The 55,538-nt window shown below is 71.8% G+C and carries 50 protein-coding genes and 1 rRNA gene (1 of these 51 running past the window's edge); 24 read left to right on the top strand and 27 right to left on the bottom strand.

Going from position 1 to position 55,538, the window contains the following annotated elements:
- The 3 genes in view from ACWXWW_RS13345 to ACWXWW_RS13335 are tightly spaced (at most 26 nt apart) and all read right to left on the bottom strand, a layout consistent with a single transcriptional unit that may run on beyond the window.
- Positions 1–1,547, bottom strand: the 5' portion of a protein-coding gene (locus tag ACWXWW_RS13345; protein ID WP_455970239.1) for a tripartite tricarboxylate transporter permease. The gene continues 571 nt to the left of window position 1, outside the view; only the first 1,547 of its 2,118 coding nucleotides appear in the window; its start codon is at positions 1,545–1,547; its stop codon lies beyond the left edge, outside the window.
- A gap of 26 nt (positions 1,548–1,573) precedes the next feature.
- Positions 1,574–2,749, bottom strand: coding sequence for a Bug family tripartite tricarboxylate transporter substrate binding protein (locus tag ACWXWW_RS13340; RefSeq protein ID WP_455970237.1), 1,176 nt, complete (start codon positions 2,747–2,749; stop codon positions 1,574–1,576).
- Between the two features lie 21 nt (positions 2,750–2,770).
- Complete coding sequence (locus tag ACWXWW_RS13335) at positions 2,771–3,865, bottom strand: PrpF domain-containing protein (protein WP_455970235.1); 1,095 nt, start codon at positions 3,863–3,865, stop codon at positions 2,771–2,773.
- A 256-nt stretch (positions 3,866–4,121) separates the two neighbouring features.
- On the opposite strand from ACWXWW_RS13335, the gene ACWXWW_RS13330 reads away from it, so the two are divergent.
- Positions 4,122–5,051 carry a LysR family transcriptional regulator gene (locus ACWXWW_RS13330; RefSeq protein ID WP_455970233.1) on the top strand — a complete coding sequence of 310 codons (930 nt, stop codon included), beginning with the start codon at positions 4,122–4,124 and terminating at the stop codon, positions 5,049–5,051.
- 4 nt (positions 5,052–5,055) lie between these two features.
- Here the strand turns inward: ACWXWW_RS13330 and proC are convergent, their stop codons facing one another.
- The gene (gene proC / locus ACWXWW_RS13325) at positions 5,056–5,895 is read right to left on the bottom strand and encodes a pyrroline-5-carboxylate reductase (protein ID WP_455970231.1); all 840 of its coding nucleotides are present in this window, start codon (positions 5,893–5,895) and stop codon (positions 5,056–5,058) included.
- A gap of 74 nt (positions 5,896–5,969) precedes the next feature.
- Between proC and ACWXWW_RS13320 the strand changes: the two genes are divergently transcribed.
- On the top strand, positions 5,970–6,935 hold the full coding sequence (locus tag ACWXWW_RS13320) for a cation diffusion facilitator family transporter (RefSeq protein ID WP_455970229.1): 966 nt from the start codon (positions 5,970–5,972) through the stop codon (positions 6,933–6,935).
- A 29-nt stretch (positions 6,936–6,964) separates the two neighbouring features.
- On the top strand, positions 6,965–7,888 hold the full coding sequence (locus tag ACWXWW_RS13315; protein WP_271174407.1) for an LLM class F420-dependent oxidoreductase: 924 nt from the start codon (positions 6,965–6,967) through the stop codon (positions 7,886–7,888).
- Positions 7,889–8,128: 240 nt separating this feature from the next.
- Here the strand turns inward: ACWXWW_RS13315 and tadA are convergent, their stop codons facing one another.
- Positions 8,129–8,590, bottom strand: a complete 462-nt coding sequence (gene tadA, locus ACWXWW_RS13310) for a tRNA adenosine(34) deaminase TadA (protein WP_421076086.1) — start codon at positions 8,588–8,590, stop codon at positions 8,129–8,131.
- A 65-nt stretch (positions 8,591–8,655) separates the two neighbouring features.
- On the opposite strand from tadA, the gene upp reads away from it, so the two are divergent.
- Positions 8,656–9,288 (top strand): uracil phosphoribosyltransferase, encoded by a 633-nt coding sequence (gene upp / locus ACWXWW_RS13305; RefSeq protein ID WP_271174406.1) that lies wholly within the window; start codon positions 8,656–8,658, stop codon positions 9,286–9,288.
- 23 nt (positions 9,289–9,311) lie between these two features.
- Here upp and ACWXWW_RS13300 read toward each other — a convergent pair whose 3' ends face one another.
- A complete protein-coding gene (locus tag ACWXWW_RS13300; protein WP_455970227.1) occupies positions 9,312–10,085 on the bottom strand; it encodes a hypothetical protein in 774 nt (257 codons plus the stop codon).
- Positions 10,082–13,633, bottom strand: a complete 3,552-nt coding sequence (locus ACWXWW_RS13295; protein WP_455970225.1) for a TM0106 family RecB-like putative nuclease — start codon at positions 13,631–13,633, stop codon at positions 10,082–10,084. Before ACWXWW_RS13295 ends, ACWXWW_RS13300 begins: the two co-directional genes overlap by 4 nt.
- Positions 13,634–13,717: 84 nt before the next feature.
- Here ACWXWW_RS13295 and ACWXWW_RS13290 point away from each other — a divergent pair, with 84 nt between their 5' ends.
- Complete coding sequence (locus ACWXWW_RS13290) at positions 13,718–14,539, top strand: SMP-30/gluconolactonase/LRE family protein (RefSeq protein ID WP_455970223.1); 822 nt, start codon at positions 13,718–13,720, stop codon at positions 14,537–14,539.
- 34 nt (positions 14,540–14,573) lie between these two features.
- On the opposite strand, the gene ACWXWW_RS13285 is transcribed toward ACWXWW_RS13290, so the two are convergent.
- Together ACWXWW_RS13285 and ACWXWW_RS13280 are read right to left on the bottom strand one after the other, a co-directional pair.
- Positions 14,574–14,882 carry a hypothetical protein gene (locus ACWXWW_RS13285; RefSeq protein WP_455970221.1) on the bottom strand — a complete coding sequence of 103 codons (309 nt, stop codon included), beginning with the start codon at positions 14,880–14,882 and terminating at the stop codon, positions 14,574–14,576.
- Entirely contained in the window at positions 14,879–16,711 is a 1,833-nt protein-coding gene (locus ACWXWW_RS13280; RefSeq protein ID WP_455970219.1) for a PspC domain-containing protein, read from the bottom strand. The genes ACWXWW_RS13285 and ACWXWW_RS13280 overlap by 4 nt, the downstream gene beginning before the upstream one ends.
- Before the next feature lie 104 nt (positions 16,712–16,815).
- Here ACWXWW_RS13280 and ACWXWW_RS13275 point away from each other — a divergent pair, with 104 nt between their 5' ends.
- Genes ACWXWW_RS13275 through ACWXWW_RS13265 form a run of 3 tightly spaced genes read left to right on the top strand, consistent with a single transcriptional unit; the run spans position 16,816 to position 20,755 of the window.
- Positions 16,816–18,000, top strand: a complete 1,185-nt coding sequence (locus tag ACWXWW_RS13275; RefSeq protein WP_455970217.1) for an ATP-binding protein — start codon at positions 16,816–16,818, stop codon at positions 17,998–18,000.
- Positions 17,987–18,652 (top strand): LuxR C-terminal-related transcriptional regulator, encoded by a 666-nt coding sequence (locus ACWXWW_RS13270; protein WP_271174399.1) that lies wholly within the window; start codon positions 17,987–17,989, stop codon positions 18,650–18,652. The genes ACWXWW_RS13275 and ACWXWW_RS13270 overlap by 14 nt, the downstream gene beginning before the upstream one ends.
- 45 nt (positions 18,653–18,697) lie before the next feature.
- Positions 18,698–20,755, top strand: coding sequence for an NAD(+) synthase (locus tag ACWXWW_RS13265; protein WP_455970215.1), 2,058 nt, complete (start codon positions 18,698–18,700; stop codon positions 20,753–20,755).
- On the opposite strand, the gene ACWXWW_RS13260 is transcribed toward ACWXWW_RS13265, so the two are convergent.
- Positions 20,756–21,310 carry a hypothetical protein gene (locus ACWXWW_RS13260; protein WP_271174397.1) on the bottom strand — a complete coding sequence of 185 codons (555 nt, stop codon included), beginning with the start codon at positions 21,308–21,310 and terminating at the stop codon, positions 20,756–20,758.
- A gap of 88 nt (positions 21,311–21,398) precedes the next feature.
- On the opposite strand from ACWXWW_RS13260, the gene ACWXWW_RS13255 reads away from it, so the two are divergent.
- Entirely contained in the window at positions 21,399–22,853 is a 1,455-nt protein-coding gene (locus ACWXWW_RS13255) for a lipase maturation factor family protein (RefSeq protein WP_455970213.1), read from the top strand.
- A 7-nt stretch (positions 22,854–22,860) separates the two neighbouring features.
- Here the strand turns inward: ACWXWW_RS13255 and ACWXWW_RS13250 are convergent, their stop codons facing one another.
- Positions 22,861–23,769 (bottom strand): LysR family transcriptional regulator, encoded by a 909-nt coding sequence (locus ACWXWW_RS13250; RefSeq protein ID WP_455970211.1) that lies wholly within the window; start codon positions 23,767–23,769, stop codon positions 22,861–22,863.
- A 70-nt stretch (positions 23,770–23,839) separates the two neighbouring features.
- Between ACWXWW_RS13250 and ACWXWW_RS13245 the strand changes: the two genes are divergently transcribed.
- Entirely contained in the window at positions 23,840–25,027 is a 1,188-nt protein-coding gene (locus ACWXWW_RS13245; protein ID WP_455970209.1) for an MFS transporter, read from the top strand.
- Positions 25,028–25,030: 3 nt separating this feature from the next.
- Here the strand turns inward: ACWXWW_RS13245 and ACWXWW_RS13240 are convergent, their stop codons facing one another.
- Positions 25,031–25,636 (bottom strand): tRNA-specific adenosine deaminase, encoded by a 606-nt coding sequence (locus ACWXWW_RS13240; RefSeq protein ID WP_282980149.1) that lies wholly within the window; start codon positions 25,634–25,636, stop codon positions 25,031–25,033.
- 198 nt (positions 25,637–25,834) lie between these two features.
- Here ACWXWW_RS13240 and ACWXWW_RS13235 point away from each other — a divergent pair, with 198 nt between their 5' ends.
- The 6 genes from ACWXWW_RS13235 to ACWXWW_RS13210 are packed head-to-tail and all read left to right on the top strand — an operon-like array spanning position 25,835 to position 34,955.
- Complete coding sequence (locus ACWXWW_RS13235; RefSeq protein ID WP_455970207.1) at positions 25,835–28,741, top strand: glycoside hydrolase family 3 N-terminal domain-containing protein; 2,907 nt, start codon at positions 25,835–25,837, stop codon at positions 28,739–28,741.
- A gap of 60 nt (positions 28,742–28,801) precedes the next feature.
- Positions 28,802–31,261 carry a glycoside hydrolase family 3 C-terminal domain-containing protein gene (locus ACWXWW_RS13230; protein WP_455970205.1) on the top strand — a complete coding sequence of 820 codons (2,460 nt, stop codon included), beginning with the start codon at positions 28,802–28,804 and terminating at the stop codon, positions 31,259–31,261.
- Complete coding sequence (locus ACWXWW_RS13225) at positions 31,261–31,884, top strand: hypothetical protein (protein WP_455970203.1); 624 nt, start codon at positions 31,261–31,263, stop codon at positions 31,882–31,884. The genes ACWXWW_RS13230 and ACWXWW_RS13225 overlap by 1 nt, the downstream gene beginning before the upstream one ends.
- 4 nt (positions 31,885–31,888) lie before the next feature.
- Positions 31,889–32,914 carry a glycosyltransferase family 2 protein gene (locus ACWXWW_RS13220; RefSeq protein ID WP_455970201.1) on the top strand — a complete coding sequence of 342 codons (1,026 nt, stop codon included), beginning with the start codon at positions 31,889–31,891 and terminating at the stop codon, positions 32,912–32,914.
- A 17-nt stretch (positions 32,915–32,931) separates the two neighbouring features.
- Positions 32,932–33,654 carry a LytR/AlgR family response regulator transcription factor gene (locus ACWXWW_RS13215; protein WP_455970199.1) on the top strand — a complete coding sequence of 241 codons (723 nt, stop codon included), beginning with the start codon at positions 32,932–32,934 and terminating at the stop codon, positions 33,652–33,654.
- Positions 33,651–34,955: a GHKL domain-containing protein gene (locus ACWXWW_RS13210; protein WP_455970198.1), complete on the top strand. Its 1,305-nt coding sequence runs from the start codon at positions 33,651–33,653 to the stop codon at positions 34,953–34,955. Before ACWXWW_RS13215 ends, ACWXWW_RS13210 begins: the two co-directional genes overlap by 4 nt.
- 21 nt (positions 34,956–34,976) lie before the next feature.
- Here ACWXWW_RS13210 and ACWXWW_RS13205 read toward each other — a convergent pair whose 3' ends face one another.
- The gene (locus tag ACWXWW_RS13205) at positions 34,977–35,156 is read right to left on the bottom strand and encodes a hypothetical protein (RefSeq protein ID WP_324013943.1); all 180 of its coding nucleotides are present in this window, start codon (positions 35,154–35,156) and stop codon (positions 34,977–34,979) included.
- Between the two features lie 23 nt (positions 35,157–35,179).
- Positions 35,180–36,544, bottom strand: a complete 1,365-nt coding sequence (locus tag ACWXWW_RS13200) for a DUF222 domain-containing protein (protein WP_455970197.1) — start codon at positions 36,542–36,544, stop codon at positions 35,180–35,182.
- A gap of 193 nt (positions 36,545–36,737) precedes the next feature.
- Here ACWXWW_RS13200 and ACWXWW_RS13195 point away from each other — a divergent pair, with 193 nt between their 5' ends.
- Both ACWXWW_RS13195 and ACWXWW_RS13190 read left to right on the top strand, forming a co-directional pair.
- The gene (locus ACWXWW_RS13195; protein WP_421076073.1) at positions 36,738–37,664 is read left to right on the top strand and encodes an aldo/keto reductase; all 927 of its coding nucleotides are present in this window, start codon (positions 36,738–36,740) and stop codon (positions 37,662–37,664) included.
- A 42-nt stretch (positions 37,665–37,706) separates the two neighbouring features.
- Positions 37,707–38,483: a hypothetical protein gene (locus tag ACWXWW_RS13190; RefSeq protein WP_455970196.1), complete on the top strand. Its 777-nt coding sequence runs from the start codon at positions 37,707–37,709 to the stop codon at positions 38,481–38,483.
- Here the strand turns inward: ACWXWW_RS13190 and ACWXWW_RS13185 are convergent.
- The 6 genes from ACWXWW_RS13185 to ACWXWW_RS13160 form a co-directional block, all read right to left on the bottom strand.
- Positions 38,464–41,529 carry an AAA family ATPase gene (locus ACWXWW_RS13185; RefSeq protein WP_455970195.1) on the bottom strand — a complete coding sequence of 1,022 codons (3,066 nt, stop codon included), beginning with the start codon at positions 41,527–41,529 and terminating at the stop codon, positions 38,464–38,466. The genes ACWXWW_RS13190 and ACWXWW_RS13185 overlap by 20 nt on opposite strands.
- Positions 41,526–42,683, bottom strand: coding sequence for an exonuclease SbcCD subunit D (locus ACWXWW_RS13180; protein WP_455970194.1), 1,158 nt, complete (start codon positions 42,681–42,683; stop codon positions 41,526–41,528). Before ACWXWW_RS13180 ends, ACWXWW_RS13185 begins: the two co-directional genes overlap by 4 nt.
- 111 nt (positions 42,684–42,794) lie before the next feature.
- Complete coding sequence (locus ACWXWW_RS13175; RefSeq protein ID WP_455970193.1) at positions 42,795–43,181, bottom strand: nitroreductase family deazaflavin-dependent oxidoreductase; 387 nt, start codon at positions 43,179–43,181, stop codon at positions 42,795–42,797.
- Positions 43,182–43,487: 306 nt separating this feature from the next.
- Positions 43,488–44,459, bottom strand: a complete 972-nt coding sequence (locus tag ACWXWW_RS13170; RefSeq protein WP_271174371.1) for an SDR family oxidoreductase — start codon at positions 44,457–44,459, stop codon at positions 43,488–43,490.
- Between the two features lie 10 nt (positions 44,460–44,469).
- Positions 44,470–44,910: a pyrimidine dimer DNA glycosylase/endonuclease V gene (locus ACWXWW_RS13165; protein WP_455970192.1), complete on the bottom strand. Its 441-nt coding sequence runs from the start codon at positions 44,908–44,910 to the stop codon at positions 44,470–44,472.
- Entirely contained in the window at positions 44,907–45,194 is a 288-nt protein-coding gene (locus ACWXWW_RS13160) for a GNAT family N-acetyltransferase (protein WP_282980131.1), read from the bottom strand. The genes ACWXWW_RS13165 and ACWXWW_RS13160 overlap by 4 nt, the downstream gene beginning before the upstream one ends.
- Before the next feature lie 461 nt (positions 45,195–45,655).
- Here ACWXWW_RS13160 and ACWXWW_RS13155 point away from each other — a divergent pair, with 461 nt between their 5' ends.
- Genes ACWXWW_RS13155 through ACWXWW_RS13145 form a run of 3 tightly spaced genes read left to right on the top strand, consistent with a single transcriptional unit; the run spans position 45,656 to position 47,619 of the window.
- Positions 45,656–46,375: a winged helix-turn-helix domain-containing protein gene (locus ACWXWW_RS13155; RefSeq protein WP_419775793.1), complete on the top strand. Its 720-nt coding sequence runs from the start codon at positions 45,656–45,658 to the stop codon at positions 46,373–46,375.
- A 47-nt stretch (positions 46,376–46,422) separates the two neighbouring features.
- On the top strand, positions 46,423–47,406 hold the full coding sequence (locus tag ACWXWW_RS13150) for a DNA-3-methyladenine glycosylase family protein (protein WP_455970191.1): 984 nt from the start codon (positions 46,423–46,425) through the stop codon (positions 47,404–47,406).
- A gap of 18 nt (positions 47,407–47,424) precedes the next feature.
- Complete coding sequence (locus ACWXWW_RS13145) at positions 47,425–47,619, top strand: hypothetical protein (RefSeq protein WP_271174366.1); 195 nt, start codon at positions 47,425–47,427, stop codon at positions 47,617–47,619.
- Position 47,620: 1 nt separating this feature from the next.
- On the opposite strand, the gene ACWXWW_RS13140 is transcribed toward ACWXWW_RS13145, so the two are convergent.
- From ACWXWW_RS13140 to ACWXWW_RS13125, 4 genes are all read right to left on the bottom strand, one after another.
- On the bottom strand, positions 47,621–48,376 hold the full coding sequence (locus ACWXWW_RS13140) for an iron ABC transporter ATP-binding protein (RefSeq protein WP_271174365.1): 756 nt from the start codon (positions 48,374–48,376) through the stop codon (positions 47,621–47,623).
- The gene (locus tag ACWXWW_RS13135) at positions 48,373–49,419 is read right to left on the bottom strand and encodes an iron chelate uptake ABC transporter family permease subunit (RefSeq protein ID WP_455970190.1); all 1,047 of its coding nucleotides are present in this window, start codon (positions 49,417–49,419) and stop codon (positions 48,373–48,375) included. The genes ACWXWW_RS13140 and ACWXWW_RS13135 overlap by 4 nt, the downstream gene beginning before the upstream one ends.
- On the bottom strand, positions 49,412–50,398 hold the full coding sequence (locus ACWXWW_RS13130) for an ABC transporter permease (RefSeq protein ID WP_455970189.1): 987 nt from the start codon (positions 50,396–50,398) through the stop codon (positions 49,412–49,414). Before ACWXWW_RS13130 ends, ACWXWW_RS13135 begins: the two co-directional genes overlap by 8 nt.
- Positions 50,399–50,463: 65 nt before the next feature.
- Positions 50,464–51,468 carry a siderophore ABC transporter substrate-binding protein gene (locus ACWXWW_RS13125; RefSeq protein WP_455970188.1) on the bottom strand — a complete coding sequence of 335 codons (1,005 nt, stop codon included), beginning with the start codon at positions 51,466–51,468 and terminating at the stop codon, positions 50,464–50,466.
- A 146-nt stretch (positions 51,469–51,614) separates the two neighbouring features.
- Here ACWXWW_RS13125 and ACWXWW_RS13120 point away from each other — a divergent pair, with 146 nt between their 5' ends.
- Positions 51,615–52,397, top strand: a complete 783-nt coding sequence (locus ACWXWW_RS13120; RefSeq protein ID WP_421076058.1) for a siderophore-interacting protein — start codon at positions 51,615–51,617, stop codon at positions 52,395–52,397.
- 3 nt (positions 52,398–52,400) lie between these two features.
- Here the strand turns inward: ACWXWW_RS13120 and ACWXWW_RS13115 are convergent, their stop codons facing one another.
- Positions 52,401–52,961, bottom strand: coding sequence for a hypothetical protein (locus ACWXWW_RS13115; RefSeq protein WP_271174361.1), 561 nt, complete (start codon positions 52,959–52,961; stop codon positions 52,401–52,403).
- Between the two features lie 103 nt (positions 52,962–53,064).
- Between ACWXWW_RS13115 and ACWXWW_RS13110 the strand changes: the two genes are divergently transcribed.
- Positions 53,065–53,361, top strand: a complete 297-nt coding sequence (locus ACWXWW_RS13110) for a DUF503 domain-containing protein (protein WP_282980125.1) — start codon at positions 53,065–53,067, stop codon at positions 53,359–53,361.
- 5 nt (positions 53,362–53,366) lie between these two features.
- Here ACWXWW_RS13110 and coaBC read toward each other — a convergent pair whose 3' ends face one another.
- Positions 53,367–54,581: a bifunctional phosphopantothenoylcysteine decarboxylase/phosphopantothenate--cysteine ligase CoaBC gene (gene coaBC, locus ACWXWW_RS13105; protein ID WP_455970187.1), complete on the bottom strand. Its 1,215-nt coding sequence runs from the start codon at positions 54,579–54,581 to the stop codon at positions 53,367–53,369.
- Positions 54,582–54,652: 71 nt separating this feature from the next.
- Here coaBC and ACWXWW_RS13100 point away from each other — a divergent pair, with 71 nt between their 5' ends.
- A complete protein-coding gene (locus tag ACWXWW_RS13100) occupies positions 54,653–55,381 on the top strand; it encodes an NRDE family protein (protein WP_455970186.1) in 729 nt (242 codons plus the stop codon).
- Between the two features lie 82 nt (positions 55,382–55,463).
- Here ACWXWW_RS13100 and rrf read toward each other — a convergent pair.
- A 5S ribosomal RNA gene (gene rrf / locus ACWXWW_RS13095) occupies positions 55,464–55,538 on the bottom strand; the annotation flags it as partial.

Here is a 55,538-nt window from a genome sequence, read left to right as displayed (position 1 = left end):
AGCGAGACGATCGAGTTCTTGAGAGGGGCGTCGGGGTCGACGGCGCGGTGCGCCGCCTCCTCCTTCACCGTCCGCCCGCGCACGCGCATCCGGATGGTGCGGAAGACCGCCCAGAGGATCGGCAGCACGAGCACGGCGATGAACACGAGCGTCGCGGGCCGGAGCATCCACTCGAAGCCCTCGTACAGGCTGTCCGTGAGGAAGTAGTAGCGCTCCATCGGGATCGCGAGGACGAACCCGATGAGGAAGGGCGCGCGCGGCACGTCGATCGCCTTGAGGACCCAGCCGGCCATGCCGAGGAGCAGCATGATCCACAGGTCGCCCAGCTGACCGCCCTCTTGGAATGCTCCGAGCAGCATGACGACGACGAGTCCCGCTGCCAGCGCCGCGAACGGCACCTTCGTGAGCGAAGCGAGCGGCTTCACCGAGAGGAAGCACAGGAGAGCTCCCAGAACGGAGGCGATCGCGAACGTCCAGATGATCAGGTACATCAGGTCGAGGTGCTCGCCGATGATGTTCGGGCCGGGCTGGATCCCGTAGGTCAGCAGCATGCCGAGCAGCATCGCGGACGGGACCCCGCCCGGGATGCCGAAGAGGAAGGTGGGGATGAGGTCTCCGGCCTCGACCGAGTTGTTCGCGCTCTCGGGGCCGACGATCCCGCGCGGGTCGCCCTTCCCGAACATCCGCTTGTCCTTCGCCGTCGCGACGGCCTGGCCGTAGGCCATCCAGGTGCCGGCAGTGGCGCCGACGCCCGGGAGCACTCCCGCCACGATGCCGATCAGCGATCCGCGGAGAACCTGCGCCCAGTGCCGGAGCCATTCGCGGATGCCGCTCGCCCACCCGCCGCTCACGCGCACGGGGTGCGTCTCGGCGCGACGATGGCTCGCCCGCGATGCGATCTCCGCGAGTCCGAAGATCCCGAGCGCGACGGCGACGAGCGAGAGACCATCGCCGAGGAAGAGACTGCCGAACGTGAACCGCTCCTCGGCGGTGGTCGGAGCGATGCCGATCATGCCGACGAGCAATCCGAGCAGGCCGGACACGAGCCCCTTCACGATGTTCCCGCGCGAGAGCACGGCGGCGAGCGCGACGCCGAGCACCGTGAGCATGAAGAGCTCGGGGCTCGCGAAGGAGAGCACGAGCGGCCGCGCGAGAGGGATCGCGAGCGTGAGGCCGATCGCGCCGATGATCCCGCCCGCCATGGAGGACAGGAAGGCCAGGCTGAGGGCCCGCTTGGCCTGCCCCCTGCGCGCCATCGCGTAGCCGTCGAGCATCGTCACGGAGGCGGATGCGGAGCCCGGCGCGCCGAGCAGCACCGCGGATACCGTGTCGGAGGTGTGGACGACCGCGAGTGCGCCGATGAGCAGCGCCAGGGCGGCGGATGGATCCATCCCGAACGTCACCGGGAGGAGGATCGCCACGGCGGCGGTTCCACCGAGGCCGGGGATGAGGCCCATCACGAGACCGGCGAGAACGCCGGCGATGAGCATGAGAAGCAGGGAGGGGTCGGCCAGTGAGGCCAGCGCCGCAAGCGCCGCGTCGAGCATGAGTGTCTGTCCTGTCGTCCTGTGCGTCAGTGCACGGTGATGTCGTAGTCGTCTGCGAGGAGATCGAGGACGTAGTCCCGCGTCGCCTCCGAGACGGTGTAGGCGGCGCTCACGCTCTCCGCGACGGAGTCGTCCGCGAGGATCGGGTAGCCGCCCAGCACCTCCGCCGCGCGCTCGTTGAACGCGTCGTCCTCGGCCATGCGCTGCGCGCTCGCTCGAAGGAGGTCGACCGCCGCCGCGGGAGTGCCCTTCGGCACCCACAAGCCCTTCTGATACGTGTAGGTGAGACCGAGAAGCGTTCGGTATGCCTCGAAGGCGTCACCCGAGGGCCTCTCTCCGTGGAGCTCCTCGTAGACCTCCACGACCGTCGGGACATCCGGGAAGTTCGGGTCGCGGACGACCTCGCCATCGGCGTCGAGCTGGCCGAAGCTCATCAGCACGACTGCCTCGCCGCTTTCCACGAGCGGCTCGACGGACGGGCCGTACGCGCTCGTGGTCGTGTAGTCGATGTCGACCTCACCGCGCTGGAGGGCGAGATTGACCGGGCCCCGGCCCTCGAACCCGAACGTGGAGTCCACGTCGGCGTCGAGGAGGTCGAAGGCCACGAGGGTCGTGAGATCGAGGCCGGTCGCCGTGATCCCACCGAAGACGAGCGGCTCGTCCCGGTTCACGAGGTCGTCGACGCCCTCGACTCCCGCGTCGGTGCGGGCGTACACGACGCCGCCTGTGCCGTTCACGAGGATCGGGATCATGTCGGCGAAGGAGTACTTCACGACGTCGCGCTCGAGGACCCACGGCACGACGGTCGTCGCCGTGCTGACGAGCAGCTCGGCCCCGGTCGCGCCCGCGGACAGCGCGAAGTGGTTCGATCCGGTGATCCCCTCGCCTCCGTCCTCGTTCACCGGGGCGAAGCCGGGGTCACCGGGGATGAAATGGGCCAGGTCCTGCCCCACGAAGCGCGCCCACGTGTCGGTTCCCCCGCCCTCTGCGAGCGGGATCATGACCTCGAGCGTCTCCCCCGCGAAGTCCCCGTCCTCCGTGGTCGCCGGCGGATTGAGGGCTCCGCCCGCGAGCATCGTCGCCGCGATCCCGAGAACGGCGAAGACGCCCACGACCGTCACCGTCTTCGAGCGCGGGGCCGGGGGCGGATCGGCTGGAAGGGCGGAGACGTCGTCGTCAGGGCCCACAGGCGTGCTGGGCATCATTGCTCCTTGCGATTGAGATTACGCGCCGACGGGCGCGTCGGATGGCAGTGGCAGCTGGGCGTGCGCGAGCACGCGGGAGGTGCGGACCGTGCCGACGACGTCTTCGCCGTCGATCGTGCGCCGCCAGGTCGAGATCGTCCCCGCGGGCGTCCGCAGCCGGATCCCGTCCGACGCGCTCCCGCGCACGGCGTCGGCCACGATGCCCCCGGGGACCGCGGCCGCCATGGTGAGACCGACGCTGCCGGTGACGGGAAGCGCCGGGTGCGGCAGGCCCATGGAGAGCATGAGGACATCGAGGTCGGCGTCGCTGTCGGCGCCGGGAGTCGATACGATCGCGAGCTTCGGGACCGCGCGCTCAGCCTCCGCCGGCGACGGCGCGAGCCCCATCGCGACGGCGCCCGCCCGGCGGATCGCATCGAGCCGCGCGAGCGCATCGCGTCCGAGTGAGGCCCAATCCGCATAGCGCGCGCCCGAGAGCGCGGCCGTCTCGGCGCTGACGATCACGAGCGGCGCGCCGGCGTCGACGAGGCTCGCCTCGACCTGCCCCTCTTCCACCTGCAGCGTGTCGCGCACGCGCCCTGTGGGAAGCAGCCGTCCGGTCGTCCGTCCTGCGGGATTGACGAAGCCGAGCCCGACCGCCGTCCCGGAGAAGGGGACGCCGGGGATGTCGGTGTCGAGCCGCTCCTCCCACCGGGCGCCCGGAGTCGCGAGCCGCTCCCAGATCACCTGCCCCGTGTTGGTGTTGCGGACCCGCACGATCGTCTCGTCCGCGGCCGCCGCGACCCACCCCCGCGCGAGCGCGAACGGCGCGACCACTGCAGAGCAGTTGCCGCAGTTGGAGCCCCAGTCCACCGTGGCCTCCCCGATGCCGACCTGCGCGAACGTGTAATCCACATCGGCCTCGTCGTCGGAGGCGCGAGCGAGGATGACCGCCTTGCTCGTGGTCGAGGTCGCGCCGCCCACGCCATCGACCTGCCGCGGGTCGGGGCTGCCGTAGAGCCGCAGGAGGACGTCGTCGACGGACATGCCGGGGACCTCCAGCTGCTCGCGCTCGAACACCCAGCACTTGCTGGTGCCGCCGCGCATCCAGGTTGCGGAGATCGTGCGGTTCATCGGTCCTGCCTTCGAGATCGGGGCGCCGGGTGGCGACAGCACGATCGTGAATGCACTGTGGCTGAAACACCAGTTACAGATCCAGCAGAGTCATTAAGCAGTTCTTCATGCACGGATCCACAGGGCGCACGGAGCGCCCGGTGCGCTTCCTGAGGCTCGGTGCCGGTCAGCGGCCTACCATGAGAGAGGGGCCCCTGAAGTGGCCATTCGGCCCTCCTGGGCACCCATGAAGCATCCCTTCACGAGAGGAGCCCGCGTGCTCGACATCAATCGGCTCAGGGTTCTCCTGCGGGTCATCGAGACGGGGTCCGTCACCGCAGCGGCGGACGACCTCTTCCACACGCCGTCCGCCGTCTCTCAGCAGCTGCGCAAGCTCGAAGCCGAGGTCGGCCAGCCGCTGGTCCACCGGCGCACCGACGGCATGATCCCGACCGATGCCGGACTCGTCCTCGCCGGGCATGCCCGCACGATCCTGCGCCAGATGGACGCGGCCGAGTCCGACCTGCGTCGTCTGGCACGCCTCGAAGGCGGCTCGCTGAGCGTGGGCACGTTCCCCACGATCGGGAGCTCGTTCCTCCCCCTCGTCATCGGACGGTTCCGCCGGGAGAATCCCTCGGTCGCCCTCGACGTCCGCTCGAGCCGGCTCGAGGATCTCGTCGATCTGCTCAGCCGGGGCGAGGTCGGCCTCTGCTTCCTGTGGGAGTACGCGTGGAACCCTCTCGACCCTCGCCAGTTCGACCTGACCCTCGTCTTCGAGGAGCCCACCGTGCTGCTCGTGGGCGCCGAGCACCCGCTCGCGGGGCGTGAGAGCGTGCAGATGAGCGAGCTCGCCTCAGAACCGTGGATCATCCGCGCCGACGACCATCCCGTGGCCGAACTGCTGCAGAGGTCCTGCCTGGCCGCGGGATTCTCGCCCCGCATCGCCTTCCAGGCGAACGACTATCTGGAGGCGCAGGCGATGGCGAGCGTCGGCCTCGGCGTCGCGCTCGCTCCCGAGAGCGCCGTCGTGACCCGCCACCCGGGCGTGCGCGTGCTGGCCCTCGGCGACGATGCCCCGTCGCGTCGCATCCTGCTCGCGCAGCGGCACGACCGCGTGCGTGCGCCCGCGGAGGTCGCCTTCCAGTCGCTGGTCCTGCAGCTCGGCGAGAGCTGGCGCGCCGGCCGCGCCGAGGCGATCGGCCGCTGACGCGTCACGCGCCCGCGGCGAGCTCCTTCGCGCGCGCGATCGCGGCATCCGTCGCCGTCCGGAAGAGCTCGCTCAGGCGAGCGTCCTGCAGGACCGCGATCGCCCGCTCGGTCGTGCCCTTGGGGCTCGTCACCTGCCGACGCAGCTCGGCGGGGTCCTCCCCCGTCGCGTCGAGGAGCGCCGTCGCGCCGATGAACGTACCCTCGGCCATCGCGCGCGCATCCGCCTCCGCGAACCCCTGCGCGACGGCCGCGCGCGTGAGCTCCTCGACGAGGAGGAAGACGTAGGCGGGCCCCGAACCCGAGATCGCCGAGAGCGCGTCGATGCGCTCCTCGGGCACCTCGATCACGGTGCCCACCGTCTCGAAGAGGCGGCGCACGACGCGCACATCCTCGTCGCTCGCGGCGGCGCCCCGAGCGAGGCCCGTGACGCCCTTGCCGATGCGCGCGGGGGTGTTCGGCATCGAGCGGAGCACCGCGGTCTCTGAGCCGAGGATGCTCTGGAAGGTGTCGAGCGTCACGCCCGCTGCGAGGCTCACGACGATCGCGTCGTCGCGGAGAGCGGACCCGATCTCGCGGAGGAGGTCGGGCACCATCGCGGGCTTCACGCCGACGAGCACGATGCGCGCCTCCGACGCGGCGCGCGCGTTGCCGTCGGGCTCGTCCTCGAGCGCGATGCTCGTGACCCCCGGGACCGCGGCGAGCTCGGCCGCCTTCTGCGCCGAGCGGTTGGTCGCGAAGACGCCGCCGTCGACATCGAGTCCGCTCGCGACGAGGCCCCGCAGGATCGCACCGCCCATCGAGCCGGCACCGAGGAACGCGACGGAGGGGAGCGAGTCAGTCATGCGTCAATCCTAGGGATCGCGTGCGGCGCGCCGACGGGCGGGCGAGGCGCGAGCGCCCGCCTTAGACTGCGAGCATGAGCGCACACGGCGGTGGCAAGGCGATCCTGGCGGCCTTCGCGGCGAACATCGGGATCGCGATCGCGAAGTTCATCGGATGGATCATCTCGGGCTCCGCATCGATGCTCGCGGAGGCCATCCACTCGGTCGGCGACTCCGGCAACCAGCTCCTCCTCCTGCTCGGCGGACGCCGCGCGCGGCGAGCCGCCGACCGCGAGCACCCCTTCGGGCACGGCCGCGAGCGCTACGTGTACGCGTTCGTCGTCGCGATCATCCTCTTCTCGGTCGGCGGGGTCTTCTCGCTCTACGAGGGAGTCGAGAAGCTCACCCACCCGCACGCGGTCGAGAACGCCTGGCTGCCGATCGCCATCCTCGTCATCGCGATCGGGCTCGAGAGCTTCTCGCTGTGGACCGCCGTCAAGGAGAGCAACGCGGTGCGCGAGCGCGGGCAGTCCTGGGCGTCGTTCATCCGCCGCGCGAAGGCGCCAGAGCTGCCCGTCGTCCTCCTCGAGGACTTCGCGGCGCTGATCGGCCTCACCCTCGCGCTCCTCGGCGTGGGCCTCACGGTGCTCACGGGCGACGCCGTCTTCGACGCGCTCGGCACCATCTGCATCGGCGTGCTCCTCATCCTCGTGGCGATCGTGCTCGGCATCGAGACGAAGAGCCTGCTCGTCGGCGAAGGCGCATCGGAGGCCGACTTCGAGCGGATCGTCGCCGCGATCGAGGCGGGGCCCGAGGTCGAGAAGCTCATCCACGTCAAGACGCTCTACGTCGGGCCCGAGGAGCTCATGGTGGCCGGCAAGGTCGGCCTCCCGCAGGACATCTCCGTGGCCGATGCGGCGCGCGACATCGATGCGGTCGAGGCGCGCATCCGCGAGGCCGTGCCGGCCGCGCGGATCATCTACCTCGAGACCGACGTCTATCGCGCTCCCCACGAGCCCGGCCCTCCGACGGAGACCTTCATCCTCAAGTCCTCCGACTGACGGCTCCCTGCGCTGACAGACTGGGGCGCATGGAGTTCTGCGTCTTCACCGAGCCCCAGATGGGGGCCAGCTACGACACCCAGCTCGCGTTCGCGCAGCAGGCCGAGCGCGTCGGATTCGACGGCTTCTTCCGCTCGGACCACTATCTGACGATGGGCGGCGAGGGGCTGCCGGGTCCGACGGACGCCTGGACGACGCTCGCCGGCCTGGCGCGCGAGACGACCCGCCTGAGGCTCGGCACCCTCGTCTCGTCGGTCACCTACCGCTGGCCCGGGATCCTCGCGATCCAGGTCGCGCAGGTCGACGCGATGTCGGATGGCCGCGCCGAGCTCGGGCTCGGAACCGGCTGGTTCGAGGCGGAGCATCTCGCGTACGCGATCCCCTTCCCCCGGAAGCGGTTCGGGATGCTCGCCGAGCAGCTCGAGATCGTGAACGGCCTGTGGTCCACCTCGGTCGGCGAGCGCTACGGCTTCGAGGGAGAGCACTACCGGCTCGTCGACTCCCCCGCCCTGCCGAAGCCCGTGCAGGATCGGGTGCCCGTCATCGTGGGCGGCGCAGGCCTCACCCGGACGCCGGAGCTCGCGGCGCAGCACGCGACCGAGTTCAACATCGCCTTCCAGCCCGAGGACGTCATCGCCGACCGCTTCGCCCGCGTGCGCGCGGCGTGCGAGCGGATCGGCCGGGACCCCGAGACGCTGAAGCTCAGCGTCGCGCTCACGACCCTCGCGGGCGGCAGCGAGGCCGACCTCGAGCGGCGCGCGGCCGCAACCCGGACCGACCTCGCGGCGTTCCGCGCGGGAGACGGCTTCGCCGGCTCCGCCGACGACATCGTCGCCAAGGCGACCCGGTTGAAGGAGCTCGGCGCGTCTCGGCTGTACTTCCAGCTGATGGACATGGGCGACCTCGATCACGTGGCGTATCTCGGCGAGGAGGTGCTGCCGCGCCTGCGCTGAGCGAATCGCCGTCAGGGTCTTGCATTCCGATATTTCAGTAGGCGAGGCTAGGGACTGCGCCCGACCGGCGCACCTCTCCCACCTGGGCTCCGGCCCGCAGAACAAAGGAAACGACCATGGCAGATCTCCTCGGCCTCCTCTCCGGACTCCTCGAGACGCTCCTCGGCCTCCTCGGCGGCCTCGGCATCTGAGCCCATCGCTCGAGAGTCCCCGCGGCGCGGCCGCGGGGACTCTCTGCGTTCAGCGGCGCTCGGCGAAGAAGGCGCGCAGGAGCGCCACGGCCTCGTCCTCGAGCACGCCGCCGACGACCTCCGCGCGGTGGGGAAGGCGCCGGTCCCGCACGACGTCGTACATCGATCCCGCGGCTCCTGCCTTCTCGTCCCACGCCCCGAAGACGAGCCGCCCGATGCGGGCCTGCAGGACCGCTCCCGCGCACATGACGCACGGCTCGAGCGTCACGACGAGCGTGCATCCCTCGAGGTTCCAGGATCCGATGGCCTCAGCCGCGCGGCGCATGGCGACGATCTCGGCGTGCGCCGCGGGGTCGTGCGTCTCCTCACGGAGGTTCCGCCCCTCGCCGAGCACCGCGCCATCCGCCCCGAGCACCACGGCTCCGACCGGGATGTCCCCGCGCTCCCCCGCCGCGTCGGCCAGCGCGAGCGCGCGGCGCATCGCGGACACGTCGGATGGCGAGGAATTCACCCTCCGAGCCTAGAGCGGCCCAGGCTCTCTGCATCCGCGCAACCGCGTCCCGGTAGCCTTGCCCTATGCGCCTGCACGTCGCCGACCACCCGCTCATCACGCACAAGCTCACGGTGCTCCGCGACAAGGCAACGCCGTCGCCGGTCTTCCGTCAGCTGACCGAGGAGCTCATGACGCTCCTCGCCTACGAGGCCACGCGCAACGTGCGCGTCGAGCCGGTCACGATCGACACCCCCGTCACGCAGACGAAGGGCGTCAGGATCGCCGACCCGAAGCCGCTCGTCGTCCCGATCCTGCGCGCAGGGCTCGGCATGCTCGAGGGGATGACCAAGCTCGTCCCGACCGCGGAGGTCGGCTTCCTCGGCATCGTGCGGAACGAGGAGACCCTCCTTCCGACCACGTACGCCGAGCGCCTGCCCGACGACCTCAGCGACCGCCAGTGCTTCGTGCTCGACCCGATGCTCGCGACCGGCGGCTCGCTCGCCGCGGCGATCAAGTACCTCTTCGACCGCGGCGCGACCGAGGTCACCGCCGTGTGCCTTCTCGGCACCCCGGAGGGCGTCCACGCGATCGAGAGCCTCGTGGGCGACCGCGACATCACGCTCGTGCTCGGCGCGCTCGACGAGGGCCTCAACGAGCACGGGTACATCGTGCCGGGGCTCGGCGACGCGGGCGACCGCCTTTACGGCACGGTCTGAGCCGGGGCGGCCCGGGCCGCGCCTCAGTCCACGTCGAGCCGGTAGGCCCGCTCCTCGCCGTACGTCCGGAAGCCGGCGCGCGCGAGGATCGGCGCCGAGGTCGACACGCGCCCCTTGACGAGCGCGGTCGACGCGCCGAACGCGCGGGCGAGGCGGAGCCGCTCCGCGAGCACGGCCCGGTACGCGCCGCGCCCGCGGTCGGAAGCGAGGGTGGCCGCACCCCAGAGGCGCGCGAACTCCCCGACGATCGTCGCGCCGCCCGTGCTCACGGGGCGGCCGTCGATGCGCGCGAGCACGCGGAACCCGCGCCCCGCGCTCCAATCCGCCTCGAGCTCGCGCAGCTCGGCGTCGAGCCCCGCCTCGTCGAGCGGCGCCTGCTCCCAGACCGGCACGTTGACCGCGTCGACGTCGCGCAGCTGCTCTCGTGTGCGCACCGTCTCGACCGCGACGCTCGGGGACTCCCCCGGCGTCGCCTCGTCGAGGGCGAGCGCGAAGACCGTGACGGTGTCCTCGTGCACCGCGCCGCGCCGGAGCAGCGCGTCCGCGAGCCCTGCCGGGCGGTCGGATGCGCCGACCCAGAAGGTCGTGCGCCGCTCGCCCCAGTCGCGGGCGCGCTCGAGCGCGGCGTCCACCGCCTCATCGGCTGTGCCCTCGCGGTCGAACGCCGAGACCCGCACCCCGCCGCCGAAGCGCGCGGGATACCGCACGGCGACCATCCCGTCGACGACGTGATCGGAGTCGCGGGGCAGCCAGACCCACTCGGCGGCTGCGCGGCGGATGGCGTCGGCGTCGGTCATGCGCGCTCCTCCGGGGCCACGAGGCGGGCGAACGCGCTCATGCGCGCGACGCCGGCGGGCGTGTGCGGCAGGTCGTCGAGCAGGGCGGGCGAGTGCACGAGGTACGCCGCGACCATCGCGCGCGAGATCGCGACGTTGAGCCGGTTCTGGAGCAGCAGGAACTCCGTCCCGCGCGGGGCGTCCCTGCCCGATGAGGCCGCGAGCGTCACGATCGAGATCGCGGCTTCCTGCCCCTGGAACCGGTCGACGGTCCCGACGCGCACGCGCGGCCATCCGGCACGCTGCAGGGTCTGCTCGACGAGCTGCTGCTGGGCGTTGTACGGCGCGACGACGATGATGTCGTCCTCCGTGAGCGGGCGCGGCGGGCACGCGTGGGCGACGCCGTCGTCGTCGATGCGGATGTCGGTGAACGCCCGCCCGACGACCTCGCCGACGATCCGCACGACCTCGTCGGCCTCGGCCTGCGACTCGGTCGCATCGCCCCGATGACGCACGGGCACCGCGTGCAGGCCCGGCGCGACGCCGTCGACCGACCGGCGCTCCGCGCCGGCGCGCGACGCGAGACGCCCGGCGTAGGACAGGTGCGAGACGGCCTCGGACACCTCCGGATGCATGCGCCACGACCGCGCGAGGAAGTAGCCGTGCGTCTCCGGGAGCACCTGCTGGCCATCCATGACCCAGCCGAGGGCCGAGGTGTCCACGGGCTCGGGATGCACCCCCTGGCTCACCTGCGGAAGCTGCTGCGGATCGCCGAGCAGAAGCAGGCTGCGCGCCGCCGTCGAGACCGCGATGGTCGACGCGAGCGAGAACTGGCCCGCCTCGTCGATGACGAGCAGGTCGAGCCCGCCGCGCGCGATGCGGCCGGTGTGCGTGAAGTCCCACGCGGTGCCGCCGACGACGTAGCCGCCCTGCTGCTCGGAGACGAAGCGGGCCACGCCGTTCTTGGGGATCAGCGTGAAGGCGGGGTCGCGCGGCTCGGCTCCGGACTTCGGCGCCTTCGCGACGCGCGAGCCGGGCACCCCCGCCGCGACGACGCGGTCGAGCATGTTCTCGACCACGGCGTGCGACTGCGCGACGACGCCGACCCGGTAGCCGTGCTCCATGACGAGGCGCGCGATGACGTGCGAGCCGACATACGTCTTGCCGGTGCCGGGAGGCCCCTGGACGGCGACGTAGGAGCGGTCGAGGCCGCGCACCGTCCGGACGATCGCGGACACGTCGTCGCCGTCGGACGGCGCGATCCCGGCACCGCGCGGCGGGATGCGGCGCAGGATGTCGGTGGCCGGGTCGGCCGGGAGCTCCCCCGCGTCGGCCGCGCGCACGACCGTCTCGGCCCATGCGTCGATGGCCCCCTGCTGGTTGCCGGCACGCGGCGGGGGCGCGGGGGTGAGGGCGACCGGAAGCTCCTGCCACGTCTCGCCGTCGGCCGCGCGCTCCTCGATGACGGCACCGTCGTCGAGGACCTCGATGACGCGTGCCTGGCGCGGCACGTGCACCCAGCGCGGGGAGGCCTGGTTCGGGAACGGAGCGGGCCGCGGATAGAGCAGGTACGGCTCGACGCCCTCGCTCAGTCGCGTTCCCGGTGCGAGCTCGCCGCGGAGCTCGACCACGCGGCGGACGGATCGCGCGCCCTCGGGCATCCCCCAGTCCTCGACGACGCGGCAGCGCGAGGCGTCGACGGCGAGGACATCGCGCGTGTCGAGCCAGAGGCCGAGCGGCTCCCGCAGCCGCTGGAAGTGCCCGTGCCAGAAGCTCTTCGCCTCGCGCGGGTAGTAGTCGATCGCGGCCGCAGCGAGACGCAGCGCGTCCTCGTCGGCGCTCGGGGCCGACAGCGGGTCCGCCGCCACGCGGGCATCGCGGCGCGCAGCGGCATGCGCGTCGAGCGCGAGCGCGAGCGGAGACGGCGCGTACGCGAGCTCGTCGGGCACCTCGGGCGGGGCAGGGGTCACGCCGGTCTCCCGCGCACGCTCGACGAGCCAGTCGCGCAGGCGCCGGGTCGAGACGCAGTCGTAGCGGTTGTAGTCGGCGAGGTCGTCGAGGATGGCCCGCGCGGCCGCCTCCTGCCCATCGGCCTGCAGGGCGCGCGCCTCGACGTAGCGGACGATCGAGTCGTCGCCCTTCTGCACGTCCTGCGTGCGCACCTCGTCGCCCATGTAGAGCGGCTCGAGCTTCTTGATCGAGTACGACCGCGAGCCGATGCGCAGGGCCCGGCGCACGACGGGGTAGAGATCGACGAACAGCTCGTCGCGCAGCATCCGGTCGACGTCGGCCTCGCGCACACCGTGCCGAGCGGCCATCGCCGCCAGGTGCGTGGGCTCATACGGCGCGTAGTGGTAGATGTGCATGTCGGGATGCGCGGCCCTGCGCGCCGCGACGAAGTCGCAGAAGCGCTCGAGGGCGGCCTTCTCCTCCGCGAGGGTGTGCGCCCAGAGCGCGGAGTACTGCTCGCGCAGGTCGACCCATCCGAAGAGGTAGTCGATGCCCCAGACGGCGGCCGAGCCGACCTGCTCGCTGTAGAGCGGATCGCCCTCGAAGTCGAAGAACACGTCGCCCTGGCTCGGGCGGGGCATCGCGCCGAGCGCGAGCGGCTGCACGACCTCGTACGCGGGAACCGGGTGCGCGTCGGCCGGCTCGTCACCCGGAACGCCCGCAGGGCTCTGCAGCTGGAGGCGCGCCTGCGTGCGCAGCGACGCGAAGACGTCGGAGTTCATCCGCGCGGGGCCGGTCTCGGCCGCCGCGAGGTCGTCGATCGTGCGGATGCCGATGTCGCGCAGGCGAGCGCGCTGCGACGGGCGCATGCCCGCGACGAGCAGGAGGTCGCGATGCGCGACGACCTCGAGCTCGCAGGTCGCGCAGCGCCCGCAGGCGGACACCTCGAGCTCGCCGCGCTCGTCGCCCCACGCGATCGCCTCGGCCGACGCGCCCCGCTCGATCCCGCGATCCGCGATGAGCGCCCGCAGGCGGCGACGGCGCACGTCGAACATCGGAAGCAGGTCGTCCACCCGGTGCGTCGACACCGAGCCGTCGCCGAGCAGGAGGTCGACCTCGTCGGAGGTCGGGATGCCGAGACGGCGCAGCTGATCGACGTATGCCGCGAGCTGCATGAGCGCCGTCACGCGGGCCGTGCGGGCGAGCTTGCTGTCCTGCACGCGCCAGCGGCCATCTGCCTCCTGCACGAGGAAGTCGGCGAATCCGACGAACTCGTCCGTGGTGAAGGCCGCCTGGAACAGCACCCGCGCATCCGACCGCAGCGCGTCGACGGTCTGGGCCGCCACGTCGGCGAGCGCCGCGGAGTCGGCCGACGACACCCGCTCGAGCTCGACCACCCCGGCGCCGAACTCCTGGCGGTAGCGCTCGAGGACGCGCTCCTCGTGGCGATCGCCGAGCCGGGCCGCGCGCTCGAGCATGGCGTCCTCCGGATCCTCGACGGCGGCGACGCGGCCGAGCTTCGCGTCGATCGCCCGCAGCCACGCGAACTCGCACTCGGCGGCGGCCTTGAGGTCGCTCGCGCTCCACACGAGGCGCTGCTCTGTCGGGATGAATCTCACACTCCGACGGTAGCCCGGGTCTCGGACATCCCCGTCCGCCGGCATGACACGATGGCTCTGATGCCCGCGAGCGGAGGAGACGGCATGGACGAGCGACCCGGCCCGTGGACCCGGTTGAGCGCCGCGGCCCATCCCCTCGGCGAGGGATCGCGGCTCATCGACGGCGTCGTGCACTGGGTCGACCTCGAAGGCGGCGTCCTGCACGCCTGGACCCCCGAGGGCGGCGACGCCGCGACCCATCGGCTCGACCGCCCGGTCGGCTTCGCCGAGAAGGCGCCGGACGGACGCCTGCTCGCCGCGGCGGGGACGGGCGTCGTCGAGCTCGACATCTTCGGGCGCCACACTGCTCTCGCCGACACCGGTCTCGATCCCGCCCGGCATCGCGTCAACGACGGGACCATCGCGCCCGACGGATCGCTGTGGTTCGGGACGATGGTCCGGGACGGCTCCGATCCCGAGGGCTCGGTCTGGCGCTGGGACGCGGGCACCGGCGAGGTGACGCGCCTCGCGACCGGCATCGACATCCCGAACGGCCCGGCCTTCCATCCCGACGGCGAGACCGTGCTCATCGCCGACACCGTGGGCGGCCGCATCCTGCGCGCGCCGCTCGCGGCACCCGACCGCCTCGACGTGTTCGCCGCGGTCGACGGGTCGCCCGACGGCCTGCACGTCGACGCGCAGGGACGCATCTGGAGCGCCGTGTACGACGGCGGGCGCCTCGACGTGTACCGAGCGGATGGCGCGCGGCTCGCGCGCATCGAGGTCCCGGCCGAGCACCCCACGAGCGTCCTCACGACGCCGGACGGCCGCGTCGTCGTGACGAGCGCCGCGCAGGGCATGGACGAGCCGGGCCCGTTCGACGGGCACACGTTCGCCGCCGCGATCGCCGACGTGCTCGAGGCCTGAGCCCGGTCAGGCGGCGCAGGCGCCGGGGCCCGGCTCAGCGCCGCGCTGACCGCTTCTGCACGCCGCGCGCGAGCCCGGCGAGACCGGCGACGAGGATGACCGCGCCCGCGGCCAGGACGACGGTCACCGCGGTCGAAACAGGGTCGGCCGTGAGGATCCAGTCGGCCACGGCCGCCTGGAGCGCGGCGTATCGCGTCGCGTCGAGCACCTGTCCCAGCCCGACGAGGGAGACGACCAGCATGAGCGCACCCCAGATGATCGCCGCCCAGCGGATGCGGGGCCGCTCGGCGGGCTCGGGGCCCGCGGCCGGGACGCCCTCGGCGACGCGCTGCTCTTCGCTCATCGTGGACTCTCCTCGTCAGCGGACGGCGTCGGCTCGGCGGAGGCTCCGCCCGTGCCATCGGTCGGCTCCGGCGTCAGGCCGCCCGTCGAACCCGCGGTCGGCGTGGGCGTCGGCTCAGCCGCGCCGAACTCGTCCTCGTCGAGCACCCAGATCGACACCTCACCGCCCTCGGTCTGCGTGATGTCCACCGTGCGCAGGGGCGCATCCGCCTCGGCGCCGTCCTGCGCCCACTCGACGATCCCGTCGCGCGGCACCGGCAGGTCCTCCGACTCGTAGACGCCCGCGTCGCCCATCCGGGTCACCATGACGCGCGTGTCATCGTCGGCATGGACCCGGATGTCCGCCGCGATATCCGGAGGGACGGTCACCTGCGTGAAGCCGGCACGGCGGACGACCGTGGCGCTGCCCTCTCCGCCGCCGTCGGCCATCAGCCACAGCTCGAGGGAGCCGTAGGCGCGCGTCACCTCGTACGACGAGCCGTCGACGGCGATCGTCTGCCAGCTGTTCGCGCCGATCACGTTGTTCGCGCCGAGCGCCGTGCCGGCCCCCGCGGCGAGCGCGATCACGGCGAGGGCCGCGAGCGCCCCGCTGCGGCGGCGCAGGGCGCCCGCGATCACCATCCCGCCGGCCGCGACCGCCGACATCGCGAAGGCCGCGGCCGCAAGGGCGGCCGAGGCGCGCTCGGGCTCGATCGGCCAGGTCCCTCCGCCGAGGACGACGAGGGCTGCGGCCGATCCCGCGACGAGGGCGAGTCCGAGTGTCGACGCGCCGAAGGCGAGGGAGATCCTCGGACGAGTCGCCCTGCGGGCCGCGCGCACGCGCGCCGCCTCCTCGGCGAACGCGCGCGCGGCCTGCTGGCGGCGGGTGCGCTCCTCCTCGCGGGCGAGGCGCTCCGCGTCGGTCTGCTGCGCGCGCCACGCGTCGTGCTGCTCGCGCCACTCCTCGTGCTGGCGACGCCAGGCGTCGAAGTCGCCGTCGGCGGGCGGCTCGGGCGACGGAGCCGGCTCGAAGGGCGGGACGGCCGGCCCCCCGGCCGTCCCGCGGGCGGCGGGGGTTCCCTGCACCCCGCCGAGGCCCCCGCCCGACACGGGGGACGCGATGCGCCGGCCGGCCCAGATGCCGAGCGCGGCGATGGCCGCGACCGCCGCGAGCCCGACGAGGAGCGCGACGGGCGATCCGTACCCGAAGATCGCGGGCACGACGACGCCGAAGCCGATCCCCAGGATCGGGATGGCGGCCGCGACACAGACGAGGACGATGAGCGCCGTCCGCCCCGGACCGAGCGCGGCCACGCCGCCCACGGGCCGCTCGCGCCGGACGAGCCAGAGCGCGAACGCGGCGAGCGCCGCGACGACCGCGATCCAGAACGAGGCCTCGATGGCGGTCCAGACGATCCGGCCCGGGTACGCCAGGGCGAGGAAGTCCTCCATGAGCGTCGCGCTCGCCCAGCTGGCGAGTGCGCCGAAGCCGATCATGATCGCGATGCCGACGAGGGCCGGGCCCGAGCCGGTCCGCAGCCGGATCGCGATGTCGCCCCGCTCATCCGGGAGCAGCGCCCATCCGAGGGCGTACAGCCACAGCGCGGGGAACCCGAGCACCGCGGCGACGACGAAGATGCCCCGCACGATGACGGGGTCGGCGCCGGTGCGGCGCGCGATCGCGGCGCACACGCCGCCGATCCAGCCCTCCGTGCGCACGAGGCCGAGCGATCGCACCCAGTCGAAGAAGCCTCCTCCCGGACGACGCGACGGCGCCTCGACGGCGGGAGCGCCGCCATCCGCCCCCACGGCGCTCGTCATCTCGGTTCCCCGCGGCTCGCTCTCGGTCATGGTCCGATCCTCGCGCGCTGCGCGCCGGCGCCGCCATGAGGGATCACCCCGGTCCTCCCCTGATTCGCCGGCTCAGGGCGGCCCGCGCGTGGTTGCATGGGGGCATGACCGCCGCGCCTCCCGCCTCGCGCCTCGCGCGCTCGCGCAGCGCGGTCGTCGCGGGCGTCGCCGAGGGCGTCGCGCGGCACCTCGGATGGCGCGTGCCGGTCACGCGGCTCCTGTTCGCCGCGACGGCAGGCATCTGGGGCGCGGGCGCACTCCTCTATCTGTGGCTCTGGGCCTTCACGCCCCTGCAGGATGGCGACGCGCGCGTCACGCGGCGGGCTCCCGTCGCGTGGATCCTCCTCGCGGGGGCTGCGCTGTTCCTCCTGGTCGCGCTCCAGATGAACTACTGGAGCCTCACTCAGGGCGTCCTCCCGCCCGCGAGCCTGCTCCCCGCGGTCTTCGCGATCGCGCTCGCGACCGCCGCGGGCGTGTGGTCGGCCGTCCTCGACCGGGCCGACCCGGCCCGCGGCCCCCAGCAGGACCTCCTCCTGCGGAGCATCGCGTCGGCCGTGCTCGCGGCCGTGGCCATCCTCATCCTCACCCGAACGGGCTCGGTCGCGGCCCAGCTCGCGCCGGTCATGCTCCTCATCGCGCTCGCGGCAGCGCTCGGCATCGCCGTCGTGTGGTCGTCGACCTGGATCGCGCGGTTCCGCGAGCTCCAGGCCGCGCGCATCCAGGGCATCCGCGAGGAGCAGCGCGCCGAGATGGCCGCGCACCTGCACGACTCCGTGCTGCAGACGCTCGCGCTCATCCAGAACCGCGCGGGCGCATCGAGCGAGGTCGGCCGGATCGCCCGCGCCCAGGAGCGCGAGCTGCGGGCATGGCTCTACGACGACGACGCCCCCGCCGACAGCGACCTCGCGACCGATCTGCGCGACTACGCGACAGCGCTCGAGCTCGACTACGAGGTGGCGATCTCGGTCGTCTCGGCCGGATCGTCGACCGAGCGGGCGAGCGGCGAGGTCGCCGCGGCGGCCCGCGAGGCGATGCTCAACGCGGCGCGCCACGCGGGCGGCGACGTCTCGGTCTACATCGAGGGCGCCCCGGGAGCCGTCGACGTCTTCGTCCGCGACCGCGGTGCCGGGTTCGACCTCGACGCCGTTCCCGAGGACCGCTTCGGCGTGCGCGAGTCGATCGTCGGCCGCATGCGGCGCACGGGCGGGATGGCCTCGGTCACGCGCGGCGCAGGAGGCGTCGGCACGCAGGTGCACATCCGCTACCCTTCGGCAGGTGCCCGTGCCTGAGCTCACCGTCGTGATCGTCGACGACCACTCCATCTTCCGCTCGGGGCTGCGCGCCGACCTCGACGGCGCGCTCCGGGTCGTCGGCGAGGCCGCCGACGTGCCGTCCGCAGTCGCCGTGATCGCCGAGACCGCGCCCGACGTCGTGCTCCTCGACGTGCACCTGCCCGGCGGCGCGGCCGGCAGCGCGGGCGGCGAGGACGTCCTGCGGCAGGCGTCGCCGCTCTCACCCGGAACCCGCTTCCTCGCCCTGAGCGTCTCCGACGCGGCGGAGGACGTCGTGCGGGTCATCCGCGCGGGCGCCCGCGGCTACATCACGAAGGGCGCATCGGGAGCCGAGGTCTCGCGCGCGGTGCGGGTCGTCGCATCGGGCGACGCGGTCTTCTCCCCGCGCCTGGCCGGATTCGTCATCGACGCCTTCGGCGCGGCCTCGGGCGAGACCGCGGTCGCCGACGACGAGCTCGACCGCCTCTCCGCGCGCGAGCAGGAGGTCATGCGGCTCATCGCCCGCGGCTACGCCTACAAGGAGGTCGCCGCCGAGCTCTTCATCTCGGTGAAGACCGTCGAGACGCACGTGTCGGCCGTGCTCCGCAAGCTCCAGCTCTCGTCGCGGCACGAGCTCACGGCGTGGGCGTCGGCGCGACGGCTGCTCTAGCGGCGATCGGGGCGGCCCACCGCCTCCGGTGACAGACTGGAGGACGTGAGCGACTTCGACTTCGGCAGCGCATACGGCCACGGCTTCGCCCGCATCGCGGCGGCGACCATCCCGCTCGCGGTCGCGGACCCGGCCGCGAACGCCCAGGCGGTCATCGAGACCGCCCGCGAGCTGAGCGACGATGCCGTCGCGGTCGCGGTGTACCCAGAGCTGTGCCTCTCGGGCTACGCGATCGACGACCTCGTTCTGCAGGACCCGCTCCTCGACGCGGTCGACGACGCGATCGCGACGATCGTCGCGGCCTCGGCCGATCTCTTCCCCGTGCTCGTCGTGGGCGCGCCCCTCCAGCGCGGCAGCCGCGTCTTCAACACGGCCGTCGTCATCCACCGCGGCGAGATCCTCGGCGTCGCGCCGAAGTCGTATCTGCCGACCTACCGCGAGTTCTACGAGCGCCGCTGGTACGCCCCGGGCGACGACCAGCGCGGCACGATCGCGGTCGCGGGTCGCGAGGTGCCGTTCGGCCCCGACCTCCTCTTCGAGGCGGCGGACGTGCCCGGCCTCGTCGTGCACGTCGAGGTGTGCGAGGACATGTGGGTGCCCGTTCCGCCCTCGTCGCTCGCGGCGCTCGCGGGCGCCACCGTGCTCCTCAACCTCTCCGGCAGCCCGATCACGATCGCGCGCGCCGACGATCGCCACCTGCTCTGCAAGTCGGCCTCTGCCCGATGCATCGCGGCGTACGCGTACGCCGCGGCCGGGCAGGGCGAGTCGACGAACGACGTCTCGTGGGACGGCCAGACGATGGTCTACGAGGTCGGCACCCTCCTCGCCGAGACCGAGCGCTTCCCGGATGGCGCGCGCCACTCCGTCGCGGACGTCGATCTCGACCGCATCCGGCAGGACCGCCTGCGCCAGGGGACGTTCGACGACAACCGGCGCACCTTCGCCGAGCAGACGCGCTTCCGGACCGTCCGCTTCGAGGTGGATCCGCCGCGCGGCGACGTCGGCCTGCGGCGAGCGCTCGACCGGTTCCCCTTCGTGCCCGACGACCCCGCTCGTCTCGCGCAGGACTGCTACGAGGCGTTCAACATCCAGGTGTCGGGGCTCGTGCAGCGCCTGTCGGCGATCGGCAGCCCGAAGCCCGTCATCGGCGTGAGCGGCGGTCTCGACTCGACGCACGCGCTGCTCGTCATCGCCCGCGCGATGGACCGGATGGGCCGCCCGCGCAGCGACATCCTCGCCTACACGATGCCGGGGTTCGCGACGAGCGAGCACACGAAGTCGAACGCGATCGCCCTCGCGGAGTCGGTCGGCGCGACCATCGAGACCATCGACATCCGCCCGGCCGCGACCGAGATGCTCACGCGCATGGGCCATCCGTTCGGCCAGGGCGAGCCGGTCTACGACGTGACGTTCGAGAACGTGCAGGCGGGCCTGCGGACCGACTACCTCTTCCGGCTCGCGAACCACCACGGCGGCATCGTCGTCGGCACGGGCGACCTGTCCGAGATCGCCCTCGGCTGGGCGACCTACGGCGTGGGCGACCAGATGAGCCACTACTCGGTCAACCCCGGCGTCCCGAAGACCCTCATGCAGCACCTCATCCGCTGGGTCATCGCACACGGCGAGGGCGTGTCGGAGGCGGAGCGGAAGGTGCTGCAGTCGGTGCTCGACACCGAGATCAGCCCCGAGCTCGTGCCGGCCGGCCAGGACGGCAAGGTGCAGTCGACCGAGAGCACGATCGGTCCGTACGCCCTCCACGACTTCACGCTGTTCCACATCCTGCGCTACGGCATGCGGCCGTCGAAGATCGCCTTCCTCGCCGAGCGGGCGTGGAGCGACGCCGAGGCGGGCGCGTGGCCCCCCGGGTTCCCCGCGGAGGATCACTACGCCTACGACCTCGCGACCATCGTGAAGTGGGAGCAGGTCTTCCTCAAGCGCTTCTTCGGGTTCTCGCAGTTCAAGCGGTCGGCCATCCCGAATGGGCCGAAGGTGTCGCCCGCCGGCTCGCTCTCGCCACGCGGAGACTGGCGTGCGCCGTCCGACGGGAACGCAAGGGCCTGGCTCGCAGAGCTCAAGGCCGCGCTGCCCGACCTCGTCGAGTAGTCACTCGGGGTCGCGGTCGCGCAGGCCGACGCGATCCGGGATCTGCATCGCGAGGCCCGGGAGCCACGTCGCGGGGTCCGGCCACGGGCGCGACGTCGGCAGGCTGCGGAGCATCCGCGCCGCCTGCTCGCGGCGCTCGGCCTCGGGCGCGTGCACGGGCACTATGCGCCGCGGCGCCCGGTGGCCGAGCGCGCCGCACCACCAGTGCCGCCAGATCTCAGGGGCCTCGTCGGGTTCGAGCACGAGGTAGTAGTCGGGCATGAGCGCGTCGCCGCGCTCGAACTGGCGGAGCGTGTCGCCGATCTCCGCCTCGAGCACGCCGAGGGTCGCGCGCTCCTCGAAGAGCTCGATCCACGCGGAGGCCACGTGCTCGAGCGGGTCGGCGTCGTGCACCACCCAGGGGGTGCCGGACGCCGAGATGCGATGCGCCGCGAGAGACGGCTCGGAACCGCGCAGCGAGAGCGCGGAGACGCCGTCGAGCGCATCGACGGAGGCGAGCACGTCGTCGGCACCGGGGCCGACGACGGCGACGATGGTTCCGGTCGTACCTTCCATGCCTCAATATATGCCGGGATCCGGATGCGAGGCCAGACCCCTCCGTCAACCCCGTGAGAGCCGGGCGCGACGGTCGTATCGTGGCGGCATGGACGGCTTCGCGGCGGTCGACTTCGCGTTCGCGCGCGAGGTGCTCCAGCGCGGCATCGCGGCGCTGTACCTCGTCGCGTTCCTCTCGACGCTCAACCAGTTCCGCGCGCTCCTCGGCGAGCACGGCCTGCTCCCGGCGCCCGAACTGCTCGCGTGGGCGCGCTCCTCCGACCGCGCCGCCCGGGCGCTGCGGCCCACCCTGTTCCGATGGATCCGGTACACGGATCGCCGTCTCGTCGCGCTCTGCATCGGCGGGATGGCCGTGAGCGCGCTGATCGCGGCGGGCCTCCCCCAGCTCGGTCCGCCCTGGCTGCCGATGCTGTGCTTCCTCGCGATCTGGTTCGGCTACATGTCGATCGTCTCGATCGGGCAGACCTTCTACGGCTTCGGATGGGAGATGCTGCTCCTCGAGTCGGGCTTCCTCGCCGCGTTCCTCGGCTCGCACGACCAGCCGCCCGCGACGGCGATCATCGTCCTGTTCTGGTGGCTGCTGTTCCGGCTCGAGTTCGGCGCCGGCATGATCAAGATCCGCGGCGGACGCGAGTGGCGAGACCTCACGGCCCTGACCTACCACCACGAGACGCAGCCGATGCCGGGGCCCCTGAGCCGCCAGGCGCATCTGCTGCCGCGCTGGTTCCACAGGCTCGAGGTCGTGGGCAATCACATCGCGCAGCTCGCCGTGCCCTGGCTCGTGTTCGCGCCGCTCCTCGGGCTGTGGCTGCCCGACGCGATCCCGCTCCTCATCGGCGCGTTCGCGGCGGTCGTGATCATCGCGACGCAGCTCTGGCTCGTCCTCACGGGCAACTTCGCATGGCTGAACGCGGCGACGATCGTCCTCGCCTTCTCGGCCGTGGGCATCCCCGCGGGCGACGAGCGCGGCGAGCTCCCCCTGCCCTGGCTCGTGGTCACCTCGGCCGTCGCGGTGCTCTGCGTCGTGCTGAGCGGGCAGCCGCTGCGCAACCTCTTCGCGCATCGGCAGCTCATGAACGCGAGCTTCAACCGCTGGAACCTCGCCAACGCGTACGGCGCCTTCGGCACGGTCACGAAGGAGCGCATCGAGTTCGTCGTCGAGGGCACGCTCGACGCGAATCCCGAACACGCGCAGTGGCACGAGTACGGCTTCCGCGGGAAACCCGGCGACGTGCGTCGCAGGCCCCCTCAGGTCGCTCCGTACCATCTGCGGCTCGACTGGCTGATGTGGTTCCTCCCGCTCGGCCACCGCATCGACGACTGGTTCCTCGTGTTCCTCGTGCGGCTGCTCGAAGCCGACCGTCCGACGCTCCGGCTCCTCGCGCGCGACCCGTTCCACGGCCAGCCACCCCGCTTCGTCCGCGTCGTGACCTACCGCTACCGCTTCGCCTCGCGCGCCGAGAAGCGCGAGAGCGGAGACGTGTGGGTGCGCGACCGGCGCAGGACGCTCGTGCAGCCCGTGTCGCTGCACGACGTCGCGTGACGCCTGATCAGCCCTCCGCCCAGATCCGCCGCTCGTGCGCGACGCGGACGACCGCGTCGCGCACGAGCAGCACCGCAGGGCGCGACTCCCCCGCGGCCGTCACCGCGCACATCCGCCGCGACGCGAGGCGGCTGCGGATCGGCACCGACACGCAGCCCGCGGGCACGACCGGCTGCTCGGGCACGACCGCGAGACCGAGCCCGGCCGTCACGAGACCGCGCACTGTGATGAGGTCCTCGCCCTCGAAGGCGATGCGGGGCGTCCGCTCGCTGCGCGCGAAGAGCGCGTCGAGCGAGTCCCGCAGCCCGAAGCCGCGCGCGAGGGTGACGATCGGCCACTCCGCGATCTCGGGCACCGAGACCGACGCGCGCCGCGCGAGCGGATGGTCGTCGGGCAGGAGCGCGACGAGCGGCTGCTCGAACAGGGGCACGACCTCGATGTCACCGCCGATCGCCGGGGTGTCGACGACGAGGGCCATGGCGACGCGACCCGCGTGCAGCTGCTCGATGAGGAGCGAGCGCGCGCCCTGGTGCAGTTCGAAGCGCAGATCGGGGCGGTCGCGGCGCACGGTGCTCACGACCTCGGGGATGAAGCGCTCCCCGAGCGAGGTCTGGAAGGCGAGCGACACCGTCGACGAGGCCGCGCCCGTGACGGCGCCGACGCCGTCCTCGATGAGCTCGATCGCACGTCGGAACGCGGGCAGGAGCGTGCGCGCGGCGGCGGTCAGGCGGATGCCGCGGCCCTCCCTCTCGACGAGCGCGACGCCGAGGCGCTGCTCGAGGGTGCGGATGGCGCGGCTCACGTTGGGCTGCGGCATGCCGAGGCGCTCGGCGGCCGCCGTGACGTGCTCGGTGTCGCCGAGCGCGACGAGCACGGGCACGAGCGGGAGGACGCCGCGGATCCGATCCGTTTCCATGCCCTCATGGTATGCATCAGGCCGATCCGGTATTGGATCCGCATGCATCGGGCGGGCTAGCGTCGAGGGCATGACGGCGACCGCCTCCCTCCCGACCGCGAGGGAGTCCGCCGTGCCGAGGTCGCGGCGCCTCTCGATCGCGATGTGGTGCGCGGGCATCGCGAGCTTCGCGCTCCTCCACGCCCCGCAGGGGCTCCTCACGTTCGTCGCCGCCGACCTCGACCGCTCAGCCGCCGCCGTGGCCTGGATCATCTCGGGCGCGACGCTCGGCCTCGCCCTCTCGCTTCCGCTGTGGGCGGTGCTCGCGGCACGGCGCGGGGTGGCGTGGTCGATGCGCGTCTCGGCGACGACGTCGGCGCTCATCGCGCTGCTCCTCCCGCTCGCGCCCACCCTCGAGCTCCTCGTGGCGGGGCGGTTCCTGCAGGGCGCGGCGCTGGGCGGTATCCCGGCGCTGGCCGTCGCCCTCGTGCACGAGGTGATCTCGGGGCGCCGGGCCGCGGTCGTGGCGGGCGGCTACATCGCGGCGGCCTCGATCGGCGGGCTGTCCGGGCGGCTCGTCGCGCCGCTCCTCGCCGAGATCGGCGGATGGCGCCTCGGCCTGCTCCTCCTCGATCTCGCCGGCGCCGCGATCACGATCACGATGGCCGTCCTGCTGCCGCGCACGGCGCCATCCGGAGCCCCCGCCGGGCGCACGCTCCGGGTGTTCCTGCGGCAGCTGCGCGATGCGCGCCTGCGCGCGCTGTTCCTCATGGGCGGCATGCTGCTCGGGGCGATGATCGGCATGTACAACGCGATCACGTTCCGCCTCGAGGCCCCGCCCTATGCCCTGCCTGCTGCGGTCGTCTCCTTCGTGTTCCTCGCCTATCTCGGCGGGACGGCCGCCGCTCAGCTCTCCGGGCGCCTCTCGCTCCGCTTCGGCCTGCGCACTCCCCTGCTCGCGGGATGCGCGCTCGTGCTCGCGGGCGCCCTGCTCACGGGCACGACCCCGCTGCCGCTCGTGATCGCGGGCGTCGTGCTGCTCACGACCGGGATGTTCCTCGCGCACTCCGTCGCGAGCTCGGCCGTGGCGGGCTTCGCGGGCGCCGACCGCGCGAGCGCGGGGTCGATGTACAACGTCTTCTACTACGGCGGATCGAGCCTGTTCGGATGGCTCTGCAGCGCCGCGTGGACGGCGTCCGGATGGCCCGCGGTCGTCATCGTCCTGGGCGCGCTCGCGATCGCGGCGGGCGGATGCGCACTCGCGGCCACGCGCCGCTGACGATCACCCGCGCGCGTTGTAGACGGTGATCGCGCCGGCGTCGACCGCCGCACGGTACGCGCGGAAGACCGCGACCGCGTCGTCCTTCGCGACGCCGTCGATCACGGCGATGCCACGGGCCTCGAAGGCCTCCGCCCAGTCGGCGACCATCGGGCCCTCGTCGAACGTCGTGATCTCCTCGCACTCGGGCCCCGATCCGGCGATCGCGAGGGTCGTGATGCCCGACCACATCGCCGCGCCGTAGCACTGCACGCACGGGCGCCAGTTCACGACGAGCTCGTGCCGCGGCTGGTCCGATGCGCCGAGGTCCCACGAGCCGACCCGCGCCTGAGCCATCCCGAGCGCCGTCACCTCGGCGTGCCCCGACGTGATGCCCGTGGACAGCACGACGTTCACGCCGACCGACACGATCCGGCCCGTGTCGGCCTCGGCGACGAGGGCCGCGAACGGGCCGCCGTTGCCCTCGCGCCAGTTGCGGTCGGCGAGCCGGTTGACGAGGGCCATGCGCCCCTCGAGGGTCGGGATGACGTCGGGCACGTCGGCGAGCTCCTCCGCGATCCAGGCGGGAAGGGAGATCGTGTACGAGGTGGCGAGGGGTGGGAACTCCATGACGCCAGCATGCTCCACGCATGTGTCGGCCGTGTGACGGACCGCGGGCGGCCGACAGTTCATCCGCCGGAAACGACAGATTGTGCGGCAGCGCCCATGCAGGTGCATGAACATCGGTGGAATGGGTGGCGGCGTCTGCGCACCGAGGCGGGACGCCGGCCTCCGCCGAGGGAGGCCCGCATCAAGAGGAGAGAACACGTGGGTTCAACGAAGGCCAAGGCGCCGATGTCGAACAGGAGGTTCCTCGCGATCTGGATCCCGATCGTCGCGTTCGTGGCCGTCCTGGCCGTCGGCGCGAACATCGCGATCGGGATGTTCCGCGGGGCGATCGAATCGTTCATGGGCACCGGCACGTACGTCGTCAGCAACACCGCCGAGGGCGCTGAGCTCGACACGACCTACTACGAGAGCGATCACGCGACGCAGGAGGACGCCAAGGCGGCGTCGGCCGAGCTCGTCGAGGACATCGCCGACGAGGGCATGACGCTCCTCAAGAACAACGGCGCGCTGCCGCTCGAGACGGGCGCCGTGACGCTCCTCGGACGTGGCGCCGCCGACCCCGTGTACGGCGGCTCCGGATCGGGAACCGCCGACACGCGCACGGCCGTGAACATCCGCCAGGGCATCGAGAACGCCGGCTTCACGGTCAACGACACGGTCTTCGACGAGCTCGCGGCCTTCGCCGAGGCGAACCCCGCAGCGGAGGGCGGCCGGACGAACATCGTCATGGACAAGCCCGAGGAGTCGAACTACAACATCGGCGAGATGCCGGTCGACGAGTACTCGCAGGACGCGCTCGACAGCTTCGCGGAGTACGGCGACGCGGCGATCGTCGTCATCGGACGCGCCGGCGGCGAGGGCGGAGACCTCGCCACCGACATGACCCCCTGGGACGAGACCGCCGAGCCGGGGCAGCACCAGCTCGAGCTCAACCAGGACGAGAAGGACCTCGTCGCCCTCGCCGAGGAGAACTTCGAGACTGTCGTGGTCGTCGTCAACGCGTCGACGTCGATGGAGCTCGGCATCCTCGAGGACGACCCCGCGGTCGACGGCATCGTGTTCGCCGGCTCGCCGGGTGTCTCGGGCTTCAACGCCCTCGGCAGCATCCTGAGCGGCGCGGTCAACCCGTCGGGTCACACCGTCGACGTCTTCTCGGCCGACTTCACGGCCGACCCGACGTTCGTCAACTTCGGCGACTTCGCCTACTCGAACCTCGAGGACGCGTACTTCGTGGACTACGAGGAGGGCATCTACAGCGGGTACCGCTACTACGAGACCGCCGCGGTCGAGGGCTTCATCGACTACGACGAGGCCGTCGTCTACCCGTTCGGCTACGGGCTGAGCTACACGACCTTCGACTGGAGCGTCGCGGACGCGCGCCTGGGCGAGGTCGACGGCGAGATCTCGATCGACGTCGACGTGACGAACACGGGCGACGTCGCCGGCAAGGACGTCGTCCAGCTCTACTACACCGCTCCCTACACCCCGGGCGGCATCGAGAAGGCCCACGTGGTGCTCGGCGACTTCGCGAAGACGGGGCTCCTCGAGCCCGGCGCGACGGAGACCGTCACGCTGACGCTCGCCGTCGAGGACATGGCCTCGTACGACGCGGCAGATGCCGCGGCCTACGTGCTCGAGCAGGGCGACTACGAGCTGAAGCTGCAGACCGACTCGCACAGCCTCAAGGACGGCATCGAGCCGCTCGTCTACACGGTCGACGAGACCGTCGTCTACACGGACGGACGCGCGAGCGACGAGGTCCCCGCGACCAACCGCTTCGACGACGTGACGGCCGCGTTCGAGGACGGCACCCGCACGGCGTTCTCGCGCGCGGATTTCGCCGGCACGTTCCCGACCGCTCCCGAGGGCGCCGACCTCGAGGCGAGCGAGGCGACGATCGCCGCGTACGAGCCGTTCGACGCCGCAGCCGCCGCGTCCGACGCCGAGGGCGCCGAGGCTCCGACGTGGAACGCCGACAACGACCTGTCCCTCGTCGATCTGCGCGGCCTGCCGTACGACGACCCCGCGTGGGAGGAGCTCCTCGACCAGCTCGACCCCGACGAGGTGCTCACGCTCCTCACGTCGGGCGCGTACAACACGGCAGGGCTGCCGGAGATCGGCAAGATCCGCACGAACGACCTCGACGGCCCCGCGGGCTTCTCGTCGTTCATCAACCCGGACCTCTGGACCGGGACCGCGTTCCCCTCGGAGTACCTCATCGGCCAGACGTGGAGCCGCGACCTCGCGAACGCCATGGGCGTGGCCGTGGGCAACGAGGCGCTGCACATGGGCGCGAACGGCTGGTACGCCCCCGCGGTGAACCTGCACCGCTCGCCGTTCGCGGGCCGCAACTTCGAGTACTACTCGGAGGACCCGGTGCTCTCGGGCGCCCTCGCGACCCAGGTCGTCGACGGCGCGCTGACGAAGGGCGTGTACTCGTTCACGAAGCACTTCGCCATGAACGACCAGGAGACCAACCGCGTGAACGGCGGCGGGCTCTCGACCTGGGCGACCGAGCAGACCATCCGCGAGCTGTACCTCAAGCCGTTCGAGATGGTCGTGAAGGACGCGCGCGGCGAGGTCGAGTACTACGACGCGGATGGCGAGCTGCAGACGAGCGAGATCGGCTCGACCGCGATCATGAGCTCCTTCAACCGCATCGGCGCGACGTGGGCCGGCGGCTCGTCCGCGCTCATGCACGACGTCCTGCGCGAGGAGTGGGGCTTCCGCGGCTTCGCGATCACCGACTTCAACCTGTACGACTTCATGTACCCCGACCAGGCATGGAACGCCAGGGGAACGGATCACATGCTGACGTTCGAGGGCTCGAAGACGATCGCGGACTCGACGAGCGCGGCCGCGCAGGACAACCTGCGGTACGCCATCCACAACGTGCTCTACACCGTGGCGAACTCCAACGCGGTGAACGGCATGGCCTCGGGTGCGACGCTCACGTACCAGCTGGCGGGCTGGGAGATCGGCGTCATCGTCGGGACGATCCTGCTCGCGCTGCTCGTCGTGGCCGGCGTGGTCTGGATGGTCGTGCGCGTGCGCCGTCACCGCGCTCGCCCGACCGTCGCCCCGGCCGACGCGGCGACGTACTGACCCAGCCATGAACCGGGGCCGGGAGGGCGACCTCCCGGCCCCGCACAGGAAGACCTCATCGTGAACGACACACCGGCGCTCCTCGCCCAGCTCACCCTCCTCGAGAAGGCCGCCCTGCTGAGCGGTCAGAACACCTGGCAGACGCGCGCGATCGCGCGTCTCGGCATCCCCGCGATCTGGATGTCGGATGGCCCGCACGGTGTGCGCAAGCAGGTCGGCTCCGCGGACCACCTCGGTCTCAACGCCTCCGAGCCAGCGACCTGCTTCCCGACCGCGGCCACGATCGCCAACAGCTGGGACGAGGAGCTCGCCGCCGACATCGGCCGAGCGCTCGGTGCGGAGGCGTCCGCCCAGGGCGTGCACGTGCTGCTCGGGCCGGGTCTCAACATCAAGCGCAGCCCGCTCGGCGGGCGCAGCTTCGAGTACTTCTCCGAGGACCCCGAGCTCGCGGGGCGCCTCGCCGCCGCGTACGTGCGCGGCATCCAGGAGCAGGGCGTCGCCGCGACGCCCAAGCACTTCGCCGTCAACAGCCAGGAGCTGCGCCGGATGGTGAGCGACTCGGTCGTCGACGAGCGGACCCTGCGCGAGATCTACCTGACCGCGTTCGAGATCGTCGTCGAGGACGCGGCGCCGTGGGCGATCATGTCGTCGTACAACCTCGTCAACGGCGCCTACGCGCACGAGAACGCGCATCTTCTCGCCGAGATCCTCCGCGAGGAGTGGGGCTTCGACGGCGCTGTCGTCTCCGACTGGGGTGGCGGCAACGACGCCGTCGCCGCCGTGCGCGCGGGCGGCTCCATCGAGATGCCCTCGCCCGGGTTCGACTCGGCCCGTCAGATCGTCGCCGCCGTCGAGCGGGGCGAGCTCGCCGAGGCGGACCTCGATGCGCGGGTCGCCGAGATCCTCGACCTCGTGCGGCGCGTCACGACGCGGACGACGCGCGCCCGATCGCGCTTCGACGCCGACGCGCACCACGCCCTCGCCCGACGCGCGGCGGCCGAGTCGGCCGTCCTCCTGCGCAACGAGGGCGGGCTCCTCCCCCTCTCGTCCGGCACGCGCGTCGCCCTCATCGGCGACTTCGCCGAGACCCCGCGCTACCAGGGGGCGGGATCGTCGGCGGTCAACGCCACCCGCGTGACGAACCTGCGGGATGCGCTCGCCGACAGCGACCTCGAGGTGCTCTCGTTCTCGCCGGGGTTCCACCGGGACGGCCGCCCCGACGCCGCTCTCCTCGCGGGCGCCGTCGCCGCGGCGCGCGAGGCCGAGGTCGCGGTCCTCGCGCTCGGCCTCCCCGAGATCTCCGAGTCGGAGGGGCTCGACCGCGGCTCGCTCGCGCTGCACGCCGCGCAGGTCGACGTGCTGCGCGCTGTCGCGGCCGCGAATCCGCGCACGGTGGTCGTGCTGAGCGCGGGCGGCGTCGTCGAGACGCCGTGGGCGGATGACGCGGCGGCTCTCGTGCACGCATACCTCGGCGGACAGGCCGGTGCGGAGGGGCTCGCCGACGTGCTGACCGGAGCCGTCAACCCCGGCGGCCGCCTCGCCGAGACCGTCCCGTACCGCCTCGCCGACACGCCGACCGCCGGACGCTTCCCGAGCGTCGACCGCACCGCCGAGTACCGCGAGGGCCCCTTCGTCGGCTACCGCTACTACGAGACCGCGGGCGTCGATGTCGCGTTCCCCTTCGGATTCGGACTGAGCTACACGACGTTCGCGTACTCCGACCTGCAGGTGGGCGACGACGCGGTCTCGTTCACCGTGACGAACACGGGCGGCGTCGCAGGCGCCGACGTGGCGCAGGTCTACGTCGGCCGCCGCGGCACGGGCGGCGTCCCGCGCGCGGTGCGCGAGCTCAAAGGCTTCCGCAAGGTGCGGCTCGCGGCCGGCGAGTCCGCGCGGATCACCGTGCCGCTCGGCGCGCGCGCCTTCCGGTTCTTCGACGTCCGCACGGGCGCCTGGCAGATCGAGGAGGGCGACTACCTCGTGCAGGTGGGCCCGAATGTGCGCGATCTGCCGCTCGAGGCCGTCGTGCCCATCGGGGGCACCGTGCCGCAGCGGGCGCCGGAGGCAGCACTCGCCGTCTATGCCACGGGACGCGTGCACGACGTCTCCGACGCGGACTTCACCGCGCTGCTCGGCCGCCCGCGCCCGGACTCGGAATGGGGCGACGGCCCGCTCGGGGTGAACGATCCGATCGATCGGCTCCGCGTCGCCCGCAGCCCCCTCGCGCGCCTTGTGTTCCGGATCGTCGACGGCCGTCGGCGCAAGGCCGAGGCGTCCGGGGAGCCCGACCTCAACATCCTCTTCCTCTTCAACGGGCCGTTCCGCGTCATCTCGAAGATGAGCGGCGGCCTCGCGACGAGCCGGCTCACCGACGCGCTGCTCACCCTCGTCAACGGGCAGACGATCCGCGGTCTGGGCCGCGTCGTGGCCGCCTTCTTCCGCGGACGCCGGGAGGAGAGGCGCACCCGCGACGCCTTCCTCTCCGCCGCCGACGCACCCACCTCGAACAGGAGCGCATGATGTTCACCGCGATCAAGGACTGGTGGCGAGGCTTCCAGGACCGGCACCCCGAGCTGTCGAAGTTCCTCATGTTCTTCGTGCTCTCGAACGGCGTGACCGTGCTGCAGCTCGCGCTCATGCCGATCTTCCGCTGGGCGTTCGACAGCTTCACGGGTCTCGTCGGGGTCGACTTCCAGGTGCTCCCGGTCGGCTCGAACGTCGACGGCTCGACGTACTTCATGTTCGACTACGCGGCCGGCGCCCTCCCTGAAGGGGGCGGCGGTCTCGCCTACTTCCTGGCCGTCCAGATCACGCTGCTCATCGCGCAGGTCATCAACTTCTTCCTCCAGCGCAACATCACGTTCAAGTCGAACACCTCGCCGTGGGTCGCGGCAGGATGGTACGCGCTCGCCTACGTCGTCATCACGTTCGCCGCGGCTGCCGCGCAGGGGTTCTACAAGGCCCCGATCTACGACCTCCTCATCGGGATGTGGGGCGGCACGGGCGAGGTCGTGGCCGACGTCGCGACGATGATCATCAACTCGGCGATCTCGTTCTGGGTCTTCTACCCGATCTTCAAGCTGATCTTCCGCCAGACGCCCGACGCCGCCGCCGTGGCCGCGCCCACCGCCCAGGCAGACTAGAGCCATGCCCCTCCTCTCGATCGTGGTCCCCGCCTACAACGCGGCCGACCACCTTCACCGTGCCCTCGTCCCCCTTCTGCGGATGCGGCACGACATCGAGGTGATCGTCGTCGACGACGGGTCGACCGACGCCACCGCCGAGATCGCCGACGACTACGCGCGTCGGCGCCCCGACGTGTTCCGGGCCATCCACCAGCCGAACCGGGGGCACGGCGGGGCGATCAACACCGGCCTCGCCGAGGCGCGCGGCACGTACCTCAAGGTGCTCGACGCCGACGACTGGCTCAGCATCCCCGCTCTCGAGCAGGTGCTGCAGATCCTGCGCACCCTCGAGGAGTGCGGCGGCGTCGACGCCGTGTTCACCGACTACGTGCACGACCGCGTGGGCAAGTCGAACCGCGTCTCCCGGTTCGACAGCGTCTTCCCCGCGGGCCGGGTCTTCGGATGGGGCGACACCGAGCGGTTCAGCCGTCGCCAGTACCTCATGATGCACGCGATCATCTACCGCACCGAGATCGTGCGGGCATCCGGCCTCCGGCTGCCCGAGAACACCTTCTACGTCGACAACCTCTACGTCGTCGTGCCCCTCGCGCGCGTGCGGAGCATGTACTACCTGCCGGTGAAGCTCTACCACTACGTCATCGGCCGCGAAGGGCAGTCGGTCGAGGCCGACACGATGCTGCGCCGGGTCGACCAGCAGCTGCGGGTGAACCGGCTCGCCCTGCGCGCGCTCCCCTCTCCCGCCGAGGTCGCGACCGGAGAGGTGCCGGCGCCCCTGTACGCCGCGCTGCTGCACTACATCGAGGCGATCTGCGCGGTCACCTCCGCCACTCTCGCGCGAGGAGGAACGCGTGCGCACCTCGCTCAGCGCGACGCCTTCTGGCGCGAGGTCAAGGCGGAGAGCCCGTGGGTCTACACGAGGCTCCGACGGAGCTTCATGGGCGCGAGCAGCAACCTGCCCGGTCATGCCGGGCGCCGCGTGACCTCGCTCGCGTACAGCGTCGCGCGCCGGGTCGTCGGTTTCAGCTGATCCGAGGAGGGAGAGAGATGATCCGCATCGCCGTCGTCGAGGACGACCCGGGGAGCATCGACCGTCTCCTCTCGCACCTCGACCGGTTCCAGCGCGAGCACGACGAGCGGTTCCACATCGGCGCGTTCCATGACGGCGCGGACATCCTCGACGACTACCGGCCCGACTGGGATGTCCTCCTCCTCGACATCCAGATGGAGCGCGTGGACGGCATGACCGCGGCCCGCCGCATCCGCGAGGTGGACGGCGAGGTCATCATCGTGTTCGTGACGAGCTCGCCTCAGTACGCGATCAGCGGATACGAGGTCGACGCGCTCAGCTACCTCCTCAAGCCGGTGTCCTACGCCGCCTTCGAGCAGGAGATGGAGCGGTGCCTCGTCCGCCTGCGGCGGCGCGAGCGCCGTCACCTCCTCTTCTCGACCACCGACGGGGCGCGCCACCGCGTCGACGTCGCCGACATCGTCTACCTCGAGAGCGCGAAGCACCACGTGCTGATCCACACGCTCGAGACCGACCACACGGTGGTCGCGACGCTCAAGGCCATGGAGGCCGAGCTCGCGGACGAGGGCTTCCACCGGTGCAACAGCGGATACCTCGTCAATCTGCGCCACGTCACGGGCGTCGAGGGCAGCGACTGCCGGATGCGCGGCGGCGCGAGACTGCAGATCAGCCGTCCGCGCAAGAAGGACTTCCTCGCGGCGCTCGCGAGCTACATCGGCTCGCGCGGGATCACGGCATGAGCGACGTCGTCACGAGCGAGCTCGCCGAGATCCCCCGCCTGTTCACCGCTCTCGCCGAGTGGGGCGCCTGCGCGGTGTTCATCGCGATCGTCCGCCGGCGCATGCGGTGGCTCCCGACCGTCGGCGTCGCCCTGGCCGGGCTCGCGGCTCTCGTCGGTCTGCAGCTGTGGGCAGACACCCTCCCTCTCGCGCTGTGGATCCCCGGCATGCTCGGCGCCGCGCTCACGATGTTCGCGCTCCTGTTCGCGTCGCTGCGGATCACCGCGGTGACGGCGGGGTACCTGACAGCGCGGGCGTTCGTGCTCGCCGAGTTCGTCGCCTCGCTGCACTGGCAGCTCGAGCGCTTCTACCTGCCCGACGCGGAGGGCGTCGCGCGGGCGGCATTCCTCGCCCTCGTCTACGGCGGCGTGCTCGTGCTCGCCTGGCTCGCCGAGCGCCGGCATCTCACGCGCGGAGCGGAGATCGAGGTGGGATGGCGCGAGCTCGTGAGCGCGCTGGCGATCGCCGCAGCGACCTTCGGGATCTCGAACCTCAGCTTCGCCAACGCCAACACCCCGTTCAGCAGCCGTCTCGGCCCCGAGATCTTCTACATCCGCACGCTCGTGGACCTCTGCGGCTACATCGCGCTCTACGTGCAGCACGAGGTGCGCCGCGAGATGCAGACCCGGCGCGACGCGGAGGCGATGTCGCAGCTGCTCCGGAGCCAGCACGACCAGTACGAGCTCTCGCGACGCGCGATCGACGAGGTGAGCCGCAAGTACCACGACATGAAGCATCACCTCGATGCCCTGCGGGCCGAGACCGATCCGGGGCTGCGCGAGCGGATGCTCGACGACCTCGAGGAGTCCATCCGCGACTACGGGGCACAGGTGCGCACGGGCAACCGCGTGGTCGACGTGGTCCTCACCGGCAAGCGCCTGCGCGCCAACGAGGACGGGGTCGACGTCTCGTACGTGGCGGATGGCCGGCTGCTCGACTTCATGAGCCCGCTCGACGTGACGGCGGTGCTGGGGAACGCCCTCGACAACGCCATCGAGGCGACGAAGCGCATCGCGGACGCCGATGAGCGCCTCGTGCGGGTCGCCCTCTTCGCGCAGGACGACTTCGTGATGCTGCGCGTCGAGAACACCTTCGACGGCATCGTGAAGCGCTCGGATGGCCGGATCGTCTCACGCAAGCGCGAGGCCGGCCACGGCTACGGTCTGCGCAACATCGAGGCGGCCGTCGAGCGGTACGGCGGCTCGCTCTCGATCAGCGCGGACGAGCGCTGGTTCTCGCTGCGCGCGCTCTTCCCGCGCTGAGCGTTCCGGGCTCGGCGGTGCTCAGTCGCGCCGCGAGCTCACGAGCGACCGCAGCACGAAGAAGACGACCACGGCCACGACGGCGACGACCGCGAGCTTGAAGATCCAGAACATCACCGAGAACAGGATGTTCACGAGCCACCACGCGATGACGACCGCGGCGATGACGCCCAGGACTGTCCAGATGGTGCTCTTGTTCATGACTCCAGCCTAGGGCCCGCCGATCAGCAGGCCACCCGGTACCGGGTCGGCCCGCCACGACGCGGCGTGCGCGTGTGGTCGAGCCAGGGCGGCGGGATGAACCACGGCACCGCGTCGACCCCGACGCCCTCGATGCGGATATCCCATCCGTCGTCGTGGATCCGATGATGACAGGCCACGCACAGGAGGATCCCGTTATCGAGATCGGTCCTTCCTCCCCGCGACCACCACTCGATGTGGTGCACCACAGCGTGCCCGGGCGGGGCGCCGCAGAATGCGCACCCCTCGTCGCGGATGGAGATCGCGAGCTTCTGTTTCGGAGTGAAGAGGCGCTCTCTGCGTCCGAGGTCGAGGATCTCGCTCTTGCCGCCGAGCACGCACGGGATGATCTGCGCATCGACCGCCATGCGCCGCACCGCCTTGGCGGTCACGGGCTGCTCGATTCCGTCGATGGTCGCCATGCCGCCGCCCGACGCGTCGCCGTTCTGCTCATCGAGTGCCGCACGGAAGGTGTCGTAGTCCATCCGCACGACCATCGTGGCGATGGGGCGGGTCGGGATGGCGGTGCAGCCGAGAGCATGCCGAGCGACGTCGGCGAGGATGTCGATCTGCATCTGCAGCCGCGTGCGGCGATCGCGCCGCGCCTCGTCGGGCTCGTGCTCGTTCGCGCGCATCCGCTGCGTCACCATGCCGTCGAGCAGCGCGACGATCGGCGCCGCCGTCTCGGGGTCGGCGCGTCCCGTGAAGGACACCGAGCCGTCGCGCTCCGTGCGCCACGCGAGCATGCGCCGATCGCGGCGATCCTGCTCTCGGTCTTCCGCGCCATCCGGATCGAGCCGCATCTCGGCATCGAGCAGCAGGCGCCGCAGCTCGTCACTCGTGAGCCCGGGGGCCTGCGCGACGAGGATCGACTCCATCTCGTCGCAGGCCGCCGTGCCGGCGCGCACGACCACCCGGTCCAGCATGCCGACGATGGCCTCCGCTGCGGCGAGGCCGAGGGCGCCGGCCCGAAGCGCCTCGGCGACATGCGGGTGCTTCGCGGGCAGCCGCTCCCCGACGAGGCTCATCCGCGGCGCGATCGCCTCGCCGACGCGCATGAGCCGAGCAGCCTCGCCCGTCGTCACACCCGTCGTGGCCGAGAGCAGGGTGCCCGGCGAGGAGTACCCCTGCCTGCGCGCGAACCCGTCCTTGCCGAGCTCGCGGCGCGACTGCCGGGCGATCTCTCCCGAGGCCGCGGCGAGCGACGCATCGACGCTCCGCCGGAGGGCGCCGAGCACATCGGTCAGCGCCCTCAGCTCGTCTGGAGCGAGACCATCCACATCGAGGTCAGCGACGTCGGCACGCAGGGCCGCCAGGCTCTCGCTGAGTGCTGATGTCATCCTCGACATGACTCCATGGTAGTTCTGTTCGATTGGTCGCGCAAGGGTTTTTAGAAGTTTTCTTCGAGTTCATTCGCACACGATCGCACGCCGCTCCCCCGCGAACGCAGCCGCAGCATCCGCTGATCTCCCCGCGATCCGCGCCCCGGCCATCCGACAGCTCATAGCCTGGAAGCCGGATCACCGAACGACTGGAGGCACCATGGCACGGATCGGCACGAGCGAGCTCGACGTCTTCCCCCTGAATCTCGGCGGAAACGTGTTCGGGTGGACGGCAGACCGCGACGAGTCGTTCCGCATCCTCGACGCCTTCGTCGAAGGAGGCGGCGACTTCATCGACACGGCCGATTCGTACAGCGCGTGGGTTCCCGGCAACAGCGGCGGCGACAGCGAGCGGATCATCGGAGCCTGGCTCGCCGATCGCAAGCCGCAGGGCGTGACCGTCGCGACGAAGGTCAGCCAGCACCCCGACTTCCGCGGCCTCTCCGCCGCCAACGTCCGCGCCGCCGCGGAGGCGTCCATCGAGCGCCTCGGCGTCGAGTCGATCGATCTCTACTACGCGCACTTCGACGACGAGTCGACGCCGCTCGAGGAGACCGTCGCGGCGTTCGGCGAGCTCGTGCAGGACGGCCTCGTTCAGTACACCGCGATCTCGAACTACACGCCCGAGCGCATCCGCGAGTGGATCCGCATCGCGCGCGAGATCGGCGCCCCTGACCCGGTCGCCGTGCAGCCCCACTACAACCTCGTCGAGCGCGGCATCGAGCAGACGATCCTCCCTCTCGCCGAGGAGTTCCACCTCGGCGTCCTGCCCTACTTCTCCCTCGCGAAGGGCTTCCTCGCGGGCAAGTACCGCTCGGCGGCCGACGCCGGCTCTCCGCGTGCGGGCGCTGCGAAGGAGTACATCTCCGAGAAGAACCTCGCGCTCATCGACGGCATCGAGCGGATCGCGCAGGCCCACGGGGTGTCGATCGCGACGATCTCGCTCGCGTGGCTTCGGTCGCGCCCCACCGTCGTCGCCCCGATCGCGTCGGCGTCGCGCGTCGACCAGGTGGCGGATCTCCTCGCCGCCGGACGCCTCGAGCTCGCGCCGGAGGAGATCGCAGAACTCGACCGCCTGTCCGCCTAGCGGCCCGCGGCGCCACCCGCGCGCGATGGCAGGATGAGCGGGATGGCTCCCGCGACCGACGACGAACTGCGACTCCTTCGCGAGCAGGCCTTCGGGCGTGGGGCGGACGGCGCGACGCGCGCCGCCGCACTCGCCCGCCTCGCGGAACTCGACGGTGCGGCCCGGGCCGCGAAAGTCGACACCGCGGGTGACGAGGGCGTCGCGGCTGCATCCCCTTCGCTCGCGGCGGACGGGTCGGCGCAGCCTGGTGCGGCAGCGGACACGCAGAGCGCGGCATCGGAGGGCGATCCAGTGCTGTCCGCTCCAGCGGATGGCGTGTCGGGATGGCGATGGATCGAACGGCTTGCGGCGCACATGCGCGGGCTTCCCTCGACCAGACTCCTCGCTCTCTGGGCTGCATCGCTCGTCCTCACCGTCGCGGTCACCCTCGGGGGCGGGGCCGCCGTGTCGAGCATCGACGTGCACCGCGTCGCCGTGCTGCACGTCGACCCGGACGGCGAGCTGCCGCCGGAACTCGATATGCCGGGAGATGTCACGGTCTTCGAGGAGTTCCACGACATCAGCTTTGTGACCTACCCGCTCAGCGGTTCGGGGCGTACGGCAGCCGGTACACGGTGCATGCAGGCATCAGCTCCGCTCCCCGATGACGGAGCGCGGTACTTCTTCGGGTTCGCGGCTTGTGCGTTCGGGCCATTCCCCGCGACCATCGCGACAATGATCGACGAAAGCGCGCCGGCGCCGCTTCGCGACATCTTCCCCGTCGGAACCGCTCTCCAGTTCGAGCTGTCCGGAGATCAGATCATCGTCCGAGCGGACTGACGGTCTCCTGGGTCACGGTGCTCCAGCCCTGAGGCGTGCGATCGACGCGCAGCTGCGCGGGGATCTGCTCCTTCATCGCCTCGACGTGGCTGATCACGCCCACGGTGCGGCCGCCCTCGCGGAGGCCGTCGAGCGTGCGCATCGCGACCTCGAGCGTCTCGCTGTCAAGTGATCCGAAGCCCTCGTCGATGAAGAGGGTGTCGAGCGTGATCCCCCCTGCGCGGTTCGTCACGACCTCGGCGAGGCCGAGCGCGAGAGCGAGGGAGGCGAGGAACGTCTCTCCGCCCGAGAGCGATCGAGGTGACCGCGGCTGCCCCGTGAAGCGGTCGAGCACCTCGAGCCCGAGGCCGCTCGCCGCGTTGCGGTATGCGAGCGCGTCGGTGTGCTGGAGCGCGTAGCGGCCATCCGACATCTCGTCGAGGCGGCGGTTGGCGGCTTCGACGATGCCCTCGAGCTCGGCCGCGAGGACGAACGTCTCGAGGTCCATCTTCTTCATATTCCGCCCGGCGACGGCGTCGGCCAGGTCGCGGATGATCGTCGCCTCTCGCACCGCGGCGGCGATGCTCTCATGCGCCTCCTGCGCCCGGCGGAGCGCGTCCTGCAGCGCCGCAGCGAGCTGACGCATCGACGACAGGTGCGCGACAGCCGCGTCGCGGGCGTCGTCGGCCGCGGAGAGCGCGGCCTGCGCGCCGTCGACGTCGATCGGCTCCTCGGGCAGCACGAGGAACTCGAGCTCCATGAGCGCGGCTTTCGTGCTGCGCAGATCGCCGTCGTGGGTGCTGATCCGCTGCTCGAGCTGCTCCTGCGCGGCGACGTCGCGGATGGCCGTGCGCGCACTCTCGACATCGGCGAAGCCCGCGTCGCGGACGGCCCGATCGAGCGCCTCGGCCGCCTCTGTCGCGGCTCGCTCCGCACGAAGCGCATCGTTCTGTGCTTCGGCGTAGGCCTCTGCGGCTGCCGCGCGCCGGGTCTCCGTCTCGATGCGATCGGCGACCGACTCGGCATCGCCTCTCGCTGCCTTGACCGTCGCGCGGTTCTTCTCCAGCCCGTCCTCCGCCGAGCGGATGCGCGAGGCCAGCTCGGTCTTCTCGGTCTCCACCGCGGTCCGCTCGGCCCCGAGGCGCTGCTCCTCCTCGGCGAGCTCGCGCTGGGCCGACTCGATGGCCTTGAGCTCCTCTGCCGCGGCCGTCGCCGCGCGGAGCTCCTCTGCCGCTGCGTCGCGTTCGGACTCGAGCTGCTCGACGCTCCGCCCGCCCGACTTCGCCTCGGCTTCGGCGAGCGCGCGCTGCGCCTCTCGACGGGTCTCGGATGCCGCGAGCTCGGTTCGGCTCGCATGCGCCTTCCGCTCCTCCGCGGCGTCGATCTCCTCAGCGGAGACATGATCGTCGTCCCGCTCGGCTGGCGCGGGGTGCGCCGTGGACCCGCAGACCGCGCACGCGACGCCGTCCGAGAGCTCCGCCGCCAGTTCGGCGGCGTAGCCGCTGAGGCGACGACGATGGAGCTCGACGAGCTCGCGATCGGCGGCGTCGCGCGCACGCAGCGCTTCCTCGGCCGCCGCGGCGGCCCGCTCGTACGCAGACGCGAGTCGTGCAACCTCACGCGCAGCCTCGAGCTGCGCCGTCGCCGAGGTCAGCCGGTCCTCCGCGTGGCGGCGCTGCCCCGCGGTCTCCGTGGCAGACTTCGCCGCGGCGTCGAGCTCCCCGCGTCGACGCGGGATCTCCGCGAGGCGCGCCGCGACCTCATCGGCGCGCTCCTGCGCTCGTGCGGCTTCGTCGCGCAGGGCGGCGAGGGCCTCCTCGTCGGCGACGAGACTCTGCTCGACGGCGAGAACCGGTCGCCATTCACCGATCCGCTGCTGCGCCTCCGTCGCGATCCGCTCGAGATCGGCGGGCTCGAGGCCCTCGCCCGACGCGAACTCGGACCACCGCTCCGCCGCGCCCTCGACCGCGCTCACAGCGGTCGCGACGGCGGCGAGGGCGCGTCCGGCGCCATCGAGCGCGCCGCGGACGCTCTCCGCCCGGCGCGCCGCGGTGAGCTCCGCCCGCGCGCGCTCGATGTCGTCGATGCGCGCTTCGAGCTCGTCGAGCCGGCGCCGCAGACCGTCACGCTGCTCCTGCTTCTCCCGTTCGCCGCGGAGGCGGTCGAAGGTCTCGGCGGCCGCCTCGCGGCGGCGACGCGCCTCGGCCTCCGCGGCCTCCGCGATCTCCACTTCGTGGCGCGAGCGCTGCTCGGCGCGCTCGAGCTCGGCGATCCGCATGTCCTCAGAGGCGCGCCCGGTCGCAGCCTCCGTCGCCTCTCGGCCCGGGCCATCCGCGGTCGCCGCATCCGCGATCGCGCCGCCCTCGCCATCCGCCGCAGCCTCGGACGAGGACGGAAGCCGCGCCGCGATGCCATCGGCCTGGTCGAGCACGACCGAGAGGAGCTGACGCCCCTCGGCGACCGTCGCCTCAGCCGATGCCCGCCGCTGATCGAGATCCCTCTCGTAGTCCTCGAAGCGGCGCGAGCCGAAGAGGGTGCGGAGGAGCTTCTGTCGATCGTTGTTGTCGGCGAGCAGGAAGCGGGCGAAGCGCCCCTGCGCGAGCAGGATGACCTGGAGGAACTGCTGCTGGTTGAGTCCGACGACCTCGGCGACGAGGTTCGCGACGTCGCGGTCCTTCGCGGCGCGCCAGTCGACGGAGTCGCCGACCACCTCGCCCATCTGAGCGCGTGCGGGAGCCGTCGTCATCCCGTCGCCGCGCTTCTTCGGGCGCTCGTACTCGGGCGATCGCTCGATGCGCCAGCGGGTGCCGCCGGTCGTGAACTCGACGGCGACGCTCGTCGGGTCGTCGGGCTCGCAGTGGTCGCTGCGGAGGCGCTTCTCTCCGCCCTCGTAGCGCGGAACCGAGCCGAAGATCGCGAAGGTGATCGCGTCGAGGATGCTCGATTTGCCGGCGCCCGTGCGCCCGCCGATGAGGAAGAGGCCGTCGGCGGCGTATGCGTCGAGGTCGACGACCTGGCGCCTGCGGAAGGGGCCGAAGCCCTCGATCTCGACGCGGTGGATTCTCATGCGCGCGTCTCCGCGGCCTCGCGGGTCGAAACGACCTCGCCGATGATCTCCCGCTCGACGTCGGTCGCGCCCTCGCCGTTGCGCACGTGCGCCAGGAAGTCGTCGACGAGCTCGCGGTCGGAGCGCGCGCTCTCGACTCGCTCACGGAAGGTGCGACGCTCCTCCTTGACTCCTCCGGCGGGTGCGAGCTGGATGGTGGCGCATCCGTCGAAGCGCGCGCGGAGCTTCCGCATCGGCTCGAGCGGCGGGTTCACGTCGGTCAGCACGGCGCAGACCCAGTCGCCCTCGTGCTCGCGGTAGCGCTCGTCGGCCAGCAGCTCGTCGAGGGTGCCGCGCAGAGTGACGAGCCGGCGCGGGATGGGGAGGTCGAGCCATTCGATGCTCTCGACACCGTCGGCGCCGAGATCGACGATCCAGGCACCGCGGGGCTTGTCGCCCTCACCGAAGCTGTAGTGCAGCGGCGCGCCCGAGTACCGGACGTTCTCCGCGAGCCGCGACCGCCCGTGGATGTGCCCGAGCGCGACGTAGTCGGGCCCGTCGAAGTCGACGAGCGGCACGACGTCGAGCGACCCCTGCCGGATCTCGCGCTCGACGCCCGCGGTCGGTTCGACGTCGCCCGCGAAGCAGTGGGACGCGACGATCGATCGCCCGCCGCGCTCGGAGCGGTCGGCGTTCACGAGGCTCATCGCGTGACGGATGGCCTGCTCCTGCGTGCGCAGGTCGACGTCTGGCCAGACGCTGCGCACGATCGCGGGCTCGAGGTAGGGAAGACCGTAGAAGTGCACGGACCCGTGCTCGTCGTCGATCGTGACGGGAGTGCCGACCGAGCGCGGATCGGTGATGATGTGCACGCCGGCTGCGCTGAGCAGCGGCGCCTGGAAGCCCAGGCGCGCTGCCGAGTCGTGGTTGCCGCTCGTGACGACGAGCTGAGCCCCTGCCGAGCGGATGGCCCGGAGCGTGTCGGTGAGCAGTTCGAACGCGGCAGCGGCGGGCGTACCGGAGTCGAAGACATCGCCCGCGACGACGACCACATCGATCTTCCGGGCGCGCACCTCCTCGACAAGGGCATCGAACACGCCCCGCAGCGCATCGAGCGTCGAGAACCCGTGGAAGGTCCGCCCGATGTGCCAGTCCGAGGTGTGCAGGATCCGCATGCTTCAACGGTAAGGAGGGGGTCGGACATTGCCGCGGCGACGCGGCGGGCAGGGGTCAGGAGGTCATGCGCGACCGCCGCCGTACGACTACTTCCACCCGGAGCTGACGGCCTAACGCGCCACCCGCAGCAGCCGGAACTCCCGCCTCCGCAGCAATCGCAGCAGCCACGACGCCGGCGGGCCGAAGGCCTTGAGCCCCTCCTCGACGCCGTACGGCTCGACGGAAGTGATCTCGAACCACTCCCCCCGATGCAGCACGCGCCCGCCGCCCGCGACGACGTTGCGGTACCAGTTCACCTGCGGGCCGTACGTCAGCTCGGCGACCAAGCCCTCGGGCACGCGCGCGAGGATCAGCGGTGCTTCGAAGGTCCGACCTGAGCGCCGTCCGACATGCTCGATGAGCGAGAACGGACCCCGCCCGCTCCGCGCCGCGCGCAGCGTCAGCGGGTTGAGGGTGCGGTTGAGCACCTTCAGGAACGTCGACTTCACGCGGGTCATGGGATTCCCTTCCGGGACCATCTTGCGGCGTTTCGACTCGCGGAGACCAGAGCGAGGAAGGTCCCGAGGTCGGCTTGCGGCGTTTCGACGCGCGGAGACCAGAGCGAAGAAGGTCAGGAGGTCGGCTCGCGGCGTTTCGACTCGCTTCGCTCGCTCAACGACCGGGAGGGAGCGACCGCTCAACGATCGGGAGGTGGCGATCGCTCAATGACCGGGAGGGAGCGACCGCTCAACGACCGTGAGGGAGGCATCGCTCAACGACCGGGGAAACGGAACCCGCTCAACGACCGGCCGGACGACCCGCCCCTACGCCCCGTGCTTCGCGATGAGCCGATCGAACGCGGCATCCAGCTCCGCGTCCACCTCCTGGCGCGACGGATCCGCCCGATGCCACTCGACGATCTCGCGCGCACCCTCCGCGAACGGCGTCGTCGCCGTCCATCCGGGCACGAGCTGCTTGATCCGCGTGTTGTCGAAGATCACCGAGTGCGCCTTGTCGCCCACGAGCCCGGGGCCCATCTCGGGAAGCTCGCGGGCGATCGCGTCCGACGCCACGTGCACGATCTCCGGCTCGCGACCGAGCGCGCGGCCGAGGAGCCGGGCGATCTCATCCCACGTGAGGCTCTCGTCGCTCGTGATGTGCACCGCCTGCCCGAGCGCGTGCGGATTGCCGAACAGCCCGACGAACGCCCGAGCGAAGTCGCGCGAGTGCGTGAGCGTCCACCAGCTCGTGCCGTCGCCGTGCACGACGATCGGCCGCCCGTCGAGGATGCGCTGCAGCGCGGTCCACTTGCCCTCGAGTGGGATGAGCGACGGACCGTACGTGTGGCTCGGCCGCACGATCGTCATCGGGAAGCCCGACGCGCGGTACGCCGCCACGAGCAGGTCCTCGCTCGCGATCTTGTCGCGCGAGTACTGCCAGAACGGGTTCCGCAACGGCGTCGACTCCACGATCGGCAGCTGCGCGATCGGCTTCTGATACGCCGACGCACTCGAGATGTAGATGTACTGCGCCGTCCGGCCCTCGAAGATCCGGATGTCGTCGGCCACCTGCTGCGGAGAGAAGCTGCGGAAGTTCGCGACGACGTCGAACGTCTCGGCCCCCACGGCGCGCTCGATCGATGCGGCGTCACCTGCGTCGCCGACGAGCGAGCGCACGCCCTCCGGTACCTCGCTCTTCCCGCGGTTCAGCACGGTGACGTCGTGCCCCCGTGCGAGAGCCTCCTCCGTCACGTACGAGCTGATATTGCCGGTGCCGCCGATGAGGAGGATGCGCATGGACGCCACGCTACTCCCGCCCGCGCTCCCAGGGCTCGACGTCGCCGGGCACGATCACGAAGAGCGGATGGCTGTCGCGCGTGAGGCGCGCGGCATGCGCCTCATGGAGCTCAGGAGAGCGGATGGCCAGCTTGCGCAGCAGATGACCCCATTCGAACTGGAGCTGGCCCGCGGTCGCGGGGATCGCCTCGACCTCGCCGTGCGGCGGGACCGCGATGCGCTCGGCGTCGTATCGATAGCCGCGGCGGGTCGCCTCCTCCTGCACGCCCGCGAGGTAGGCGCCGATCGCCGCTTCCGGATCCGCGTGGGCGCGGAAGCGGTCGAGCTGCGGGTGCGCGGTGTAGCCCTTCGTCCGCCCCAGGAGCACCGCCTGCGCGAGCAGGCCCTCACGCCAGACGGCGGTGAGCCCCTGCCGATCGAGGAGCGAGGGGTGCAGCGTCCAGAGCCTCACGAAGCGAGCAGGCCGGCGCGCTCGGGATGCTCCGCGAACCAGTCGGCCACGTACCAGCACACCGGCAGCACGCGCCGATCGCCGCGGGACTCGATGTCGGCGACCGCGCGCTCGGTCACGACCGCGGCGTAGCCGTGGCCTCGGAAGCGGGGATTCGTGTACGCGCGCGTCAGCGCGACCGTGCGCCCGTTGTCGCGGTAGTCGAGGATGCTCACGAGGTCGTCGCCCCGCCGCAGCTCGTAGCGCGACGCCTCGGGCGCGTGGGTGAAGTGGAGCTCGGTCACCCTCCGAGAGTACGCCCGCCCACCGACACCGAGGCGCGTGCAGATCGCCCTGCCGGGAGGCTCTCAGCCGCGCACATCCGTCACTTTTCTTCACGCAGACCGTCACATCCGGACTCCGTTTGACACACCCCGACACGCCCGGACATAATCGGCGACATGACTGACAGCACACAGCCCTTGTCCGCCTGGGAGGCGAACGGGACTGCCGGCATGATGATGGCCGGCTGTGTTGTCACGTGCTGTCGAATGTGCAGCTGACGTCGGATAACCCCTCAGCAGCACCGCCAGGGCACCGCGAGACCCCCATGGTCGCAACGCCCCCGAGCTCCGATCACCCCGGCAGCTTCGACACCGCCGCATCCGGCACCGGCCGAGCTCACGATCAGGCGATCACCGCCGATTCGGCCGCACCTCAGCACGACCGAACCCACCGGGTTCCCCCGCAGAAGGACTCCATCATCATGTCTGCTTCCCTCCTCGAGCGCCCCGCGACCGTCCGCCCCGCCGCTCCCACCGCCCGTCCGACCCACCTCCGCGCCGTCCCCTCCCCCGCCGAGGCGCCGCAGACCGGCCCGCAGCCGGGCGTCTCGCCCCGCGGCTTCGCCCTCTACGTCGGGCTCGACGAGGCCAAGGCCGTCGCCGACGGCGTCTCGCTCTCGACGATCGTCGAGGCGCTCCGCCGCACCATCGCGGAGCTCTCCCCCAGCGCCGAGACCTACGCGGCCGTCGCGCTCGCTCCGCAGAACGCGGGCGGCCGCGACGTCGACGTCGTCCGCCTCGCCCTCAAGGAGCCGGGTGCGGTCGCCCGCGTCCAGCCCGAGACGACCGAGCCCGAGCAGGCCGAGGGCGTCGTCGTCGACATCTCGCGCAAGCGCGTCCTGCTCGACGGCGAGTCGGCCGCCCTCACGTTCAAGGAGTTCGAGCTGCTGCAGTACCTCGTGCTCCGCGAGGGCCGCACGATCGAGCGCACCGAGCTCGTCGAGTCGCTGTGGCAGGCGCAGAGCGAGGACGACGTGCCCGGCGAGCGCACCATCGACGTGCACGTGCGCCGCCTGCGCGCGAAGCTCGGGCGCTACGAGGACATCGTCCGCACGGTGCGCGGCGTCGGGTACCGCTTCGACCGCCACGCCGACGTCACCATCCGGTACGGCGCCGGCGCCCCGTCGCCCGACCGCTTCTGACCCGCGCCGCGCACCGCTTTGTCGGGTGCGGGGCGTAGCGTGGCGGCATGATCCCTCAGGCCGCGCTCGAGTCGCGCTTCGCGCCCCGCGAGCGCGACCCGCGGCCCGACCCCGGCCCGCGCCTCGAGACGGTCTACCGCCCGCGGCGCCCTCTCGACCTCTACGCGACGGTCGCCGTGCTGCAGCGCGGCCCGGGCGATCCGGCGCAGGCCTTCGACCGCGGCGTGGTCTGGCGCGCGACGCGCACCCCCGACGGCATCGCGTGCACGGCGCTGCGGCAGACGGCGGATGGCGCGGTGCGCGCCGCGGCCTGGGGCCCGGGGCGCGCGTGGGCGATCGCCCAGGTGCCCGCCCTCTGCGGCGCGCTCGACGATGACGGCGATTTCGACGCACGCGCCCATCCGCTCATCGCGGACGCGCACCGGCGGCACCCCGGCCTCCGCATCGCGCGCAGCGACCTGCTCTTCGACGCGCTCGCGCAGTCCATCACCGAGCAGAAGGTGACCCTGCGGCAGGCGTTCGGCGCCTGGCGCGCCCTCGTCACGTGGTTCGGCGAACGCGTCCCCGGCCCGACACCGCGGCCCCTGTTCGCGCCGCCCTCGATCGACGGCTGGCGGCTCATCCCGTCGTGGGCATGTCACAGAGCAGGGCTCGAGCCGCCGCAGGCGCGCACCATCGTCGAGGCGGCCCGACGCGGACCCTCGCTCGTACGGGCGGCGCTCGACGCGGCGGATGGCGACGGTCGCGACCGCGCCCTCACGGCCATCCGCGGGATCGGCCTCTGGACCGCATCCGAGACGCGCATCCGCGCGCTCGGAGACCCGGACGCGGTGAGCGTGGGCGACTTCCATCTCGCGCATCAGGTCGGGTACGCGCTCACCGGCTGCCGGACGGACGACGACGGCATGCTCGAGCTGCTCGAACCCTGGCGCGGGCAGCGCTACCGGGTCATCCGCCTCATCCTCGCGTCCGGCGCGAGCGAGCCGCGGCGAGCGCCGCGCCTGCACATGGAGGACCACCGCGACCGCTGAGCGCGGCATGATGGTGGCATGACCCGCGGCCGCACCCTGCTCATCGCCCTCGGCGTGCTCGCGCTCGCCATCATCGTCGGGCTGATCCTGGGCAACGTCGGCCTCGGCATCGTGCTCGGCCTCGTCGTCGGGCTCATCCTCTTCATGTCGTTCGAGTCGCGCCGCGGGCGCAACCAGGGCGTGAACGACGAGGATCACGGCATCGAGCTGTAGGTCAGTAGTAGACCGCGAGCGGCCCGTTCGGGCCTGCCACCACCTGCACCGGGGTGTCGAAGACGCGTGTCAGCACCTCGTCGGTGAGGATCTCGTCGGGCGTGCCGAACTCGACGACCCTGCCGTCCTTGACCGCGCAGATGCGATCGGCGTAGTGGCCCGCGAAGTTGATGTCGTGCAGCACGATGACGATCGTCCGCCCGAGCTCCTCGGCCGCGCGCCGCAGCTGCTTCATCATCTGCACGGAGTGGCGCATGTCGAGGTTGTTGAGCGGCTCGTCGAGCAGCACGTACTCGGTCTCCTGCGACAGCACCATCGCCACGTAGGCGCGCTGCCGCTGACCGCCCGAGAGCTGGTCGAGATAGCGGTTCTCGAGCGCGGTGAGATCGAGGAAGTCGATCGCCCGGCTGATGATCTCCTCGTCCGCCCGCGTCAGACGCCCCTTGGAGTACGGGAAGCGCCCGAACGACACGAGCTGGCGCACGGTCAGTCGCGTGATGAAGTGGTTCTCCTGGCGGAGGATCGAGACGATGCGAGCGAGGTCCTTCGAGGCCGTGCTCGCGACGTCGCAGCCCGCGATCTCGATGCTGCCCTCGTCGATGCCGAGCAGGCGGCCGATCATCGTGAGGAGCGTCGACTTCCCCGCGCCATTCGGCCCGACGAGGGCCGTGATGCCGCCCTCGGGGATCTGCAGATCGACGGGGCCGATCGCGACCTCGGTGCTGTAGTCCTTGCGGACGCCGGTGAGCGAGATCACAGCCTGCCCTTTCTGAGGATGACGAAGAGGAAGACGGTTCCGCCGACGAGCTCGATGATGATCGAGACGACGCCCTGCGCGGCGAAGACGTTCTTCATGACGAAGTACGCCCCGGCCAGGACCACGAAGCCGGTCAGCGCGGCGACCGGGAAGACGAGGCGGTGGTCGTACGTGTCGGCGAACTGGTAGGCGAGCGTTGCGACGAGGAAGCCGAGGAACGTCAGCGGACCGACCAGGGCCGTCGAGACCGCCATGAGGATGGACACGAAGAACAGCATCCGCATGACCTCGCGTCGGTGGTCGATGCCGAGGCTCGTGCTCAGGTCGCGGCCGAGGGCGATCGCGTTGAGCCGGCGGCCGTTCGCGAGGATGAAGATCACCGCGAGGCCCACGAGCGGGAGAGCCACGGGCAGGTAGGAGGCGTCGGCGTTCGCGATGCTCCCGAACAGCCGGGCCGCGAGCACGTCGAACTCGCTCGGCGTGAGCAGCCGCTGCATGAAGGTCGAGACCGACCCGAGGCCCGCGCCGATGACGATCCCGACGAGGAGCATGATGTGGAGGCTTCCGTACCGCCCCGACAGCAGCCATCCGTAGAGCAGCAGCGAGAGCCCGACCATGAGGGCGACCTGCAGGAGGAACTGCGGCACGCCCTGAAGCGCGACCACGCCAGCCGCGCCGAGGAAGTAGACCGCCGATGTCTGCACGGCCGTGTAGAGGGACTCGAAGCCCATGATCGACGGCGTGATGATCCGGTTCTCGGTGACCGTCTGGAACGTCACCGTCGCGATCGCCTGGCACACCGCGACGACGGACAGCACGACGAGGTTCGTCGCGCGGAGGTTCGCGATGCGCCAGAACCCCTCGGAGCCGACGGGCATCGGGTTGTCCCACGCGAGCAGTCCGAACGCGGCGCCGGCCGCGAGCGCGGCGAGCACCGCGAGCAGGATGCCGTAGCGGCGCCGCGCGCGGAGGGTCGGCAGCGGCGCGGCGCTGCGGCGGGTCGCGGCGCCTGCGGGGGCGAGGACGGTTCGGGTGTCAGCCACGTCGACGCTGCCTCAGGAGAAGGAGGATGAAGACGGCGGCACCGACGACACCCAGGATCAGGGACACCGGCACCTCGAACGGCATGATGATCGTCCGCCCGACGAGATCGCACACCGTGACGATCGCGATGCCGAGCAGGCAGACCCACGGCAGGTTGCTGCGCAGGTCGTCGCCGCGGACCATCGAGACGACGTTGGGCACGATCAGCCCGAGGAAGGGCAGGTTGCCGACGACCACCGTCACGACGCCCGTGGCGACCGCGATGAGGGCGGTTCCGAGGAGCATGATGCGGTTGTAGTCGAGGCCGACGTTGGTCGCGACCTCCTCGCCCAGCCCCGCCACCGTGAAGCGGTCGGCGGCGATGAAGATCGCGATCCCCACCGCCAGGACGACCCACAGCGGCTCGTACTGACCGCGCAGGACGGAGGTGAAGCTGCCCGCGAACCACACGCCGAGGCTCTGCAGCATGTCGGTCTGCAGGGCGAAGAACATGGAGACCGAGCCGACCACGGCGCCGAGCATGATCCCGACGATCGGCACGATGAGCGAGGACCGGAGCGAGACCCTGCGCAGGAAGAGGAAGAAGACCATCGTGCCGACGAACGCGGCGACGACCGCGCCGACCATCCGCGTGAGGATGCTCGCGTCGGGGATGAGCACCATGACCGCGAGGAGGCCCAGCCCCGCCCACTCCGTCGTGCCCGTCGTCGTGGGCTCGACGAAGCGGTTCTGCGTGAGCAGCTGCATCACGAGGCCGCACATCGCCATCGCCGCGCCCGCGAGCACGAGGGCGACCGTCCGGGGGATCCGGGTGATCGCGAACATCTCGGCGCCGTCGTCGGCGCCGAGCACGTCGTAGACGCCGACGAAGAGCGAGAGCACGAGAAGCGCCGCGACCACGGCGACGCCGATCAGCAGCCGAGCGTCGAAGAGACGGCTGCGGCGCGCGGGCGCCGCGGTGGGGATGGCCTGAGTCATGGGGTCCTCTGCGTCGACGGCGGGCCCGCGTCCTGCGGGCCCGCCACCGGTTCAGCCGTGTCGGATCACGCGCCCGTTTCGAGGGCGTCGGCGAAGTCGTTGAAGAACTCCGTGTACGTCTGGATGCCCTCGTTCGTGTACGTGTCGGCGGGCATGTACACGATCTGGTCCTCCTGCACGGCGGTGACGCCGGCGAGCGCCTCGGAGTCCTCGAGCACCTCGGCCGCCTGCGTGTACTCCGGGTCGTCTGCGGCGACGGCCGCGTCACGGTCCATCACGAGGAGCCAGTCCGGGTTCGAGTCGGCGATCGCCTCGACGGAGATGTCGTCGCCCTGGTGGTCGTCGCTCGACTCCGCGACCTCGAGCGCGGGGGTGAGACCGAGGATGTCGAACACCGGACCGAGCGTGCGGCCGTTGCCCGGCGCGGAGTACCCGATCTCTCCGCCCGACGTGATGACCGCCATCACCGAGTCGGCCGGGTCGTAGGCGGCCTTCACGCGCTCGATCGCAGCGTCGAGGTCGGCCGCGAGCTCCTCGGCCTCGGCCTGCTTGCCGAAGACCTCGCCGAGCACGGCGACCTGGCGCTTGAGCTCCGCGTCGAAGGGCTCGCCCTCGCGCGGGTCGAGCTCGAGGATCGTCGCGTCCGGCGCGAGCGCCGCGAAGTCGTCGTGGTACTGCGCGAAGCGCTGACCGTTCACGATGAGGTCGGGCTCGGCCGCGACCACGGCCTCGAGGTCGGGCTCGTTGTGCGTGCCGAGGTCGACGATCGCGTCGTCGGTCGTGTACGGGATCGTCTCGGGCATGAGCGACACGGCGGCGGCGGAGAGCTCGATGCCCCAGTCGGCGAGCGTCTCGAACGTGCGGTTGTCGGTCGCGACCACCGACGTCGGCGGGACGGCGACCGTCTGCGTGCCGTTGTTGTCCTCGACCTCGACCGAGGTCGGCTCGGCGGCCGCCGACTCCTCGGGAGCGGCCTCGGCGCTGTCATCGGCGGCCGAAGCGCAGCCGGCGAGAGCGAGGGCGGATGCCGCGACGAGCGAGAGCGCAGCGATCGGACGGGTCGTGGACATAGCGGTGCCTCCTGGGTCGGAGAGCGCGGTGTCATCCGCGGTCTCGTGGGGGACGATGCCGGGAGCGCCGCTCTTCCTCGGGACGCTCGATTCAGGTAAGCCGAACCTAACCGGATCGCAGGAAGGCTAACCTAAGTCTTATGCACTTGTCGAATTCCACGGACGCCCGCTTCGCACTCGAGCGCTCGCGCGTCGACCTCCGCTTCCGGTTCACACGGCTCGCCTCCCGCGAGTGGATCGGTCCGGACTACGTCCGGGTGCGCGTTCAGGGCGACGACCTCGCGGGCTTCGGCGAGGGCCTCGGCCACGACGACCACATCCGCATCTTCTTCCCCGACGGCGCCCCGTCGAGCGTCGAGGAGATGCGCGAGGCGCCCAGCCGCGAGTTCACCCCGCTGCGGTGGGGCGAGGACTGGCTCGACCTCGAGTTCGCCGTGCACGGCGACGAGGGCGTCGCGGGCGTGTGGGCTGCTGGCGCCCCGATGGGCTCGCTGCTCGGCGTCGGGGGCCCGCGCGGCACGCTGCGCATCGACGGCGCGCCCGACGCGTGGCTCCTCGCGGGCGACGAGACCGCCATCCCGCAGATCCGCCGCTACGCTGCGGCGATCCCGGATGGCGCGAGCGCCCGCGTGCTCGTGGAGGTCGCGGATGCCGCGCATGAGGTGCCGATCGATGCACCGGTCGCCGTGGAGTACGTGCATCGGGACGGCGCCCGCCCGACATCGGCGCTCATCTCCCGGCTCGACCAGCTCACCGAGGCCGACCGGCCCGATGGCGACGTCTTCGCGTTCATCGCCGCCGAGCAGGCGGTCGTCAAGGCCGGGCGCTCGCTCGCCGTCGACCGCTGGTCGCTCGACCCCGAGCGCATCGTCGTCAAGGGCTACTGGAAGGCCGACGAGAGCGGCGCGACGTACCACGCCGCGCACTGAGGCTCACGGGTTCGAGCCGACTCCGTCGAGCCACTCGGCCCAGTGCGCCTTCCACCACTCCGCCTCCTCGGGCGTGGGCAGCTTCTCGTGCGTGACCGTGAGGCGCGTGCCGTCACCCGCGTCCTCCGCGGTGAACGCCACGATCCCCGTCTCGATGCCCTCGTGGGTGACGCGGAAGCGCAGGTTCTTCGCCGTGGGCCGCGAGAGCAGCTCGGTCTCGACCTCGCCGAGCAGCTCGCGCCGCAGCGCGTCATCGAGCAGCGCGTCGCGCAGGGTGTCGGCCTGCACGCGGAGACGCCGGCTGCGCGAGACGCTGAACGTCCCGTCGGGCATCTGCCCCGGCAGCCGCAGCCCTCGGATGCGCTCGTAGCCGACGGTCACGGACTGCGCCCACCACGCGTCGACCGCGTGCGCGTCGACGAGCCAGCGGGCGATCGCCGTGTGCCCGGCCTCGGGGCCCGGGCCGGCGTCGATGAGGGCGACCCACTCGTCCCATCCGCGCCCTGTGCTCGCCGTGACCGTGGCGTCGTCGACCGTGGGCTGCGCGATCCAGGTGCTGCTCATGCGCGGAGCCTACGCCGCGTCGCTGGCGATATCCCGGACATCTCGGGTGGATCCATCCGCTGCGCGCTCACGCGCGCCGAGGCGGCCATGCGACACTGGCGCCATGTGGATCGGCTGGGTCGAGTTCGACGTCCTGCTGGGTGACGTGCACTCCCTCAAGGAGAAGCGGAGCGTCATCCGGCCGCTCATCGCGAACCTCTCCCGCCGCACCGAGGCCGCCGCCGCGGAGGTGGGTGCGCACGACCTGCACCGGCGGACCGCGATCGGGCTCTCGGTCGTGGGCGCCGACCTCGCGCACGTGCGCGACGTGCTCGACCGCGCCGAGCGCGTGCTCGCGGAGGAGCACCCCGAGGTGACGCTCCTGTCCGTCCGACGGGGACTGCACTCGAGCGACGACTGAGGGGGTCAGCTCCGCACGGCGAGGATGGCGTCGATCAGCGCATCGGCGACCTCGCGCTTGGAGCCGGTGACGGATGCCGCGACCTGGTCCTGCGCGTCGATGATCGTGAGCGCGTTGTCGGCCTGCTCGAAGCCCTCCGACCATCCGACCGCGTTCACCGCGAGGAGATCGACGCCCTTCCGTCGACGCTTCCGAACCCCGCGCTCGAGAAGGGTCTCCCCCTCCGCGGGCGTCTCGGCGGCGAAGCCGACGACCGTCTGGCCCGGCCTCCGGTCGGCGGCCAGTCCCGCGAGGATGTCCTCGTTCTCGACGAGCTCGAGCGTCGGGGGCACGCCGCCGGCCGCCTCCTTCGTGAGCTTGCTCTCGGACACCGACGCGACGCGGTAGTCGGCGACCGCCGCGGCCATGATCACGACATCGACGCCGGGCGCCACCTCGCGCATCTCCGCGGCGAGCTCGGCGGCCGTGCCGGCGACGCGCACCCGGATGCGGGGGTGGCCCTCGAGGGCGCTCCGGACGGATTCGTCCACATGCGCGAGCACCGCGGTCACCTCGGCCCCGCGGTCGGCCGCCGCGATCGCGATGGCCGCGCCCTGGCGACCGCTCGAGCGGTTGCCGAGGAAGCGGACGGGGTCGATGGGCTCGCGCGTCCCGCCCGCAGAGACGGCGATGCGCAGCCCGGCGGCGTGCTGTCGACGCGCGAGGATCGCGCGCAGAGCCTCGTGGATCCGCTCGGGCTCGGCCATCCGACCCGGCCCGACGTCGTCCCCCGTGAGCTGCCCCGACTCCGGGCCGACGAAGAGCACGCCGCGGCGGCGCAGGGTGTCGACGTTCGCCTCCGTGGCGGGATGCCGCCACATCTCCGTGTGCATGGCCGGGGCGACGACGACCGGCGCCGTCGTCGCGAGCAGCGTCGTGCCGAGGAGGTCGTCCGCGATGCCCGCGGCCATCCGCGCGAGCGTGTTCGCGGTGGCAGGCGCCACGACGACGAGGTCGGCCGCCTGGCCCAGCGCGACATGGCGCACGCTCGCGACGTCCTCATGCACGGATGTCGTCACCGGATGGCGGCTGATCGCCTCCCAGGTCGGCAGACCGACGAAGCGCAGCGCGTCAGCGGTGGGCACGACGTGCACGTCGTGACCGTCCTTCACGAGCAGCCGCACGAGGTGCACGGCCTTGTACGCGGCGATGCCGCCGGACACTCCCACGACGATGTTCATCGAGTGCGATTCTCCCATCCGTCTGGCCGCCCGGCACCCCTCCGCGCGGCCGTAGGCTGATCGGGATCGCTATGTGCACCGTCGTCATCCGCATTCCCGAGCCCGGCGCCACCGCCGAGCCCATCCGCCTTCTCGCCGTGCGCGACGAGGACCCGGCTCGCCCGTGGAACCCGCTCGGCTCGTGGTGGCCGCAGCTGCCGGACGTCGTCGGTGTGCAGGATCGCCTCGCAGGAGGCGCATGGCTCGCAGCCCGGCCGGGCCGCCTCGCGGTGCTGCTCAACCGCGCCGGCGAACCGGATCTCCCGGCCGCTCAGTTCGCCTCGCGCGGGGGCATCGTGCTCGACGCGGTCAGCGGCGTCACCCCGCAGGGAGAGCTCCGCACCCTGGGCTTCAACCTCGTCGAGGTCGATGGAGAGGGCGCGTCGATCGTCTCGTGGAACGGGCAGGAGCTGCGACGCGAACGCCTGTCCCCCGGCACGCACATGATCGCGCACACCGATGCGGACGACCCGGCCACGCCGCGCATCGCGGCATGGCACGCGACCTTCGAGGCCGCGTCGACGGATGGCGATGCGAGCGGATGGTGGGAGCCCTGGCTGAAGGTGCTCGCGCAGAGCGCCGAGCTCAGCCCGGAGGACGACCGCGCGATCATCCGCGACAACCGCCCGCACGGCTACCCGACGCAGTCGCTCCTGGCGTGCGTGGCATCGGTCTCCGCGCAGACGACCGACGTGCGGTACGCCGAGCTGCCCCACGCAGGCGAGTGGTCACCGCTGAGCTTCGAGCCGCCGCGCGGCTGACTGCCACGAGGCGGTGTTCGGGTGATGCCCGTGTAACGCACGAAAGGCCACCCGACGTTGGGTGGCCTTTCGTTCAGGTTAAGTCCGGCGGTGTCCTACTCTCCCACAAGGTCCCCCTTGCAGTACCATCGGCGCTGAGAGGCTTAGCTTCCGGGTT

Source organism: Microbacterium sp. KNMS (assembly GCF_053851835.1).
The sequence above is the reverse complement of the archived record's forward strand: the minus strand, read 5'-3'. Positions and strand labels throughout refer to the sequence as shown.

What these genes read in the sequence shown, in the direction of transcription:
- ACWXWW_RS13340 (WP_455970237.1), bottom strand. Translation starts at nt 2,749, where the DNA reads ATGCCCAGCACGCCTGTGGGCCCTGACGACGACGTCTCCGCCCTTCCA.
- ACWXWW_RS13335 (WP_455970235.1), bottom strand. Translation starts at nt 3,865, where the DNA reads ATGAACCGCACGATCTCCGCAACCTGGATGCGCGGCGGCACCAGCAAG.
- proC (WP_455970231.1), bottom strand. Translation starts at nt 5,895, where the DNA reads ATGACTGACTCGCTCCCCTCCGTCGCGTTCCTCGGTGCCGGCTCGATG.
- ACWXWW_RS13320 (WP_455970229.1), top strand. Translation starts at nt 5,970, where the DNA reads ATGAGCGCACACGGCGGTGGCAAGGCGATCCTGGCGGCCTTCGCGGCG.
- ACWXWW_RS13315 (WP_271174407.1), top strand. Translation starts at nt 6,965, where the DNA reads ATGGAGTTCTGCGTCTTCACCGAGCCCCAGATGGGGGCCAGCTACGAC.
- upp (WP_271174406.1), top strand. Translation starts at nt 8,656, where the DNA reads ATGCGCCTGCACGTCGCCGACCACCCGCTCATCACGCACAAGCTCACG.
- ACWXWW_RS13300 (WP_455970227.1), bottom strand. Translation starts at nt 10,085, where the DNA reads ATGACCGACGCCGACGCCATCCGCCGCGCAGCCGCCGAGTGGGTCTGG.
- ACWXWW_RS13290 (WP_455970223.1), top strand. Translation starts at nt 13,718, where the DNA reads ATGGACGAGCGACCCGGCCCGTGGACCCGGTTGAGCGCCGCGGCCCAT.
- ACWXWW_RS13285 (WP_455970221.1), bottom strand. Translation starts at nt 14,882, where the DNA reads ATGAGCGAAGAGCAGCGCGTCGCCGAGGGCGTCCCGGCCGCGGGCCCC.
- ACWXWW_RS13280 (WP_455970219.1), bottom strand. Translation starts at nt 16,711, where the DNA reads ATGACCGAGAGCGAGCCGCGGGGAACCGAGATGACGAGCGCCGTGGGG.
- ACWXWW_RS13275 (WP_455970217.1), top strand. Translation starts at nt 16,816, where the DNA reads ATGACCGCCGCGCCTCCCGCCTCGCGCCTCGCGCGCTCGCGCAGCGCG.
- ACWXWW_RS13260 (WP_271174397.1), bottom strand. Translation starts at nt 21,310, where the DNA reads ATGGAAGGTACGACCGGAACCATCGTCGCCGTCGTCGGCCCCGGTGCC.
- ACWXWW_RS13255 (WP_455970213.1), top strand. Translation starts at nt 21,399, where the DNA reads ATGGACGGCTTCGCGGCGGTCGACTTCGCGTTCGCGCGCGAGGTGCTC.
- ACWXWW_RS13250 (WP_455970211.1), bottom strand. Translation starts at nt 23,769, where the DNA reads ATGGAAACGGATCGGATCCGCGGCGTCCTCCCGCTCGTGCCCGTGCTC.
- ACWXWW_RS13245 (WP_455970209.1), top strand. Translation starts at nt 23,840, where the DNA reads ATGACGGCGACCGCCTCCCTCCCGACCGCGAGGGAGTCCGCCGTGCCG.
- ACWXWW_RS13240 (WP_282980149.1), bottom strand. Translation starts at nt 25,636, where the DNA reads ATGGAGTTCCCACCCCTCGCCACCTCGTACACGATCTCCCTTCCCGCC.
- ACWXWW_RS13225 (WP_455970203.1), top strand. Translation starts at nt 31,261, where the DNA reads ATGTTCACCGCGATCAAGGACTGGTGGCGAGGCTTCCAGGACCGGCAC.
- ACWXWW_RS13220 (WP_455970201.1), top strand. Translation starts at nt 31,889, where the DNA reads ATGCCCCTCCTCTCGATCGTGGTCCCCGCCTACAACGCGGCCGACCAC.
- ACWXWW_RS13215 (WP_455970199.1), top strand. Translation starts at nt 32,932, where the DNA reads ATGATCCGCATCGCCGTCGTCGAGGACGACCCGGGGAGCATCGACCGT.
- ACWXWW_RS13210 (WP_455970198.1), top strand. Translation starts at nt 33,651, where the DNA reads ATGAGCGACGTCGTCACGAGCGAGCTCGCCGAGATCCCCCGCCTGTTC.
- ACWXWW_RS13205 (WP_324013943.1), bottom strand. Translation starts at nt 35,156, where the DNA reads ATGAACAAGAGCACCATCTGGACAGTCCTGGGCGTCATCGCCGCGGTC.
- ACWXWW_RS13200 (WP_455970197.1), bottom strand. Translation starts at nt 36,544, where the DNA reads ATGTCGAGGATGACATCAGCACTCAGCGAGAGCCTGGCGGCCCTGCGT.
- ACWXWW_RS13195 (WP_421076073.1), top strand. Translation starts at nt 36,738, where the DNA reads ATGGCACGGATCGGCACGAGCGAGCTCGACGTCTTCCCCCTGAATCTC.
- ACWXWW_RS13190 (WP_455970196.1), top strand. Translation starts at nt 37,707, where the DNA reads ATGGCTCCCGCGACCGACGACGAACTGCGACTCCTTCGCGAGCAGGCC.
- ACWXWW_RS13185 (WP_455970195.1), bottom strand. Translation starts at nt 41,529, where the DNA reads ATGAGAATCCACCGCGTCGAGATCGAGGGCTTCGGCCCCTTCCGCAGG.
- ACWXWW_RS13180 (WP_455970194.1), bottom strand. Translation starts at nt 42,683, where the DNA reads ATGCGGATCCTGCACACCTCGGACTGGCACATCGGGCGGACCTTCCAC.
- ACWXWW_RS13175 (WP_455970193.1), bottom strand. Translation starts at nt 43,181, where the DNA reads ATGACCCGCGTGAAGTCGACGTTCCTGAAGGTGCTCAACCGCACCCTC.
- ACWXWW_RS13170 (WP_271174371.1), bottom strand. Translation starts at nt 44,459, where the DNA reads ATGCGCATCCTCCTCATCGGCGGCACCGGCAATATCAGCTCGTACGTG.
- ACWXWW_RS13155 (WP_419775793.1), top strand. Translation starts at nt 45,656, where the DNA reads ATGTCTGCTTCCCTCCTCGAGCGCCCCGCGACCGTCCGCCCCGCCGCT.
- ACWXWW_RS13150 (WP_455970191.1), top strand. Translation starts at nt 46,423, where the DNA reads ATGATCCCTCAGGCCGCGCTCGAGTCGCGCTTCGCGCCCCGCGAGCGC.
- ACWXWW_RS13145 (WP_271174366.1), top strand. Translation starts at nt 47,425, where the DNA reads ATGACCCGCGGCCGCACCCTGCTCATCGCCCTCGGCGTGCTCGCGCTC.
- ACWXWW_RS13130 (WP_455970189.1), bottom strand. Translation starts at nt 50,398, where the DNA reads ATGACTCAGGCCATCCCCACCGCGGCGCCCGCGCGCCGCAGCCGTCTC.
- ACWXWW_RS13125 (WP_455970188.1), bottom strand. Translation starts at nt 51,468, where the DNA reads ATGTCCACGACCCGTCCGATCGCTGCGCTCTCGCTCGTCGCGGCATCC.
- ACWXWW_RS13115 (WP_271174361.1), bottom strand. Translation starts at nt 52,961, where the DNA reads ATGAGCAGCACCTGGATCGCGCAGCCCACGGTCGACGACGCCACGGTC.
- ACWXWW_RS13110 (WP_282980125.1), top strand. Translation starts at nt 53,065, where the DNA reads ATGTGGATCGGCTGGGTCGAGTTCGACGTCCTGCTGGGTGACGTGCAC.
- coaBC (WP_455970187.1), bottom strand. Translation starts at nt 54,581, where the DNA reads ATGAACATCGTCGTGGGAGTGTCCGGCGGCATCGCCGCGTACAAGGCC.
- ACWXWW_RS13100 (WP_455970186.1), top strand. Translation starts at nt 54,653, where the DNA reads ATGTGCACCGTCGTCATCCGCATTCCCGAGCCCGGCGCCACCGCCGAG.